This window comes from Streptomyces sp. NPDC021225 (genome assembly GCF_044332865.1).
GTDB lineage: Bacteria > Actinomycetota > Actinomycetes > Streptomycetales > Streptomycetaceae > Streptomyces.
In genome coordinates this window covers 1-57671 of the sequence record NZ_JBIRPV010000007.1, presented here as the reverse complement: position 1 = coordinate 57671, position 57671 = coordinate 1, and the positions used below count along the sequence as shown (strand labels likewise).

46 protein-coding genes and 2 pseudogenes (1 of these 48 running past the window's edge) are annotated in these 57671 nt (G+C 71.6%); 27 read left to right on the top strand and 21 right to left on the bottom strand.

Translation table 11 applies throughout. The features are described 5' to 3' along the window. On the top strand, positions 1-1032 hold the 3' portion of the coding sequence (locus ACH4S9_RS29090; RefSeq protein WP_385348490.1) for an acyl-CoA dehydrogenase family protein. The gene continues 141 nt to the left of window position 1, outside the view; the window shows 1032 of its 1173 coding nt (coding positions 142-1173); its start codon lies beyond the left edge, outside the window; the stop codon is at positions 1030-1032. An 87-nt stretch (positions 1033-1119) separates the two neighbouring features. Then, on the top strand, positions 1120-1536 hold the full coding sequence (locus ACH4S9_RS29085; protein WP_398374486.1) for a hypothetical protein: 417 nt from the start codon (positions 1120-1122) through the stop codon (positions 1534-1536). 104 nt (positions 1537-1640) lie between these two features. Here ACH4S9_RS29085 and ACH4S9_RS29080 read toward each other — a convergent pair whose 3' ends face one another. Beyond that, the gene (locus ACH4S9_RS29080) at positions 1641-2978 is read right to left on the bottom strand and encodes an LCP family protein (protein WP_385348495.1); all 1338 of its coding nucleotides are present in this window, start codon (positions 2976-2978) and stop codon (positions 1641-1643) included. 107 nt (positions 2979-3085) lie between these two features. Between ACH4S9_RS29080 and ACH4S9_RS29075 the strand changes: the two genes are divergently transcribed. Next, positions 3086-3634 carry an acyl-CoA thioesterase gene (locus ACH4S9_RS29075; protein WP_311729424.1) on the top strand — a complete coding sequence of 183 codons (549 nt, stop codon included), beginning with the start codon at positions 3086-3088 and terminating at the stop codon, positions 3632-3634. Between the two features lie 77 nt (positions 3635-3711). Further along, positions 3712-4440: a hypothetical protein gene (locus tag ACH4S9_RS29070; RefSeq protein WP_385348498.1), complete on the top strand. Its 729-nt coding sequence runs from the start codon at positions 3712-3714 to the stop codon at positions 4438-4440. On the opposite strand, the gene ACH4S9_RS29065 is transcribed toward ACH4S9_RS29070, so the two are convergent. Next, the gene (locus ACH4S9_RS29065; protein WP_398374485.1) at positions 4412-5839 is read right to left on the bottom strand and encodes an LCP family protein; all 1428 of its coding nucleotides are present in this window, start codon (positions 5837-5839) and stop codon (positions 4412-4414) included. The two genes, ACH4S9_RS29070 and ACH4S9_RS29065, sit on opposite strands and share 29 nt — an antisense overlap. A 261-nt stretch (positions 5840-6100) precedes the next feature. Between ACH4S9_RS29065 and ACH4S9_RS29060 the strand changes: the two genes are divergently transcribed. Further along, positions 6101-7117: a glycosyltransferase family 2 protein gene (locus ACH4S9_RS29060; protein WP_361187682.1), complete on the top strand. Its 1017-nt coding sequence runs from the start codon at positions 6101-6103 to the stop codon at positions 7115-7117. Between the two features lie 87 nt (positions 7118-7204). Here the strand turns inward: ACH4S9_RS29060 and ACH4S9_RS29055 are convergent, their stop codons facing one another. From ACH4S9_RS29055 to ACH4S9_RS29040, 4 genes are all read right to left on the bottom strand, one after another. Beyond that, positions 7205-8947, bottom strand: coding sequence for an LCP family protein (locus ACH4S9_RS29055; RefSeq protein ID WP_398374484.1), 1743 nt, complete (start codon positions 8945-8947; stop codon positions 7205-7207). A gap of 70 nt (positions 8948-9017) precedes the next feature. Then, positions 9018-10727, bottom strand: coding sequence for an LCP family protein (locus tag ACH4S9_RS29050; RefSeq protein WP_311729429.1), 1710 nt, complete (start codon positions 10725-10727; stop codon positions 9018-9020). Positions 10728-10957: 230 nt separating this feature from the next. Next, positions 10958-12097: an LCP family protein gene (locus ACH4S9_RS29045; RefSeq protein WP_361187676.1), complete on the bottom strand. Its 1140-nt coding sequence runs from the start codon at positions 12095-12097 to the stop codon at positions 10958-10960. A gap of 249 nt (positions 12098-12346) precedes the next feature. Beyond that, positions 12347-13114: a TIGR03089 family protein gene (locus ACH4S9_RS29040; RefSeq protein ID WP_311729430.1), complete on the bottom strand. Its 768-nt coding sequence runs from the start codon at positions 13112-13114 to the stop codon at positions 12347-12349. A gap of 128 nt (positions 13115-13242) precedes the next feature. Between ACH4S9_RS29040 and ACH4S9_RS29035 the strand changes: the two genes are divergently transcribed. From ACH4S9_RS29035 to ACH4S9_RS29025, 3 genes are all read left to right on the top strand, one after another. Next, a complete protein-coding gene (locus ACH4S9_RS29035; protein ID WP_398374482.1) occupies positions 13243-14658 on the top strand; it encodes an N-acetylmuramoyl-L-alanine amidase in 1416 nt (471 codons plus the stop codon). A gap of 96 nt (positions 14659-14754) precedes the next feature. Then, positions 14755-15855 (top strand): NDP-sugar synthase, encoded by a 1101-nt coding sequence (locus tag ACH4S9_RS29030; RefSeq protein WP_358846992.1) that lies wholly within the window; start codon positions 14755-14757, stop codon positions 15853-15855. A gap of 237 nt (positions 15856-16092) precedes the next feature. Next, complete coding sequence (locus ACH4S9_RS29025) at positions 16093-16998, top strand: DNA-3-methyladenine glycosylase family protein (RefSeq protein ID WP_398374481.1); 906 nt, start codon at positions 16093-16095, stop codon at positions 16996-16998. A gap of 5 nt (positions 16999-17003) precedes the next feature. Here ACH4S9_RS29025 and ACH4S9_RS29020 read toward each other — a convergent pair whose 3' ends face one another. Further along, positions 17004-17594, bottom strand: a complete 591-nt coding sequence (locus tag ACH4S9_RS29020; RefSeq protein ID WP_398374480.1) for an alpha-ketoglutarate-dependent dioxygenase AlkB — start codon at positions 17592-17594, stop codon at positions 17004-17006. Positions 17595-17633: 39 nt separating this feature from the next. Further along, a pseudogene (locus tag ACH4S9_RS29015) lies at positions 17634-18374 on the bottom strand (isocitrate lyase/phosphoenolpyruvate mutase family protein); the annotation flags it as partial. A gap of 134 nt (positions 18375-18508) precedes the next feature. On the opposite strand from ACH4S9_RS29015, the gene ACH4S9_RS29010 reads away from it, so the two are divergent. After that, on the top strand, positions 18509-19156 hold the full coding sequence (locus tag ACH4S9_RS29010) for a hypothetical protein (protein ID WP_398374479.1): 648 nt from the start codon (positions 18509-18511) through the stop codon (positions 19154-19156). Between the two features lie 2 nt (positions 19157-19158). Here the strand turns inward: ACH4S9_RS29010 and ACH4S9_RS29005 are convergent, their stop codons facing one another. Beyond that, positions 19159-20619 (bottom strand): MFS transporter, encoded by a 1461-nt coding sequence (locus ACH4S9_RS29005; RefSeq protein WP_398374478.1) that lies wholly within the window; start codon positions 20617-20619, stop codon positions 19159-19161. 144 nt (positions 20620-20763) lie between these two features. Here ACH4S9_RS29005 and ACH4S9_RS29000 point away from each other — a divergent pair, with 144 nt between their 5' ends. Continuing rightward, positions 20764-22002 (top strand): WD40 repeat domain-containing protein, encoded by a 1239-nt coding sequence (locus ACH4S9_RS29000; RefSeq protein WP_385348516.1) that lies wholly within the window; start codon positions 20764-20766, stop codon positions 22000-22002. Between the two features lie 43 nt (positions 22003-22045). On the opposite strand, the gene ACH4S9_RS28995 is transcribed toward ACH4S9_RS29000, so the two are convergent. Beyond that, positions 22046-22909: an NAD(P)H-binding protein gene (locus ACH4S9_RS28995; protein ID WP_398374476.1), complete on the bottom strand. Its 864-nt coding sequence runs from the start codon at positions 22907-22909 to the stop codon at positions 22046-22048. A gap of 132 nt (positions 22910-23041) precedes the next feature. On the opposite strand from ACH4S9_RS28995, the gene ACH4S9_RS28990 reads away from it, so the two are divergent. Next, positions 23042-23470 (top strand): MarR family winged helix-turn-helix transcriptional regulator, encoded by a 429-nt coding sequence (locus ACH4S9_RS28990; RefSeq protein ID WP_014177067.1) that lies wholly within the window; start codon positions 23042-23044, stop codon positions 23468-23470. 79 nt (positions 23471-23549) lie between these two features. Here the strand turns inward: ACH4S9_RS28990 and ACH4S9_RS28985 are convergent, their stop codons facing one another. Further along, on the bottom strand, positions 23550-23990 hold the full coding sequence (locus tag ACH4S9_RS28985; RefSeq protein WP_398374475.1) for a protein kinase: 441 nt from the start codon (positions 23988-23990) through the stop codon (positions 23550-23552). A 120-nt stretch (positions 23991-24110) separates the two neighbouring features. Here ACH4S9_RS28985 and ACH4S9_RS28980 point away from each other — a divergent pair, with 120 nt between their 5' ends. From ACH4S9_RS28980 to ACH4S9_RS28970, 3 genes are all read left to right on the top strand, one after another. Continuing rightward, entirely contained in the window at positions 24111-24311 is a 201-nt protein-coding gene (locus tag ACH4S9_RS28980; protein ID WP_398374474.1) for a DUF397 domain-containing protein, read from the top strand. Between the two features lie 340 nt (positions 24312-24651). Beyond that, positions 24652-24966 carry a hypothetical protein gene (locus ACH4S9_RS28975; RefSeq protein WP_311729443.1) on the top strand — a complete coding sequence of 105 codons (315 nt, stop codon included), beginning with the start codon at positions 24652-24654 and terminating at the stop codon, positions 24964-24966. 71 nt (positions 24967-25037) lie between these two features. Beyond that, positions 25038-25919, top strand: coding sequence for a methionyl-tRNA formyltransferase (locus ACH4S9_RS28970; protein ID WP_398374473.1), 882 nt, complete (start codon positions 25038-25040; stop codon positions 25917-25919). A 4-nt stretch (positions 25920-25923) separates the two neighbouring features. Here the strand turns inward: ACH4S9_RS28970 and ACH4S9_RS28965 are convergent, their stop codons facing one another. The 3 genes from ACH4S9_RS28965 to ACH4S9_RS28955 all read right to left on the bottom strand — a co-directional run bounded on the left by ACH4S9_RS28965 (position 25924) and on the right by ACH4S9_RS28955 (position 29254). Next, entirely contained in the window at positions 25924-28137 is a 2214-nt protein-coding gene (locus tag ACH4S9_RS28965; protein ID WP_398374472.1) for an ATP-binding protein, read from the bottom strand. A gap of 231 nt (positions 28138-28368) precedes the next feature. Then, positions 28369-28992: a DUF6879 family protein gene (locus tag ACH4S9_RS28960; protein WP_311729446.1), complete on the bottom strand. Its 624-nt coding sequence runs from the start codon at positions 28990-28992 to the stop codon at positions 28369-28371. Then, a complete protein-coding gene (locus ACH4S9_RS28955; RefSeq protein ID WP_311729447.1) occupies positions 28979-29254 on the bottom strand; it encodes a hypothetical protein in 276 nt (91 codons plus the stop codon). Before ACH4S9_RS28955 ends, ACH4S9_RS28960 begins: the two co-directional genes overlap by 14 nt. A 239-nt stretch (positions 29255-29493) precedes the next feature. Between ACH4S9_RS28955 and ACH4S9_RS28950 the strand changes: the two genes are divergently transcribed. Then, positions 29494-30966 carry a serine/threonine-protein kinase gene (locus ACH4S9_RS28950; protein WP_398374470.1) on the top strand — a complete coding sequence of 491 codons (1473 nt, stop codon included), beginning with the start codon at positions 29494-29496 and terminating at the stop codon, positions 30964-30966. 52 nt (positions 30967-31018) lie between these two features. Here the strand turns inward: ACH4S9_RS28950 and ACH4S9_RS28945 are convergent. From ACH4S9_RS28945 to ACH4S9_RS28930, 4 genes and pseudogenes are all read right to left on the bottom strand, one after another. Then, positions 31019-31414 (bottom strand): annotated as a pseudogene (locus ACH4S9_RS28945) (LuxR C-terminal-related transcriptional regulator); the annotation flags it as partial. A 2622-nt stretch (positions 31415-34036) separates the two neighbouring features. Next, on the bottom strand, positions 34037-35416 hold the full coding sequence (locus ACH4S9_RS28940) for a coenzyme F420-0:L-glutamate ligase (RefSeq protein ID WP_398374469.1): 1380 nt from the start codon (positions 35414-35416) through the stop codon (positions 34037-34039). Next, complete coding sequence (gene cofD, locus ACH4S9_RS28935) at positions 35413-36405, bottom strand: 2-phospho-L-lactate transferase (RefSeq protein WP_398374467.1); 993 nt, start codon at positions 36403-36405, stop codon at positions 35413-35415. Before cofD ends, ACH4S9_RS28940 begins: the two co-directional genes overlap by 4 nt. Before the next feature lie 12 nt (positions 36406-36417). Next, positions 36418-36963, bottom strand: a complete 546-nt coding sequence (locus ACH4S9_RS28930; protein ID WP_311729451.1) for a cysteine dioxygenase family protein — start codon at positions 36961-36963, stop codon at positions 36418-36420. A 684-nt stretch (positions 36964-37647) separates the two neighbouring features. Between ACH4S9_RS28930 and ACH4S9_RS28925 the strand changes: the two genes are divergently transcribed. From ACH4S9_RS28925 to ACH4S9_RS28915, 3 genes are all read left to right on the top strand, one after another. Further along, on the top strand, positions 37648-37911 hold the full coding sequence (locus ACH4S9_RS28925; RefSeq protein ID WP_004952403.1) for a WhiB family transcriptional regulator: 264 nt from the start codon (positions 37648-37650) through the stop codon (positions 37909-37911). 168 nt (positions 37912-38079) lie between these two features. Next, a complete protein-coding gene (locus ACH4S9_RS28920) occupies positions 38080-42066 on the top strand; it encodes a glycosyltransferase (protein WP_398374466.1) in 3987 nt (1328 codons plus the stop codon). Beyond that, positions 42063-43613 carry a DUF5719 family protein gene (locus ACH4S9_RS28915; RefSeq protein WP_398374465.1) on the top strand — a complete coding sequence of 517 codons (1551 nt, stop codon included), beginning with the start codon at positions 42063-42065 and terminating at the stop codon, positions 43611-43613. The genes ACH4S9_RS28920 and ACH4S9_RS28915 overlap by 4 nt, the downstream gene beginning before the upstream one ends. 96 nt (positions 43614-43709) lie before the next feature. Here ACH4S9_RS28915 and ACH4S9_RS28910 read toward each other — a convergent pair whose 3' ends face one another. Beyond that, positions 43710-44165 carry a metallopeptidase family protein gene (locus tag ACH4S9_RS28910; protein ID WP_385351609.1) on the bottom strand — a complete coding sequence of 152 codons (456 nt, stop codon included), beginning with the start codon at positions 44163-44165 and terminating at the stop codon, positions 43710-43712. A 294-nt stretch (positions 44166-44459) separates the two neighbouring features. Here ACH4S9_RS28910 and ACH4S9_RS28905 point away from each other — a divergent pair, with 294 nt between their 5' ends. From ACH4S9_RS28905 to ACH4S9_RS28875, 7 genes are all read left to right on the top strand, one after another. After that, positions 44460-44894 carry a DUF3499 domain-containing protein gene (locus ACH4S9_RS28905; RefSeq protein ID WP_311729471.1) on the top strand — a complete coding sequence of 145 codons (435 nt, stop codon included), beginning with the start codon at positions 44460-44462 and terminating at the stop codon, positions 44892-44894. Between the two features lie 273 nt (positions 44895-45167). Beyond that, a complete protein-coding gene (locus tag ACH4S9_RS28900; protein WP_311729454.1) occupies positions 45168-46784 on the top strand; it encodes an L-lactate permease in 1617 nt (538 codons plus the stop codon). A 160-nt stretch (positions 46785-46944) separates the two neighbouring features. Continuing rightward, positions 46945-48306 carry a phosphomannomutase/phosphoglucomutase gene (locus ACH4S9_RS28895; protein WP_398374463.1) on the top strand — a complete coding sequence of 454 codons (1362 nt, stop codon included), beginning with the start codon at positions 46945-46947 and terminating at the stop codon, positions 48304-48306. A 119-nt stretch (positions 48307-48425) separates the two neighbouring features. After that, positions 48426-48608, top strand: a complete 183-nt coding sequence (locus tag ACH4S9_RS28890) for a Trm112 family protein (RefSeq protein WP_398374461.1) — start codon at positions 48426-48428, stop codon at positions 48606-48608. 58 nt (positions 48609-48666) lie between these two features. Next, the gene (locus ACH4S9_RS28885) at positions 48667-49887 is read left to right on the top strand and encodes an SIS domain-containing protein (RefSeq protein ID WP_311729457.1); all 1221 of its coding nucleotides are present in this window, start codon (positions 48667-48669) and stop codon (positions 49885-49887) included. A 108-nt stretch (positions 49888-49995) separates the two neighbouring features. Then, positions 49996-51201, top strand: coding sequence for a mannose-6-phosphate isomerase, class I (gene manA / locus ACH4S9_RS28880; RefSeq protein ID WP_398374459.1), 1206 nt, complete (start codon positions 49996-49998; stop codon positions 51199-51201). A 95-nt stretch (positions 51202-51296) separates the two neighbouring features. After that, positions 51297-52217 carry a cation diffusion facilitator family transporter gene (locus ACH4S9_RS28875; protein WP_385351603.1) on the top strand — a complete coding sequence of 307 codons (921 nt, stop codon included), beginning with the start codon at positions 51297-51299 and terminating at the stop codon, positions 52215-52217. Positions 52218-52474: 257 nt separating this feature from the next. Here the strand turns inward: ACH4S9_RS28875 and ACH4S9_RS28870 are convergent, their stop codons facing one another. Next, on the bottom strand, positions 52475-54523 hold the full coding sequence (locus tag ACH4S9_RS28870) for a fructose-specific PTS transporter subunit EIIC (protein WP_398374458.1): 2049 nt from the start codon (positions 54521-54523) through the stop codon (positions 52475-52477). Between the two features lie 412 nt (positions 54524-54935). Here ACH4S9_RS28870 and ahcY point away from each other — a divergent pair, with 412 nt between their 5' ends. Next, positions 54936-56393 carry an adenosylhomocysteinase gene (ahcY, locus tag ACH4S9_RS28865; RefSeq protein ID WP_398374457.1) on the top strand — a complete coding sequence of 486 codons (1458 nt, stop codon included), beginning with the start codon at positions 54936-54938 and terminating at the stop codon, positions 56391-56393. A gap of 102 nt (positions 56394-56495) precedes the next feature. Further along, positions 56496-57110, top strand: a complete 615-nt coding sequence (locus tag ACH4S9_RS28860) for a hypothetical protein (protein ID WP_398374456.1) — start codon at positions 56496-56498, stop codon at positions 57108-57110. A 360-nt stretch (positions 57111-57470) separates the two neighbouring features. Here ACH4S9_RS28860 and ACH4S9_RS28855 read toward each other — a convergent pair. After that, the coding region (locus ACH4S9_RS28855) for a hypothetical protein (protein WP_398374455.1) at positions 57471-57671 on the bottom strand (201 nt) is incomplete at its 5' end.

The following is a 57671-nucleotide window of genomic DNA, read 5'->3' as shown; positions in this document are numbered from 1 at the left end:
GCGCTGGACGCCCTGGTCGCCAATGACCTGCACGCGGTGCACGTACCCGAGTCGTACGGCGGCGCGGGCGCGGACGCCCTGGCGACCGTGATCGTCATAGAGGAGGTCGCCCGCGTCTGCGCGTCCTCCTCCCTGATCCCCGCCGTCAACAAGCTGGGCTCCCTCCCGGTGATCCTCTCCGGCTCCGAGGAGCTGAAGAAGAAGTACCTGGCGCCGCTGGCCAAGGGCGACGCGATGTTCTCGTACTGTCTGAGCGAGCCGGACGCGGGCTCCGACGCGGCCGGCATGAAGACCAAGGCCGTGCGCGACGGCGACCACTACGTCCTCGACGGCGTCAAGCGCTGGATCACCAACGCCGGGGTCTCCGAGTACTACACGGTCATGGCCGTGACCGCCCCCGAGAAGCGCTCCAAGGGGATATCCGCCTTCGTCGTCGAGAAGTCCGACCCCGGAGTGTCCTTCGGCGCCCCCGAGAAGAAGCTGGGCATCAAGGGCTCCCCGACCCGCGAGGTCTACCTCGACAACGTCCGCATCCCCGCCGACCGCATGATCGGCGCCGAGGGCACCGGCTTCGCCACCGCCATGAGGACCCTCGACCACACCCGCATCACCATCGCCGCCCAGGCCCTCGGCATCGCCCAGGGCGCCCTCGACTACGCCAAGGGCTATGTCCAGGAGCGCAAGCAGTTCGGCAAGCGCATCGCCGACTTCCAGGGCATCCAGTTCATGCTCGCCGACATGGCCATGAAGCTCGAGGCCGCCCGCCAGCTGACGTACGCGGCGGCCGCCAGGTCCGAGCGCGCCGCGGCCGGAGGCAAAAAGGAGGACCTCACCTTCTTCGGCGCCGCCGCCAAGTGCTACGCCTCCGACGCCGCCATGGAGATCACCACCGACGCGGTCCAGCTCCTCGGCGGCTACGGCTACACCCGCGACTACCCGGTCGAGCGGATGATGCGCGACGCCAAGATCACGCAAATTTATGAAGGCACGAATCAGGTCCAGCGCATCGTGATGGCGCGCAACCTGCCGTAAGGCTCGTAAGGCCCACCGCGGAACCGGCTGTCGCCTCTGGTCGTCGAAGCGCCACACAGTGGTGGAGCCACGGGCAGGGGGGCAACGGTGGGCAGAGTTCGCGTGGGGGCGCTGGTGTTGACGCTGGCGCTGGGCGGGGCCGCGTGTGGCGGGGGTGGCGGGCCGAAGGAGGATCCGCCCACCGAGGAGCGGCTGAAGGCGCGGGAGATGGCGGGGGAGCGCTGGGAGAAGGGGCCGAAGCGGCCGAAGGTGCAGGTGGCGTACCCGTACGACATGCCCGGCCACTGCGGCATCGCATGGGCGACCTTCGGCGGCAGGACCTGGAAGATCTCCGGAGTCGGCTCCGGCGTCGGCAAGCGGGTCGAGGGCAATGCACCGGAAGCGGGCAACGCCATGGCGGGCTATATGACGCTGCTGTCCAAGGACGAGGCGGTGTTCGAGGCGGCGGACTTTCCGCCGGTGTACTTCACGGTGACGAAGGAGACCCTGCCCATGTGCGACTGACGCCCTGAAGGGCCCGGCCCGCCCGGGCCCCTCAGACGTCTGGTGAAACGCGAACGGCTGCCGCACCCGGTTCGGTGCGGCAGCCGTTCGCGTCAGCGGAAGGATCAGTTGCTGGAGACGGTCACCTTCTCGTCGTTCTTCAGCTCCTGCATCAGCTGCTTGACCTTCGGCATGTCCCACTGGACCGCGCTGCCCTTGGAGGTGGCCAGGCCCGGGTTGGAGACGGGCATGTTCATCTGCTTGCCGTCACCGCCGGAGACGCCCTTCATCGCGAAGAACATGTCCTTCACGTCCCACAGGCCCATGTCCTTGTCCACGATCAGCGAGTCCAGGCCGGAGCCCAGGGTCGGGTAGAGCTTGAAGGGGTTGAGGATGGTGCTCGGCGTGGCGGCCTTGTTGGCCAGCGCGGACAGGAACTTCTGCTGGTTCTTGGTGCGGTCCAGGTCGCCGCCGGCGAGGCCGTAGCGCTGGCGCACGAAGGCGAGCGCCTGCTGGCCGTCCAGCGTCTGCTTGCCCTTCTTGAAGTCCGTGCCGGAGTTCTTTTCCTTCATGTCCTGCGGGATGTCGATCTCGACGCCGCCGACCGAGTCGACGATCTTGGCGAAGCCGTCGAAGCCGATCTCCGCGTAGTGGTCGATGCGCAGGCCGGTGTTGTACTCGACCGTGCGGACCAAAAGCTCGGGGCCCGCCATGGAGAAGGACGCGTTCAGTTTGTTCTGCGAGGGCTGGTAGCGCTTGCCGGTGTCCGGGCCGGTGAAGGCCGGGATGGTGACCCAGGAGTCACGGGGCAGGCTGACCATGGTGTTCCCGTTGTCACCGACGTGCAGGAGGATCATCGAGTCGGTGCGGCGGCCGTCGGCGGAGCCGGTGTGCAGCTTCTTCTTCTCCTCGGCGGACAGGCCCTCGCGGCTGTCCGAGCCGACGATCAGATAGTTGGTGCCCTTGCCGCCCTCCGGCCGGTCCTCGACCTTGCCGAGGTCCACCTCGCGCCGGAGCTTGGAGTCGGCCCAGAAGTACGTGCCGACGCCGACCGCGAGCAGCAGCACGAGGAAGGTGACCAGGCCGATGGTTATCCGGCGCTTCCAGTTCTTGGGCCGGGCCGCGCGCGGGGCGCCGCCGTGGCCACCGGGCCCGCCCGGGCCGCTCGGGCCACCGTGGCCGCCCGCGCCGTTGCCGTAGACCTGGCCGGTGTTGTAGCCGTCGTCGCCGCCGTAGCCGTCGAAGTCCTGGGACGCCTGCTGGCGCTGCTGGTGCGGGACGGGGCCGCGCGGCGACATCTCAGGGGGCAGCGGCGGCTCGGCCTGCCGCGGCGCACCGCCGGCACCCTGGCCCGCACGCCGCACATGCGGCATGGCGCGGGCGCCTTCCGGTTCGGCGCTGCCGCTGCCGCTGCCGTACCGGTCCCTGCGGTCGCTCGTCCATCCGTCGGGCCAATCATTCATGCAGGGAAGTGTGCCTTCCCGGGTCGTCACCCTTACAGGGCGGGTGCCGGATCGGGGCACGGCTGTTGCAGACCTGATAAGAATCTGCCCGGCATATGGTTGAGCGCATGACCATTCAGGCCTCGAATCCGGAGTCAGACATTCCGGGTAAGCCCACCTCCGCCTCGCGCACCACGCTCTCCCACATCATGACCGGCAGTGACACCAATCTCCTCGGTACCGTGCACGGCGGCGTGATCATGAAACTGGTCGATGACGCGGCCGGGGCGGTCGCCGGGCGGCACTCCGAGGGTCCCGCCGTCACGGCCTCGATGGACGAGATGGCCTTTCTGGAGCCGGTCCGGGTCGGGGACCTCGTCCATGTGAAGGCCCAGGTGAACTGGACCGGGCGGTCCTCGATGGAGGTCGGGGTGCGAGTGATGGCCGAGCGGTGGAACGAGTCCACGCCCGCCACCCAGGTCGGCAGCGCCTATCTGGTCTTCGCGGCCGTCGACGCCGACGGCAGGCCGCGGGCCGTGCCGCCGGTCATACCGGAGACCGAGCGGGACAAGCGGCGGTACGAGGAGGCCCAGATCCGGCGTACGCACCGGCTGGCCCGGCGGCGCGCCATCAAGGAGCTGCGCGCCCAGCGGGCCGCCGACGGCATCGAGGACTGAGCGCCCCGGCGGGGTTGCCCCCGACAGGCGCAACGGTGCGCGATCGCGCCGTCACTGTTGGTTCGTACAGTGGGCGCATGCCGCGCCTTCCCCGAGCAGGGTCCCTGGCCGTTCTGTACTTCCCCGCCACCCTGCTGCTCGTCGCCTTCGGGCTGCTGGCCGGCGGGACGATCATCAACGCGGGCGGTCTCGTCACGCTGACGGTCAGGCCCGTCCGCACGGTCTCCCCCCAGCCCAACCCCGTCCATTCCACGGCCTCGGGCACCTCGACGCCGACCACGCCGACGCGGACCGCGACGGTCAGCGGGCACCCGACGCCACCCCCGACATCACCGCCGACGTCACCACCGACGTCGCCCCCCGCCAGCGGACGCTCGCCGCATCAGCCACAGCAACCCCAGCCGCAACAACCCAAGCCCCAGCAGCCCCAGCAGCAACCCCAGCAACAGCCGCCGGGCGGGCAGCAGGGGCCGACCGGGCGGGTCATGACCCCCGCGGCCCTGCACGGCACGCCAGGCCTCCCCTCCGGCATTCCCACCGGCCTCCCTTCCGGCCTCCCCGGGCCGCGGTCGGCCCAGGGGACGACGCTCCAGGCCAACTCGCCGGCGATCCTGACCGCCTGGGTGGGCCTGTGCAGCCAGACCATCGGCCTGACGACCGCCCTGATCGGGCTGTCGGTGGGCCTGCGGCGCGCCGCGGGCTCGGGCCGCGGGGAACCACAGCCCGCCGGGAGCCGCCCCACCCGCCCCGTGCGCGGTACCGGCAACCCCCGCACCCCTAAGGGCAGGCGACCTCGGCGCCAGTGACGGCCTTGGCAGCGCCCCGCTCCGCCGTGGGGTCCTCGGCCCGCACCGGGTGCACCGCCCGGAAGTCCGTGCCCAGCGTCACCCGCATCACCGACCCCTGCCGGGCCACGGGCTTGAGCCGGGCGCCCGGCAGCGCGGCCGCCAGGGAGCGCACCGAGCGGTTCCAGATCGGGTCGTACTCGATCAGCGTGTGCCGCACGCCCTGGGACGCCGCGTCCGCCGGGGTCCCGACGGTGGCGAAGCCGCCCGCGCGCAGCGCCCGCTGGGTGCGCCGGGCCAGCCCCGTGGTGTGGGTGCCGTTGAACACCTGGACCCGGACCTGGGAGGGGGGCACGTCGACCAGGGTGGCCCGGAGCCGCTCGGGGCGGCGGACGGCGAGCGGGCGGTCCTGGCGGAGGGCCCGGAACAGGCGCGCGGCCCGCACCCGGTCCCAGCGGAGCGTCGAACCGAGGCCCTTGACCGGGGTGCCGGGCAGCCGGACCGGGACGGAGACGAACTCCGAGGACTCGACGGTGAAGCCGCGCATGGCCTGGCCGAGCGCGACCATGTCGGCCGCGCCGAAGCCGCGGTCGGCGCGGACCGAGCCGAGCAGGGTGGCCGCGACCCGGCCGAACTTCACCGGGTTCAGCAGGGTGCCGCTCCCGGTGACCTGGTGGATCACGGCGGCCAGGAAGCGCTGCTGGCGGCGGATCCGGCCCAGGTCGGCGGCGCCGTCGAGGTGCCGGGAGCGTACGTACTGGAGCGCCTGGCCGCCGTCCAGGGCGTGGGTGCCGGCCGGCAGGTTCAGCCCGGTGTAGCGGTCCTCGAGCGGCCGGGTCGTGCACACGGTCACCCCGCCCACCACGTCCACGGTCTTCATGAAGCTGGTGAAGTCCACTTCCAGGTAGTGGTCGATGTGCACCCGGGTCATGTGCTCGACGGTGCGTACGGTCAGGCTGGGGCCGCCCTCGGCGTAGGCGGCGTTGAGCTTCTGCGGATGCGCGGGGCGCACCCGCCCCGACGGGGTGGTGTACGCGGGGATCCGGGCGTACGAGTCGCGGGGGAGGCTGACCACGCTGGCGCGGTCCCGGTCGGCCGACAGATGCACCAGCATCATGGTGTCGGTGCAGTGGCAGGGGGCGCCGCCCAGCCGGTAGCGCCGCTTCTGCGCGCGGGTGATCTTGTCCCGGCCGTCCGTGCCGACCACCAGGAAGTTGACGCCGCGGTCGCTGTCGACCGGCCGGTCGTCGAGGCCGCCGAAGGCGTCGACCCGGTGGATGCCGGACTCCAGCTCGGCGACCAGCAGATGCCCGACACCCGCGGCGAGCAGCACCAGGGCGGCGACGCCCGTGGCGATCCGCAGGCCCCAGCGGGGCCGGGAGGACTGCCGGGGACGCGGCGGGCGGGCCGGTGCGCTCACTGTGGGTGACCTCCGTGACGGGCGGGGCTGACGGGCCTGGCGGGGCTGACGGGCCTGCGGGGGGGGGGGGGCTTACGGGGCACAACCGCCGACACCGTAGGTCCATACGATGAGCGGCGCGGTGGCCCCACGCCGCCCGCCCCGCCCGCTGCCACCCGGGCGGCGCGCTCCGGTGTCCCCCATTCGCGGTAACGTGACCTTTCGAAAATCGACAACCGTAGTCTTTTGGGGGATCACCCACCCCCCGAGCTCCGAGGTGCCATGCCCCCGCATCAGCTCCCGGCGGTCTCCGTGATCATGCCGGTGCTCAATGAGGAACGCCATCTGCGCAACTCCGTCCGGCACATCCTGGAGCAGGAGTACGCCGGAGAGATGGAGGTGGTGATCGCCCTCGGCCCGTCCACGGACCGCACCGACGAGATCGCCGCCGAGCTGGTGCGCGAGGACCCGCGGGTGCACACGGTCCCCAACCCCACGGGCCGCACCCCCGCCGCGCTGAACGCGGCGATCAAGGCATCCCGCCACCCGGTGGTGGTGCGGGTCGACGGCCACGGGATGCTCTCGCCCCACTACATCGCGACCGCCGTGCGGCTCATGGAGGAGACCGGCGCGCAGAACGTCGGCGGCATCATGCACGCCGAGGGCGAGAACGACTGGGAGCGCGCCGTCGCCGCCGCCATGACCTCCAAGATCGGCGTGGGCAACGCCGCCTTCCACACCGGCGGCGAGGCGGCCCCGGCCGAGACCGTGTACCTCGGAGTCTTCCGGCGTGAGGTGCTGGAGCGGCAGGGCGGCTACAACGAGGAGTTCATCCGCGCCCAGGACTGGGAGCTGAACTTCCGGATCCGCGAGGCGGGCGGGCTGATCTGGTTCTCGCCCGAGCTCAAGGTCTCGTACCGGCCGCGCCCCAATGTGCGGGAGCTGGCCAAGCAGTACAGGAACTACGGCCGCTGGCGCCATGTGGTGGCCCGCTTCCACCAGGGTTCGATCAATCTGCGCTATCTGGCGCCGCCGACCGCCGTCGTGGCCATCGCGGCGGGCGTCGTGGTGGGCGCCGCGCTGACCCCGTGGGGGCTGCTGGTGCCGGGCGGCTATCTGGCGGCCATCGCGGCGGGCTCCGTCCCGGCCGGCAAGGGGCTCCCGGTGAAGGCCCGGCTCCAGATCCCGGTGGCGCTGGCGACCATGCACATGTCGTGGGGCTGGGGCTTCCTCACCAGCCCCCGCGCGCTCGCCAAGAAGGTCATCGCCAGCCGCCGCCCGGCGGTCATGAGCAGCTAGCAGCCGGCAGCCGGCGGCTGTGTACGGCGAAGGGGCCGGATCCCGGGATCCGGCCCCTTCGCGCTGCTCAGATGCGCTCGGGGAGGCTCAGAACGTGTAGCCCGGGTTGACGTTCATGCACTTCTTCTCCTCGCCGTTGATCTTGTCGTCGATCTTGGGCGCCTTGTCCTCGTCGGTGGCGTCCGACTTCGGGTAGGCCGCGCCCTCGCGCCAGTCGTTGCCGACCACCAGCGTCACCTCGGCGACCGACTGGGACTCCTTCACCGCGCTCTTCGGCAGCCCCAGCGCCTTGGCCACGGCCAGCGCGTCGCCCTGCTTGGCCTCGGCCGGGTAGTTGATGGTGGTGTCGGCCTGCGAGGTCAGCTCCGTGTTGGCCTTGGCCGCGGCGTAGCCGAGCCGGATCAGCTCATCGGTGATGGCGGTGGCCCGACCGGAGGCCGGCCCCAGGACGGTGGACGCGGTGCCGTTCTGGACGACCACCGGGAGCTCGCCCTTGGGCTCGCTGGGGGCCGGGACCTTGTCGGGCTTCTTCTTGTCCTTGCCGTCCAGCGCGGTGTCGTTGCGGATGAGCGAGAAGGTCTTCTCGGCGTCGCCGGGCTTGGGCACCACGTACTCGCCGTCGTTGCGGTACTCCCAGGGCATGGTGACCATGGTGGTCCGCTTGGTCGGCACCCGCTTGAGGTCGTTGCCGAGGTCGTAGAGCTTCTTGACGGTGCCGAGGCTGCGGTCGACGGTCAGCGCGCTGGTCGCGGCCTCCGCCAGGTCCATCAGCTGGCCCGGGTCGGAGAGCTTGGTGCCGGACTTGAGCTGCCGGATCATGGACGTCATGTACATGTGCTGGGCCTTGGCGCGGCCGATGTCGGTGTTGTCCTCGAAGCCGTAGCGCGTCCGCAGCCACGCGAGGGCCTGCTCGCCCTTGACCGGGGTGGTGCCCTTCTCCAGCCGCAGACCGGAGCCGTGGCCCCTGCTGTCGTGGGAGTAGATGTTCTTGTCCACGCACACCGGGACGCCGCCGATGGCGTCCGCCATGGACACCACGCCCTTGAAGTCGACCATCATGAAGTGGTCGATGTAGATGCCGGTGAGCTCCTTCCAGGTGGCCACCGTGCAGCCGGGGCCGCCGTGCGTGAGCGACTCGTTGATCGGCGCGAACGTCTTCTCGTAGACCTGGTCGTCCTTCGGGTCGGTGCACTTGGGGATGGTGACCCGGGTGTCGCGCGGGATGCTGATCACCGACATGTTGCTGCGGTCGGCCGAGACGTGGATCAGCATCTGCACATCGGCGAGCCCCTTGCGGCCGACGTCCTGCTTGGCGCCGCCGAGCTTGAGGTTCTCCTTGTCGTTCCGGCTGTCCTGGCCGATCAGGAGGATGTTGAGGGGACTCTGGCCCGCGGCGTTCGGCTCCGGCTTGGTGAGGTTGCTGTCGCCGAGGTCCAGGTCCTCCTTCTTGATGTTGCCGTTCAGGTGCTGGTAGTAGAGGTAGCCCGCGCCGGCGGCGCCGACTATCAGCACGGCCAGGGTCAGCGCGGTCCAGCGCAGTATTCGCACGCCTCGGCTCCTCTTGCGGCGCGGCCCCTTGCCCTTCCGGCGGCGTCCGCCGCCCTGCGCCTCGGTACGCGAGGCGCGCCGGGACTCCGCGCGGCCCCCGCCGGCCCCCGCACCGGCGGCGCCCGCGGCGTCCTTGGCTCCGGCGTCCCCGCCGCCCTCGGCCCCGGCGTCCTGCGGTGCCCTGGTCCCGTCTTCCTCGCGTGGTTTGCGGTCCCCGCCCCCGTCGCGGGGGCCGGGCGCCCGCCGACGGGCGCCCTCCCCGCGCACACTGCTCTGCCGCACCGGGCCTCCCCTGTTCATCAATGGTGGTTCCGGCCCGATGGGTGCAGCATGCTCCGATGGCCGGGTGTGATCACTTGGCGCAGACGCTCTTGTCGTCCGCCTCGACCCGCTGGATGTCCTTCGGCGCCTTTGCCGGAGCGCTGATCGGTGTGCCGGCGCCCTTGAAGTCCGCGCCGAGGGTCAAGGTCATCTCCGCCATGGGGGCAGCGTCCTCGGTGCCCTCCTTCAGAGCGGAGGCCGGCAGGCCCATGCTGTCGGCCAGGCGGCGCGCCTGGTCGGCCTGGTTCGGCGCGTACTCCAGCGTGGTCTTCTTCAGCTCCGCCGAAGCGTTTCCGCCGTTGCTGGAGCGGATCATCCCCTCGGTGTTCTGCATCCAGTCGACGGTCTCCTGAGCCGCGCCCATCTGCCCGCTGCCGTTGAGGACCTTCACCCGGACGTTCGCCGGGTCGGCCTTGGGGCCCTTGAGCTTGGCGGCCTGCTTCGCCTTGTCGGCCTTCTCCTTCTTCTTCACCTCGGTCAGCGAGACATCCTGCCTGACCATGGCGAACAGCGGTTCCGCCTTGGCCTTGTCGAGCAGCACCGTCGCGCCGTCGGTGTTGTCGTACACGGGGACCGTGACGAAGGTGACGTTCTTCAGATCGACCTTGCTGAGGTTCAGCGCCAGGTCCTTCAGCTTGTTCACGGTGCCGATGCCGGTGTCCACCGTGAGCGCCTTGGTGGCGGCGTTGGCCAGGTCCCACATCTTTGAGGGGCTGGTCAGCGTGCCCTTGGACTTCATACTGCGCATCATCGAGCTGAGGAACTGCTGCTGGAGCTTGATCCGGTCCAGGTCGCTCTCGTAGCCGACGCTGTGCCGGGTCCGGACGAACGCCAGGGCGTCCTCGCCCTCGATGGTGTGCCGCCCTTTGGGCAGTTTCAGATGCGACTTGGGGTCGTTGATGTCCTTGCCCAGGCAGACCTCGACCCCGCCGACCGCGGTGGAGAGCGTCTTGACGGCGTTGAAGTCCGCCATCATGAAGTGGTCGATCTCCAGCCCGGTGAGCTTCTCGACCGTCGCCCAGGTGCAGCCGGGGTCGCGCCCCTTCTGCCCGAGGCTGGTGTTGAAGCGGACCCCCTGGTCGCCGGAGATCTTCTTGCGCGAGCCGTCCTCCTGCTTGGTGGAGCACTCCGGGACGTCCGTGATCATGTCGCGCGGAATGCTCAGCGCGGTGGCGTTCGTCCGGTCCTCGGAGACATGGAAGAGGAGGGTGGTGTCGGCGTGTCCGACGCTACCCGCGTCGCCGTAGCCCTCGTTGCCCTTGCCGTCGCGCTTGTCGGTGCCGATGACCAGGATGTTCATCGGGCCGTCGCTGACCGCGGCGTTGTTCTCGCCGACGTCGACCTTTTTGATGTTGCCGTTGAGGTGCTGGTAGACGAGGTACGCCGCGACGGACCCGCCGACCAGGATGAAGGCGAGGGTTCCGCTGGTCCAGTACAGGACCTTCTTCCCCTTGGACTTCTTCGGTTTCGGCTTGCGGCGGCTGGTGGGCCCGGCCGGCTTCTCCGCCTTCTCCGCTTTACCCGCCGCCCGGCGCCGCCCGCGGGACGGCGGCGGCTCGGGGTCGGGTTCGGGGGCGCGGCGACGGCTCCGGGGTCTCGGGGCCGGCCGGTCCTGGGGAGAGATATCTGCCGGTTCCCCGGCAGGATTCAGCCGCAACTCATAGCTGCCGGTGTTCGGGTCGAACACCCACTGATCGGCGGGATCGAAGTCGTCCGCCTGCCCATGGCCTTGCGCGTCCACGGTCCCCTGAGTCCTCCGTTGGTGCCACGCGGCGCCTCCCCCTCAAGGCGCTCGGTCGATCGTCAAAAAATAGTGCGCGGCCACCTGGTAAGCGCACCGGATCGCTCACACTATCCGCCCAGTTCAGCGTCAAGCGACGCTGGTGACAAATTCCACTTCCCTACAACTGGGCAATCTGCCCAATCCTTTCGAGAACTCTGGGGAACTGTTGAGCGTACCTTTTGGCAGCTTTACTCGCACATGTCATGAGCTGCGGTGGTTCCCTCGTATGGCGTCGACCTCTCGCTCTTCTCGCTCTTCGGATCGTCGCCGGACGCGTGGGTGACCGTCTTCGCCACCGATACCGGATGATCGAGCCTCAGTTGCCGAAACAGCCGGTCGGCGTCGGGCTGGACCAGCTCATCGCGGTTCCGGTCGTACGTGTAGGGCTGCCGCGGAATCGTGAGGAAGCGGATCTTCTCACGGGGGATGTGCCGTATTCCGCGGGCCAGATCGTACAGGTCCTTCAGCGAGTTCAGACCCGGATCCGTGGTCAGTGACGAGGTCGCCGCGTCGAGCACCGGGTACAGCCGGCGGGGATTGAGCAGCACACCATTGCTCTGCAACTTCTTCACAAGCGAGCCGAGGAACTGCTGCTGCCGGCCGATACGCTCGGTGTCGCTGCCGTCACCGATGCTGTAGCGCGCCCGGACATAGCCGAGGGCCTGCTCGCCGCGGAGCGTCTGACGGCCCGCGGGCAGCTTCAGATGCGCCTCGTCGTCGTCGATGGGCTCTTTCAGGCACACCTCGACGCCGCCGACGGCGTTCACCATCTTCTTGAAGCCGCGGAAGTCCACGATCATGTGGTGGTCGAGGCGGATGCCGGTGAGCTTTTCGACGGTGCGGATCGTGCAGGCCGCCCCGCCGAATTCGAACGCCCAATTGAATTGGGCGAACCTGGCCTTGGCTCGCGTCCCGTCGGGCCCGGTGCAGCTGGGGATGTCCACCATCAGGTCGCGCGGGATGGAGACGGCGGTCGCGCTCTTTCCGTCCGCTTGGAGATGCAGCAGGATCGTGGTGTCCGAGCGCTGGGTGCCTGTGTCCTGGCCGTACTTGCCATTGCCCTTGCCGCCGCGGTTGTCGGAGCCGATGAGCAGGATGTTCTGTGCGTCCCGGACCACCGCCACCGGCCGCTCGGCCTCGTACTTCCGCAGCTCGTTGGTGGTGCGGGTGTCGGTCTTGATGTTGCCGTCGAGGCGCTCGTAGAGCCACCACGCCGCCCCGGCCCCGGACAGCACCAGCAGGGCCACCGTGAGCGCGAGTACGCGCAGCCAGCGGCGGCGGCGCGGTCTTCGTTCCGGTGTCTCGCTGCTCGCACTGTCCGTTGTCACGTCTGCGTCCTCCCACCCGTCCCCCTCCTCGACCGGGAGGAGCGGTATCGGCCCGATGCCGGGGCCGTGATTACTGGAGCAGACGTACGAGCCCCGCACATGGTTGTACATCGCGTCGATCATCGCGCGGGGTGGGTGGCGGAGCCCGTGGGCTCGGCCCACGGGTCCGTCGGACGGGTCAGGGGTGGGGCGGGCTCTGCGGCGTCGCGGCGTGCGCGGGTGCGGCGTGGGCGGCTACGGCGCGGGCGGCTACGGCGTGCGCGGCTGCGGCGCGGTCGCGGTGACCCGCTCGCTCGCCCGGCGCTCCGCGAGGCGGTCCTCGTCCAGCCGGTCCAGGTGGCGGCACAGCACCACCGAGCCGCCCGCGGCCAGCGGCGCGTACAGCCCGTACGACAGCCCCTCCCAGGTGTCGTACGGCAGCCCGGACAGCACCCGGGAGCCGGGGCCGAGCCCCTGCCCGGCGGCGTCCGCGCGCGCCCGCTCCACCAGCTCCGCGGCCGTGAGCTCGAGGCCGCCCACGGCCAGCGCGGCCTCGTGCGGGTCCACCGGCGCGTACGGCGCGAAGCGGTCGCCCTGGCCGGGCACCTCCACGGCGTAGTCGATGAAGCCCTCCGGCGGCTGCGGGAACCGCCCGCCCAGGGGGCGCAGCGCCAGCGCCACCCGCTCCCCGGAGCAGGCGCGCGCCTCCTCCAGCGTGTCCGGGCCGCTGACCACGAGGTCGGCGGCGGCCGGGTCGCCGCCCACCTCGGCCACCACGCCCACGGAGGAGCAGGCCAGCAGCCACACCGCGGTCTGCCAGTGGGTGGGCAGCAGCAGCGCCAGCCGGTCGCCGGGTGCGGCGGCCAGCTCGCCCTGGAGGAGATTGGCGGTCTTCGCCACCCAATTGGCGAAGGTGGCCACGGACAGTTCGACGCGCTCGCCGGTCGCGTCGTCGTAGAAGGTCACAAGCGGACGCGCCGGATCCGCGGCGAGCGCGGATCGCAGCAGGTCGGCGGGGGTGTGGTCGGTAGCGTTCATCGGCGTCAGGGTACGCGGCGCCGGGGTGCGCCGGACGCGGTGTGCGGGGTCGGGGACCCCTGATCGGGGTCCGTTCCGCCGCCCTCTCGAATGGACACATTTGTTGCGTTATGTCCAGGATTTTCACCATGCGTGCATTTCTGGCATCCTCGATCGGCGTCGTGTGCACCGCCGCCCTCGCCCTCGCCCTCCCCCTCGCCCTCAACCCGCCCCCGGCCCGCGCGGACCGCGCGGCCGGTGCGGACCCGGCCGGCGGCACCCAGTCGCTGCCCCTGCTGCCGCTCGGTGGCGGCGGCCTCAACCGCGGCGCGGTGATGTCCTCCGGGCCCGTGCAGGGGGTCGCGCCACGGAGCGTGCGGCCCTTCTCCCTCGTCGGCGTGGTCTGGGACGACGCCTCCGCCCGGCTGCGCGGCCAGGTGCAGGTGCGCACCCGTGCGGCGGACACCGGCGCCTGGTCGGCCTGGCGCGACCTGGAGGCGGTCGACGACGACGCCCCCGACCCCGACTCGTCCGAGGGCGGCGGCAGCCGCCGGCGCGGCGGCACCACGCCCCTGTGGGTCGGCGACTCGGACGGCGTCCAGGCCCGGGTCCGCCCCAGCGGTGGCTCCCGTCTGCTCGCCGCCCAGCCGGCCCGCCTGCCCTCCGGGCTCCGCCTGGAGCTCGTCGACCCCGGCCGGGCACCGACCACGCTCTCCCGGCCGCTGACGACCGACCCCGGCTCGGATCCCGGCTACGACCCCGGCTCCGATCCCAACTCCTCCGAGGATCCCGCCGCGTCCGCCGAGGCCCCGGGCGACCCCGAGTACCCCTCGGCGCCCCCGGAGCTCCAGCAGCCGCCCGAGCCCGAGCCCTCCCGGCCCACCTCCGACCCCGGCGCCGACACCCCGCCCCCGCGGGAGCTCCCCGCGGAGCCGCCGGACACCAGCGCCGCCCGCCCGCACACCGCGCCGCGGCCCCGCATCGTCACCCGCGCGGGCTGGGGCGCCGACGAGAAGCTGCGTGAGAAGGGCCATCGCTACACCAAGACCGTGAAGGTGGCCTTCGTCCACCACACCGTCACCGGCAACGCGTACAGCTGCTCGCAGGCGCCGTCCATTATGCGAAGCATCTACCGGTATCACGTCCAGAGCATGAAGTGGCGTGACTTCGGCTACAACTTCGCCGTCGACAAGTGCGGAAACATCTACGAAGGCCGGTCCGGGGGAGTGACCAAGGCCGTTCAGGGCGCCCATACGCGCGGCTTCAACAAGAACAGCATGGGCATCGCGGTCCTCGGCACCTACTCCGCGAAGAAGCCCGCCGGCAAGGCGGTCAAGGCCGTGGCCAAGCTCACCGCCTGGAAGCTCGGCCTGTTCGGCAAAAATCCCCGCGGCACCACCCATCTGAAGTCCGCCGGCGGGAACAGGTACAAGAAGGGCACCAAGGCCAAGCTGCGCGTCATCTCCGGACACCGCGACGGATACAACACCGAGTGCCCGGGAGCGGGCCTCTACGGCAAGCTGGGCACCGTGCGCAGCACGGCCGCCCGGCTGCAAGGCCGCTGACCGCAGGGCCGCTGACCAGGCGCGGGCGGGCGCTCACGGTCTGCATACACTGGCCGCCGACCCCGGCTAAGCCCCAGCAGGAAGCAGAGACGATACGTGACCACAGCGCCATCGACGCCAGAAGCGATCCTCCTGGTCGGCGGCAAGGGCACCCGGCTGCGGCCGATGACGGTGAACACCCCCAAGCCGATGGTCCCGGCGGCCGGCGTCCCGTTCCTCACGCACCAGCTGGCGCGCGCCCGGGCGGCGGGCGTCGAGCACATCGTGCTGGCCACGTCGTATCTGGCCGAGGTGTTCGAGCCGTACTTCGGTGACGGCTCGTCACTCGGCCTGCACCTGGAATACGTGACCGAGGAGGAGCCGCTGGGCACCGGCGGCGCGATCCGCAACGTCGCCGCGCGGCTGCGCTCGGGCCCGGACGATCCGGTGCTGATCTTCAACGGCGACATCCTGACCGGGCTCGACATCGGCGCGCTCGTCGACACCCACCGCTCCACCGGCGCCGATGTCTCCCTGCACCTCACCCGCGTCACCGACCCGCGCGCGTACGGTCTGGTGCCGACCGACGCCACCGGGCGCGTCACCGCCTTCCTCGAAAAGCCGCAGACCGCCGAGCAGATCGTCACCGACCAGATAAACGCGGGCGCCTACGTCTTCAACCGCTCGGTGATCGACGCCATCCCGGCCGGCCGCTCCGTCTCCGTCGAACGCGAGACATTCCCCGGCCTGCTGGCCGCGGGCGCCCACCTCCAGGGCATGGTCGACTCCACGTACTGGCTGGACCTCGGCACCCCCCAGGCCTTCGTACGCGGCTCCGCCGACCTCGTGCTCGGCCGCGCCCCCTCCCCGGCGGTGCCCGGCCGCTGCGGCGACCGGCTGGTCCTGGACAGCGCGTTCGTGGCGCGCGACGCCAAGCTCACCGGCGGCACGGTCATCGGGCCCCGGGCCCGGGTGGGCGCGGGCGCCCGCATCGACGGTTCCACGGTGCTGGCCGGCGCGGTGGTCGAGGAGGGCGCGCAGGTCAGCGACTCCCTCATCGGCGCGCGGGCCCGGATCGGGGCCCGTACGGTGCTCCAGGGCGCGGTGGTCGGGGACGGCGCGCTGGTGGGGCCGGACAACGAACTGCGGGACGGCGTGCGGGTGTGGTGCGGGGCGGACATTCCGGCGGGGGCGCTGCGGTTCTCGTCCGATCAGTAGGGGTGGCCTGCCGGCTGCGGCTTGTGGGTGGCTGGTGTGCGGTGGGTGCGGGGGCGGGGCCTTAAGGGGCTGTCACCCTGGACCGCGTATTTACGGCGCCGGTGCCCGGAAGCGTGGTCTTACCCGGAAGCGTGGCGCCACACATATGCGTAAGCGTCCAGGGCACCACCCCTGTATTCCCACCCCCTCCCGCCGTCCCCCGGCTCTCCCGTCCCGCGCGGGTCGTAGGGTGGCGCTGTGCCCGCCCACCGCAGCTGGACCCCCTCCGGTCCGTACGACCTCGCGCGCAGCCTGAGCGTGCTGCGGCGGGGACCGGGCGACCCGGCGTTCCAGGTGTCCGCCGACGGCGCCATCTGGCGCGCCAGCCGGACCCCGGAGGGCGCGGGGACGCTACGTGTGGTGCCCAGGGGCGAGGCGGTCGAGGCGCAGGCCTGGGGGCCGGGCGCCGACTGGCTGCTGGAGCGGCTGCCCGCCCTGCTCGGCGCCGACGACGACCCCTCCGCCTTCACCCCCCGCCACCGCCTGGTGCACGAGGCACACCGCCGTCACCCGGGCCTCCGGCTGATCCGCACGGGTCTGGTTCTGGAGTCGCTGATCCCCTCGATCCTGGAGCAGAAGGTCACCAGCGACGAGGCGTACCGGGGCTGGCGGCTGCTGCTCCAGCGCCACGGCGAGCCCGCCCCCGGCCCCGCCGGGCGGCTGCGGATCATGCCCGATCCGCGCACCTGGGCGCTGATCCCGTCCTGGGAGTGGCACCGGGCCGGCGTCGACGCCAAGCGCTCGTCGACCATCCTGCGGGCCGTACGGGTCGCCCGGCGCCTGGAGGAGGCCGCGGCCATGGACCTCGCCGCCGCCTCGGCCCGGCTCCAGGCCATCCCGGGCATCGGGCCGTGGACGGCGGCGGAGACCCTTCAGCGCAGCAACGGGACGCCTGATGCGATCACGGTCGGCGATCTGCATCTGCCGAAGATCATCGGCTATGCGCTCACCGGCGAGCGCGGCACTGATGACGCGGCGATGCTGGAGCTGCTGGCCCCCTACGCCGGCCAGCGCCACCGCGCCGCCCGGCTGATTGTGCTGGCCGGCCGGGTTCCCCCACGCCGCGCTCCGCGCTTCTCGGTTCGGGACTTCCGGGCGATCTGAGTCACTTAGTGCTGGATGGTGCGGAATGTCACCGACACCCGACGTCCGCGGGGGACACGGCCTGCCGCGCCGGGGTCGCTCTTGCGCGGGGCGATGGCGTGGCGCCAAGTGTACCGGGCCGGGCCCGCCATGACCAGCAGGCTGCCCGGCGCCAGGGGCACCGCGAGCTTTGTGGCGTCGGTGGGGTCGGTGAAGTCCATGAGGCAGCTGGAACCCAGGGATATCGCGGCGACGACCGGGCCGAAGCACGGCACGCAGTCGACGTGGGCGCTGATCCCCTGCCCCGGCTGGTACTCGTTGACGATGACTTGCTCCGCCTTTTCGTCCATCAACTTTTCGGCCACCAGCCGGGTGGCCAACTCCCGGGCCCAGTCCGGAAGCGGCGGCGCGGATTCCGCCGAGTCGGCGGCCACGCTGCGGCGGCCGTAGTCGTACCGATGGCCGTAATGCTGCACACGCCGCTTCAGCTGCGCCGACCATGACGCCGCGTCGATCCGCGCGAGCAAGGCCGCGCCGGCGTGGGGAGTGAGCCAGTCGGCGATGTAGCGCAGCCCGGGTACGGCCGCCGGCGTGGCGTGGTCAGAGGTCTCGGACATGCCGGCACATTAGCCATCCGTTTTGGTGGTCCGTGCCACCAGTGCCTGTACCTCCGCATAGGAGGGGGCTGTGAGGTCCGTCGACTGGCCGTCGCGGATGGCGGTCGCGGCGGTCACGGCCGCCGCCAGGGCACTGCGGTAGAGCAGCGAGCCGAGGCTGACCCTGCGCACGCCCAGCGCGGCCAGCTCGGCGACGGTGGGCCCGGTCGGCGTGTACAGGATGTTCAGCGGTACGAGGAGGGCCGCCGTCAGGGCGGCGATCCCGTCCGGGTCCGACAGCCCCGGCACGAACACCCCGTCCGCCCCGGCCTGTTCGTAGGCCGCGAGGCGCGCCGCGGTGTCTTCCCTGTGGCGTCCGAGCCAGTGGGTGTCGGTGCGGGCGTTGACGAACAGTGCGGGCGCGGCAGCTTTGACCGCGGCGATCTTCGCGGCGTGCAGCTCCACGGGGGCGAGGGTGCCGTCCGGCCGGCCGTCTTCGAGGTTGATCCCCGCCGCGCCCGCGTCGTACAGCTCTCGGGCCAGCTCGGCCACTTCCTCCGGGTCGTCGCTGAAGCCCCCTTCGGCGTCGACGGTGAACAGGAAGGAGCCCTGCCCGAGGCTGCGGGCCAGGGCCAAGGTCGCGTTCCTGGTCGCGGCCGCCCCGTCCGGCAGTCCGGCGGCCGCGGCCACGCCCAGGCTCGTGGTGCCGATCGCCGGGAAGCCCTCCGCCGCCAGGGCGGCCGCGGAGGCGTAGTCCCAGGCGTTGGGCAGCAGGAGTGGGGCGCCGGGCCGGTGGTGCAGGGCGCGCAGCCGGGCGGCACCATCATGCGTTGTGTGTGTCATGTCCCGACGCTACGGCGGGGACGGTTCGGCGCCGCCCTAACGGTTCGCGGCTGGGCGACGGCTGTGTCGGTAGGGCTTGCGAACATGGGCGCATGAGCAAAGCGATCACGATGAAGACGGTCACCCTGAGCGAGACTCTCGCCTATGTGCGGGGCGGTGAACTCACCGCCCTCCAGGAGGAGACCCTCGGCACCATGCGCGAGCGGGCGCGGGCCGACCAGCACGACCTCGAGCGCCAGGGCATCGACTGGGGCCTCACCGTCCCCGAGGCCCTGGAACACCTCATCACGGGCCGGGCCGACGCGGACGGCGAGTGTGCCGGCAACGCGTACTACACCGCGCTGCTGGCCGTCATCGGGCGCACCGGATCCGACCCCATCGACGTGGGCGTGTATTCCAAACCGTCGACCTTCTTCGGCCTCATGGATGATGAGCTCCGGGCTCTGGGAGTCCCCGCCGACCTGCTGCCGCGTAGTTTCCTGTTCGCGCACTTCGCCGAGCTGCTCCCGTTCGGGGTGCCGGGCCCCGCGGACGGTTACCCGGCCATCGGCTATCTCCCCCTGGCCAAGGCGAAGACCGTCGCCGACGCCTATGCGGCTGTACTCGACCGCATGGACGACGACTTCACCCGCCACGCCGAACTCCTCATCGACAAACTCAATGTGGAGCACGAGGAGTGGCAGACCTCCCTGAAGTACGGCCACACCATGGACACGCTCGTGTTCTGGATCGAGGACTGATCTTATGACCGCTGTTGTTTGAGGATCAGCGGTGCCGTGACGCACGCGGCGGCGAGGAGGATGCCGAAGCCGACCGTCAGGGCGGTGGTGTAGCCGTGCACGGATGCCCCCGTCGGCGTGGCGTGGCGCGCGGAGGCCAGGTGTGAGGCCGCGGCGCTGGTCGCGATGGTGTTGAGCAGCGCGGTGCCGAGCGCGGCCCCGAGTTGCTGGGAGGCGTTGTAGGCGGCCGACGCGGCTCCGATGTCGTACGGGTGCACGTCCGAGGTGGCCAGGCCGGCGGTCGGGGGCAGGACGCAGCCGAGGCCGAGGCCGGTGAGCACCAGGGCGGGTACGAGATACAGCGGCAGGACGTCCGTGGTCTGCGGCGTCAGGCGGGTCAGGATGAGCATCCCGGCGGCCGCGGCGATCAGCCCGGGCAGGATCAGCATCGCGGGCGGGACGCGTCCGTGCAGCCGGCCGGCGATGAGCGTGGAGCCGAGCAGGGCGGCCAGCGCGTTGATGATGAGCGTCAGGCCCGCCTGGACCGGCGAGTAGCCGAGGACGGTCTGTGTGTAGTAGCTCATGAACAGGTAGAAGCCGAACATCGCGACGAACATCAGGGTGATCGAGACGAGCGCACCTGCGCGGGCGCGGTGCGAGAGCACGCGCATCGGCAGCAGCGGGCTCGGGGCGCGCACCTCGACGGCGGCGAACGCGGCCAGCAGCAGGACACCGCCGACCAGCAGCGCCAGCACCTTCGGCGAACCCCAGCCGAGCGGCTCGGCTTCGTTGAAGGCGTACACCACGGCGCCGAAGCCCGCGGCGCTGAGCAGCGCGCCCGCGACATCGAGCCGTCCGCCGTCGCGGATCGGGCGGTCCGCCGGCACGAGCGCCGTGCCGCCCACGGCGAACAGGGCGATGGGCACGTTGATGTACAGGCACCACCGCCAGCTCGTGTACTCGGTCAGCAGCCCTCCGGCGACCAGGCCGAGGGCCGATCCGGCGGCCCCGACCGCGGCGAACACACCGAACGCCCGGCCGCGTTCGCGCTGCTCGGTGAACGTCGTGGTCAGCAACGACAGCCCGGCGGGCGCCAGCGCGGCGGCGAACACCCCTTGCAGGGCCCGGGCCCCGAAGAGCATCCCGGGGTTCACCGCGGCTCCGCCCAGCGCGGACGAGGCGGCGAAGCCGACCAGGCCGATGATGAACGTGCGCCGGTGGCCGAGCGCGCTGCTGACCCGGCCGCCGATCAGTAACAGCCCGCCGAAGGCCAGGGCGTACGCGGTGATCGCCCACTGCCGGCTCGCGTCGGACATGCCGAGCGCGGTCTGCGCGGAGGGCAGCGCGATGTTCACGATCGTCCCGTCCAGGACCACGAGAAGCTGGGCCGCGCTGACCGCGAGCAGCGTCCACCACCGCCGCCGGTTGTCGTGGGTCTTGACGGCAGGCTCCGCCCTGGGCGGTTTGATGTCTGGGGAGTTCATGTCTTCGAGTGTTTCGTTGAACTGACCCCGGAGACTTTTCACCGCCCGCGGTCCGCGACCCGGGGCCGATGAGCGGACAACCCTCAACCCCGGGTTGAACCCGGGCCGGTCCCGTGTCAGCTCCTCCGTATAGCTTCAGCTGCCATGACCAGCCTGGATACAACGATGAGGTCGTCGGCCGACCCGGCAAAGGTGAGGTTCTACCGGATCGCTGTCGAGGGCTCCCGGCTGATCCGCTCGGCGTGGACCGAGGGAAGGCGGCCCCGGGAGACCGTGACGGAGTGCGCGAGCGAGCCCGAGGCGGAGCGGGAGTTCGAGAAACTGTGCTGGAAGAAGCTGCGGGAGGGCTTCGCCCGCGTCGCCGACGCCGCCCAGGCGGCGCGCGGCGCCGTCGTGCTCGACGTCAAGGTCCCGAACCGGTGCTGGGCCGAGGCGTTCGACCTGTCTCCGGACGGCCGGACCATCGTCATCGGCACGATGCTCAAGGACGCGTACGGTGCCGAGATCCACCTGATCGACGTCGGCACCGGACACCGCCGGCTGATCCACACCGAGCCAGTGGGCGATAGGCAGACGTTCGTGCACGCCGTGCACTTCGACGCAGGCGGTGAGCACGTCGTCTACGCGCTCAATGAGGAAACGCGCCTGTTCAATCCGGCAAGCGGGCAAACCCGGGTGCTCGCCCGATACAGGGAGTTCCAGGACGCCCACTTCAACTCTTTCCGCGTGCGTCCTTCATGGGACGCGGCCCGGCGGCGGCTGCTGCTCTTCGACACCGGCGACCGCGTCCGCATAGTCGGCACACTCGACCAGGACGGGAACGACGTGTTCGCGACGTCCGGGGAAAGGCCCTCGATGCGCTGCTGGGCGGGCGCGCTTTCGCCGTCCGGGAAACTCATGGCGCTGTGCTTCACCAAGGGGTCCCGGTACAAGGACGACGACCCCGAGGTCACCGAGGTCGAGATCTGGGACATCGACCGGCGAAAGGTCGTGCGCCGCATCCCGATGGACCGGAAGCCGCATTCGATCGGCTTCGATCCCGTCGACACGCTGTTGGTCGCCAACCCCGAGTCCCACGAGGGCCCGCGCGCGTACTCCCTGGAGACCGGCGAACTCGTCTGGCACTTCCCGCACCCGTTTCTCGCCGACCGCGGGGCCACCTGCTACGGCTGGGCGTACTCGCCCGACGGCTCCACCCTGGCCATCGGCCGACGGGGCGACACCGACGTCGTCGACGCCGTGACCCGCCACAGTGACCCCGCCTTCGCACACCGCCCAGGAGACCTGGGCACGGGGCGCACCTATACGGTCAGGATCTCTGCGGACGGCACGCTCGTCGCCTCCGGCGGCGACACCGGCCGCATCATCGTCCGCAAACTCTGAGCAGGCGGGGACGAAGGGCGCTTGCCTTGTTTCCGATGGGCGCTCAGGCGTCGAGTGCCCGCCGGAACACGTCCGCGTGTGCGGCGCACCAGGCGGCAAAGGTACGGGGCTTGCGGGCGAGGAGTTGCTCGACGGTGTCCGTGCGGAGTCCGGTGGTGTCGGCGCGCATGAGGGTGAAGCCTTCTATGAGGGCCTGGGCGAGGGCCGGCGGTGCCCCGTGGGGGAATCGGGACCGTACCGCCTCGGCCGCTGTGGCGACCTCGCGGATCTTGATGGCGGTCCCGGTCGCTTCCGCGAGGAGGCGGACCTGGTCGGTGATGGTGAGCGTCTCGGCGCCGGTGAGAACGTATTCCTGGCCCTGGTGGCCGTCCTGGGTCAGGGCGAGGGCGGCCACGGCGGCGATGTCCGCGGGGTCGATGGGTGCGTAGCGGCCGGGGCCGATGGGGTCGAGGACGTAGCGGGCTTCGCGGAGGGTGGGCAGCCAGTCCAGGGCGTTGGTCATGAAGCCGCCGGGGCGCAGGAAGGTGGCCGGGATGCCGGAGGCGCGGACGAGGTTTTCGCGTTCGCGGTGCCAGCGGCCCATGGCGGGCATGGGGTCGCCCAGGACGTTGAAGGAGGACAGGTGCACGATGTGGCGTACTCCGACGGCCCGGGCGGCGGTGACCGCGTGTGCGGTGTGGGCGGTGCCGATCCCCGGGGTGAGCAGGAACAGGCGGTCTGCGCCGTGGAAGGCGGAGGTGAGTGTCGTCGGCTCGTCCAGGTCGGCCACGACGCGTTCGGCCCGCTGGGGCAGGTCGGCGGCGCGGGCCGGGTCGCGCACGAGGATGCGGAATTCGGCGCCCTGCGCGTCGAGTTGGCGGACGAGTTCGCGGCCGATGTTTCCGGTGGCTCCGGTGAGCAGTAGCATGACACTCCTTCGGTCATTTGCCGGTTAACGAGTTCATCGGGCCGGACGTTAGCCGGGAAATGATTAGCCGTCAAACGATCGACTGGTGGCCTCGGGTGCCCGTCCCGTACACCGCCTCACCGGAAGGCCGCGATGCCCGAGTTCCTGGACCTGCACAGCAAGACGTCGAAGACCCTGCGGGCCCTGGCCGAGCGCGGCATGCGGGAGCACGGCCTCCACCTCGGACAGAACCACCTCCTCGCGGCCCTCTGGGAACACGACGGCCGCACCCCGGGCGAGATCGCCGCGGCGCTCCACGTCACCACCCCCACCGTCACCAAGATGGCCACCCGCATGGCCGCCACCGGCCTGCTCACCCGGCGCCCCGACGACCGGGACAGCCGCCTCGTCAGACTGTGGCTCACCGACGCCGGACGCGCCCTGCAAAAACCGGTCGAGCAGGAACGCCGACGCATGGAGGAAGCCGTGACCGCAGACCTCACCGACGACGAACGGCGCCATTTGCTCAGCGCGCTGACGAAGATCCACCGCGCCGCGAACGACCTCCTGGACGACGCCTGAAGTCCTCGACGCCGTCCTCGACGCCGTCATCGATCCGGCTGCGTCCGCACATGCCCCGGGCCGCCGCCGATGAAGCGGTTCACAGGTGTACGCCTCGGTGTGTGGCCCACGCCTCGGTTGCCTCAGCCATGGCTGCCAGCCACCGCTCTTCGGGCCTCCGAAGGGCCCTGCGGCGGTTCATGCGGGCGTAGGCCACGGCAAAGGCGTCGATGGCCTCCGGGTCGGCGTTCGTCCACGTCGTGCATTTGGACGCCCACGACTCGGCACTCTTTGGTGTGTGGTCGGCGGCAACGAGTTGCACCACGAGCATGGCCGGATCGATGAACGCCGCGCCTCTGGTCGGCCAGGACCAGTCCACGACCCAGGACCGCCGGCCGATGAGCAGGTTGCTCGGGTTGATATCCACGTGGAGTAGCGCGTCGCCCCGGAACAGGGCCGGAGCGCCCCTGTCGGCGAACCAGTCCCACCGGGTCTCTGTCCAGTCCCGGACGCCCCTCGGAAGCACCCTCCTGGGCGTCAAGCGGCAGGAGTTTGACTGCTAGACAGCTCAGGCTCGAGGCGCCCCGGGCAAACTGTTGCCGGGGTCCCTTGAAAGATCACGACTCATCCGGCGCGTACTGCGAAGCAACGAGGAGGAAAAGTGACTCCTGAGGTTATCGGCCCGTATCGGAAGTCGTCGTATTCCCTGCAAGAGGGCAATTGTGTAGAGATTGCGGCCACGACCGGGGGCGGCCGTGCCGTGCGGGACAGCAAGGACAAGCGCGGCCCGCACCTGACGTTCACGGGAGGCGCCTGGCAGGCGTTCCTCCGGGGCGTCAAGCGGCGGGAGTTCGACCGCTAGGCAGCTCAGAAGCCTGAGGGGCCCCGGGAGCGACTGTCGGGGCCTGCCTCGTTGGCAGCGTGTGTCCCAAAACCATCGCACCGGCCCCCGTGACCGCAGCGCAATGACACCGTCGCGCTGCGTCGTTGATAGCGTCCCTGCCATGTCCACTCCACAGCATCCAGGTTGGGACGCGGGCCAGGGCCCCGGTCAGGCTCCACGGGTCGGATACGGTCCGCCCGCGGGTTACGGTCCGCAGCCACCCGGTGCCTATCAGCCCCATCTCCCGTACAACCCCCAGGCCGGGGCGGGATATCCGCCTCAGCCGATGACCATGCCGGGGACGGTCCGGGCCGCGCAGGTGCTGTTCTTCGTCATGGCCGGGCTCGTCGCCCTCGGCGTAGTGCTGTCCGGCGACCCGGAGAAGGCCGGCGCGATCGTCGGGGCGAGTTTTCCCGTGATCGTCGGCTTTGTATGTGCGCTCCGGTTCGGTAAAAGCGGGCCCGGGAACAGGACGACAGCGATTGTCTTCGCTTCCTTGATGATCGCCGTCGGGTTCGGCGCGATGGGACAGCGTCAACCGGCGGGCCTGGTCGAGTTGGTGTTCGGCATCGTGATCGTGGTGCTGCTGTCGCAGCGGCAGTCCGCCGAATGGTTCCGCCGGATCCGTTCCTGAGGCAACCGCGTTCACACTTGCCGAATGACACTCTTTACGGCGTAAACCGACCGGTCGCCCAAGGAGATGCTATGAGCGGACGCCTCAGGATCGTGCTGTTCTCGCACTCCGCCGACGGCTTCGCCATCGCACAGAGCGCATGCGAGGCGGCCGGTCACGAGCCGATCGCGTATGTGTACGCGCGTGCGTCGCGCCCCGGGCGCGGCAGTGGTCCGGGAGCGCCGACCGCGGCGGCCGGCATTGTGGAGTCCCTTCCCGCGGGGGTCGACCTGCTGTTACCCCGCAGCGCCGCGAGTCTGGCACGGGCGCTGCCGGGCTACCGGCCCGATCTGCTGCTCTGCAATGGCTTTCCCTGGCGGATCCCCCGCCGGGTGCTGGACGCGGCACGGCTCGGCGGAATCAACGTCCATCCGTCCTTACTGCCGCGCCACCGCGGCCCCATCCCGATCCATTGGGCGATCCGGGCCGGGGATCGCGAGACCGGGGTCACCGTCCACTGGATGGACGAGGAATTCGACACCGGGCGGGTGATCGTCCAGCGCGGCGGTGTGCCGCTGGAGGACGAGGTGGTGCCGGATGAGCTGTTGGCCCGCATGGACGCCCTGACCAGCGAACTGATTCCACTCGCCCTGCGGCGCGTCGACGCCGGTGGCTCCGCTGACGCCAGTGACGTCGGCGAGCCGCAGGACGAGGCGAAGGCGACCTACGCGGGCTGGATGGGGGAGGACTTTCGCCGCGTGGACCGGACCCGGACCGCGCGGGAGATCCACAACCAGGTCCGCGCCTCCCGGTTCGGCGTATACGACCCGCCCGGCCCCGTCGTTGAGGTGAACGGCCGCTGGGTGTCGGTGCTGCGGACGCGTACCGACCCGGGCGAAGGGGGCGTACGGATCGACTGTGCGGACGGGCCGCTGTGGATCGTAGAGTCGCAGTCCGTGGAGCGACCGGAGTAGCCGGTCACGCTCGCTCCAGGGCGCGGCCGATCCGGGCATGGAGGTCAGCGGCTCGTGGATCCCCGTAGCCGGCCATCAGGGTCAGCGCCTCGGACCAGTGCGTGCGCGCCTCGTCGGACCGGCCCGCCGCGTCCAGCGCGGCGGCGAGCCCGTCGAGAGCCAGGGCCAGTTGCCAATCGTTGCTCAGGTCGCGATGCGTCGCCGCCGCGCTGCGGTGGAAGTCGGCCGCCTCGTCGAACCGTTCGAGCTGCTGGTACGCCTCTCCCGCGCCCTGCCAGGCTCGTGCCTCGCGTGAACGGTCACCGAGCCGCCGCTGGAGGACGGCGGCCCGCTGGTACGAGGCCAGGGCGTCATCGGCGTGGCCGGTCGCCTGCTGGGCCCGCCCCAGCGTGAGCAGCCAGTACCCCTCCCACATGGTGTTGCGATGGCTCACCGCGATGTCCACCGCCTGCCGTGCGTGTCCAAGAGCCTCTTGCGGCTCGCCCTGGTCCAGAGAGGCGGCGCTGAGCAGCCGAAGGACATTGCCCTGGCCGCCCTTGTTGTCCAGCGCGCGGAACATCTCCAGGGCACTCTGCGCGAGGTCACGGGCCTGGTCCGCAGCTCCGAGTTCGTACGCCACCTCGGCGGAGTTCGCCAAGGCGACGGCCTCCCACTGAGGGGCGCCGATCTCCCGGAAGAGCGTCAGCGCCTCGTCGAAGCCGATCCTCGCATCGCTCAACCGCCGCTCCCTGAGGCGGATCAGGCCGACGTCGTTGAGGGAGAGCGCCTCGCCCAGCCGGTCCCCGCGCTCGCGGCGGATGGCGAGGGCGGCCTCGTGGAAGTCCGCCGCTTCGGACAGCCGGTGGGACTGGGTGCAGGCCATGCCCAGGCTTTCCAGGATCTCGGCCTCGGTGCCACGGTCACCGAGCCGCCGCGCGGCCCGCAGCCCGATATGTCCCATGGCCAGCCAGTCCTCGAACGGGTTGAGCAGCATATGGATGCCGCGCAGCACGGCCGCCAACTGCCAGGCGATCTCGTCCAGCCCGGCTGCCTCCGCCTCGCGGGCGACGGCCATCAGGTTCGCCGACTCCAGCTCGTACCAGGACATGGCCTGCTCGTAGCTGTCGAAGGTCAGGGCGGTGATACCCGCGTCCAGGGGGCTGAGCGGGATACGGGCCTCTCCCGGATTGATCCACCCCTGGGCCGCGTCGGCGGCGTGTACGTACCAGGTGAGGATCCGGCGCACCGCGGCCGCGCGGGTCTCGGGGGCCTCCTCGTACTGGGTTTGGTCGGTCGCGTAGGCGCGCAGCAGGTCATGGAACTCGTAGCGGTCGGGCGCGGTCTGTTCCAGCAGATGGGCCCCGGCGAGAGAGTCCAGCAGACGATGGGCCTGGGCGGTGCTGAGACCGGCGATCGCGGCGGCGGCCGGCACTCCGAAGGCCGGTCCCGGGTGGAGACCGAGCAGCCGGAACAGCGTCGCGGCCTCGGCGGTCAGCGCCCGGTAGGACCACGCGAACACCGTGCGTACGGCGTCGGCTTCCGGCTCGTCGCCCACGCTCAGGGCCTCCCACAGCGACGATTCGTCGCGCAGGTCCCGTATCAGGTCGTCGAGGTGCATCCACGGGCGGCTCGCGGCACGCTCGGCGGCGATCCGCAGGGCCAGCGGAAGCCGGGCGCATAACTGCGCCAACTCGGCGAGTTTCTGTCCGTCGTCTTCCGTCCGGTAGTCGGCGGAGACGACGGACAGCAGCTCGACGGCATCCGGCTCGTCCAGCATCCCGAGCGTCAGCCGACGCGCCCCGTCCCGGACGCTGAGCCCCGACAGACGGCTGCGGCTGGTGACGATGACCAGGCAGCCCGCCGTACCGGGCAGCAGAGGGCGCACCTGGGCCGCCGTGGCGGCGTTGTCGAGGACGATCAGCATTCGCCGTTCGGCCAGCAGCGACCGATAGAGCGCCGCGGCGGCCTCCTCGTCCCGCGGAATCGCCCGAGCGGGCACTCCCAGCGCGGCCAGGAACCGGTTCAGCGCCTCATGAGCGGTCACCGGCGAGCCCGGGTCGTAGCCGCGCAGGTTCACGTACAACTGGCCGTCCGGGAAGGATCGGGCGGCCTGGTGCGCCCAGTGCAGGGCGAGCGAGGTCTTGCCCACCCCGGCGGTCCCGGCGATGACATAGACGCATACGATCAGCGGCTCGCCAACCTGCGACTGGTCGTCGAGGACTGCGTTGAGCTGCCGCATCTCACTGCCGCGATTAACGAATCCGCGGATATCGGCGGGGAGTTGGCGTGGCTTCGGCGCGTCGTAACCGGAGCGGCGCTCGCCGGTATGGAAGTGAACGCCGCCTTCGATGTCTCTCGCCTGGACGACGTCGGACGCGGAGCCCGACAGCTCCGAATGGGTGCTGTGGGGTCCAGGCCCAGGCCCGCGCTCCGCGTCCTCGCCGTGCTGCTCACTGTGTCCGCTGATCTTCTACTCCATGTGGGGCGGTGGCAGGTGCCTTGTGTTTTCGTCGAAGTATGGGATCAGGTCCTCGCCCGAATCGTAGAGATCCCTGATGAATGCGCGACACCGGTCGGTGGTCTCGGTGTCGGAGTAGTGGATGGCCCCGTCCAGAACGCCCTGCTGCGTGTAGCGGATCTCGTAGACGGCGCGTTCGCCGAGCGTCAACAGCTCCGGTAACGGCGCCTCCTTCTCCAGGAACCGGACGCGCTCTGGGCTCACCACTCGGATTCTTTCCCCGCACTCCGCGCGCAGCCGCAGTAAGTGCAGTTCCCACTGGAGATAAGGGGTGAGTGGTTCCTGGACGACGCGGACACGGAAAAGAGTGATCCCGCGCCGCTCGTTCTCCTCTGAGAACTCCCGGAGATAGTCGCGCTCTTCCTGGATGAGCCTCAGGGCGCCGTGCCAGTCGCCGCGGTCGAACGCCTCCCAGCTGGCGAAACCCGGCTCCCGGAAATGCTGGCATCGTTCCAGCTTCCATGAGTCCTGCCCGTCGATCGTCCACTGGCGCTGCCGGAAGTCACGACGGTAGCTGTCCAGATCGAGAGGCGCGCCGCGCGATGTGTCGAGGCGGAGACTGTCAAGGCCGAGCATCGGGAATATCCGGTTTCGCCGTGCTCAGCATCGCACCCGGCAGGATCACCAGCCGCTCGTCCGCGGCGATCGTGACATCGTCGGGCAACCGAGCCGCGTAGGTCTCCGTCAGATCCCGGCCGATCACCGCGATGTCGCCGTTGTCCAACTGCCAGATATCGGGGCACCCGTCGCGGCCACCTGTGCAGTTCAGCTCCTTGGCGGACTTCCCTAACCGCCGCTCGAACGAGGCCGCGGGGTCGGCCTCCCAGGCTCGGTCCATTACCTCTCCCATCCCGCACCACGGAAGACAGCGACTACTCACTGTATGCATGATCGACACTCATGGCAACGGATTGTCGATCACGCGTGGGATTATCTGCGCGATTCTGAGCGCGATTGGCCGAAACCCTGACCCGGCCTTGGTGCTCAGCGGTAAGCGCACCAGGGGACGGCGCAGACACTGGCCGCCATGCCGGTCATGCCATGCTGGGTCCCGCTACGAGGCCGATGGGGGAACAGATGGCGAGCGAAACACGTGTAGGCCGCTTGGTCGCGGGACGCTATCGGCTCATCGGCGAATTGGGTTCCGGCGGGTTCGGGCGGGTGTGGAAGGCCCGGGACGAGAGTTTGCGTGTCGACGTTGCGCTCAAGGAGGTCACGCTCTCCCAGGCCGGGTCCGGCGCGGAGCGTACCGAGCGGGTGAACCGCGCCATCCACGAGGCCCGCAACGCCGCGCGGCTGCGCACCCACCCCAACATCGTGGCCGTCCACGACGTGGTGCGGGAAGACGATGTGCCGTGGATCGTCATGGAGTTGGTGACCGGGGGCACACTGGACGAGGAGATCCGCGAACGTGGCCGCGTCCCGGCCGCGGAGGTATGGAGGATCGCCCAGGCGGTCCTGGGAGCGTTGGGGGCGGCGCATGCGGCCGGCATCGTGCACCGCGACGTCAAGCCGTCCAACGTGATGCTCGCCGACGACGGCCGGGTCCTGCTGGCCGATTTCGGCATCGCCGTGCACGATGCCGACACCGCACTGACCGCAACCGGCGGGGTGATCGGCTCCCTCGAGTACATCGCGCCCGAGCGGATCGGGCACGGCGACGACAGCCCCGCCGGCGACCTGTTCTCCCTGGGCGTCACCCTCTACCACGCGGTGGAGGGTGTCTCCCCGTTCCACCGCGCCACCCCCACGGCCTCGGTCGCAGCCGTCATGGCGCACGAGCCGGACCCCCCGAAGCACGCCGGCGAACTCGCCGGACTCCTCACGCGGCTGCTGGACAAGGCCCCTGCCGCCAGGGCCACCGTCTCCGAGGCGCTGGCGATGCTGGATACCGGCCCGACCGTCCCCGTACCCGAGAGGCCAACAGCCGTCATGTCCCCTGCCGGTGCCCCTGGGCGTGCGGGGCTCCGAGGTGCGGTCGCGACAGTCTGGGCAGGCCGCTCGCGCCGTCGGCGGCTGGCGACCGCCGGTGTAGCCGGCATGGCGATTCTGCTCGCGGTCGTGCTCGCGGTGACGATCGCCACATCGGGAGACCGCACGGGCACGTCCGGGAAGCCGCGTCTGTATGAAAAGGGCGATGTCGCGTTGTGCACCCGCTCACCCGTGGTGACCTGCCCGGATCCGTCTGGTGGGAATGTCGACCTGGATACCGCGTCCCTTGGGCAGGAAGAAGAGGGGAATGCAGGCACCGACCTCGCGATCCTCCGCAACAGGCTCGCTGCCATCACCTCCGCCGAACTCGGCCGATACCCCCACGACGGCCCTCCGGCCGGCCCGGCCGACTGCCAGTCCGGCAACGTTGACTGGAAGGGTTCCCAAAACTCTGGATTCCTGGGCAGTGACCTTTCCAAGGGCATGATCCTCTGCGTCAGGACCACCGAGGGCCGATACGGCTACCTCCGGATTGCCAAGGCCGCAAGCTACGAGGACGGTGCCCTCGGGCGGGCGGATTTCACGTACCAGCTCTGGAAGAAGGCAGGCGACACGTAACCGTCGAGCCTTGCGGTGGCAAGGACGCGTGGAGCCATTCCGGCCGTGTCCGCTACTCCGGCCGGACCAGCCGGGTGTCGTACGCGAAGATCACCGCCTGGACGCGGTCCCGGGCGCCGATCTTCGCGAGGATGCGGCCCACGTGCGTCTTGACGGTGGACTCCGCGACGACCAGCCGCTCCGCGATCTCGCCGTTCGTCCAGCCCCGGCCGATCGCCGTCAGCACCTCGCGCTCGCGGCCGGTGAGGGCTGTCAGGCGGGGGTCGGCTCCGGCGGGCGCGTCCGGCGTCGGCAGGTGGTGGGCGTAGCGGTCGAGGAGGCGGCGGGTCAGGGCCGGGGCGACGACCGCGTCGCCGCTCGCCACGGCCCGTATCCCTGCGAGCAGTTCCTCCGGGCGGGCGTCCTTGACGAGGAAGCCGCTCGCACCGGCGCGCAGGCCGGCGTGGGCCGGTGGGTTATCCCGTATGTGTGTGCGGGGGCGGCCGGTGTGCGGTCGTGTCGTTCCGGCGTGGGCCTTGGGCCGCTGGGGTGCGGGTCTGGTCTCATCCGGGGTTGCCACGGTGCACTTTCCGGCGTTTAGCCGAGCAGAGGCCGTCTGTTGCCGGGGAAGGGTGTTCCCTCGGGGTTCGGCTGCCGCGCGGGTCCGGCCCGAGGGCGCGGACTTCGGTGCGGTTGACTCGGACAGGGCTTCTTGCAGCCCTTGGGTGAAGAGGATCTGGGCGGTGCGGGCGCGGTGGTGGTCGAGGCGGGCGGTGGTGGGGTCGTTGGGGTCGGTGAGGGTGGTGAAGGCGGCCAGGGCGGCGGAGACCAGGTCCCGGTCGCCGCGCAGCCCGCAGCCGCCGTCGGCCGGGTCGCAGTGGTGGATGCGGTCGCGCAGGGATTTGGGTGCGCGTCGGCCGCACAGGCAGTGCTGGGACAGGGCGGTGGTGAAGGTCGAGGCGCGCAGGAGGCGTCCGCCGGTGGCCGTGCACTCGGCGGCCAGTTGGGTGATCAGCCGTCCGGGGGTGGTGGCGGAGCAGGCGCGGCCCCACAGGCGGAACCAGGTGCGGATGTCGCAGTCCTCGACGGTCAGGTGCGGGCCGTGGGCGGCGACCAGGTGGGCGGCGATCTTCTTCGCACGGTGATGGGATGCCTCGGCCGCGCTCGCGGCCGCGGCGCTGTGGCGGGCCCGCAGATTCCGGTAGCCGGTACTGAGCGTGTCGCGGCGGTAGGCCTGCCGGGGTTTCCCGGTCGTGGTGGTGTGCCGGGGTCCGGCCGGGACGGTCACGGTCTTGGCGGGCAGGCCTGCCGCCTGTCGGCGTTCGTCGCGGGTCTGTTGGCGGCGGGAGGGGCGGTACTGCCGGGGGTTGGTGGCGCGGCGGGAGCGGTCGAGGGCGCGCTGGCGTCCCCGGGCCTTCTTGCGTGCTGTGGCCAGGGCGTGTTGCTCCTGCTGGGTCAGGGTGATCCGGTCGGAGTGCACGCCGCCGTCATCGGGGTCGAGCGTGGCGGGGAGGGAGACGACGGCGAGGTTGGAGACGTTGCCGTCCACCCCGCCGACACGCTGGAGGGCGGCGGCCTGCCGGCGCCGTGTACGGGTGGCGCGGGAGGCGTAGCCGGGGGCGAGGACCATCAGATGGGCCTCGTAGGCCCAGCCGCCCGGGGCGGCCGGATCCCGCCTGCGCACCAGGTCGATCTTGTGCCACCGGCTCGGGTCGTCCAGGTAGTGCAGCAGATAGGGCCAGCGCCCGGCACCCTGCGCAAGCCGCACCGGCAGGACGATGTCCCCGCGCCCGGTGGGCCCTCCGGCGAAGACGACGGTCAGCGGCCCGGTGTGGTCGAACCAGGACGCCGCCCTGCCGCGGGGGCGGCCTGCGGCGTCGAGGGTGCCGGTGGGGACGCCTGCGGTGGGCCGGGCGGGGGCGGGCATGCGGCGTGGCTGGGCCAGCACCCGTATGCCCGGGGCGAGGCCTGCGGCCTGGGCGGGGGTGGTGACCTGGGGCGGCAGCGCGGGGTGCCGGAAGGTGTCCAGGTGTCCGGCGAGGGTGCCGTGCAGGCGGAAGGTCTCCCACTTGCGGTCGGTGGTGTGCGAGCGGGCCCGGCCCGGGATACGGGTGTACTCCCACCACGTCCCGGTCCTGGGGCGCCCGGCCCGCCGCCCTGACGCGTCGGGGTGCAGATGCCGGGCCACCCCGGCCCACACCTCGTCGGCCTGATGCATCACCAACACCTTCGACACATGACCGCTCAACCAGCGTGAGCGCTCCAGATGCCGATACGCGCGCCGCTCCAGCCCGGTGCGGGACAGGCCCAGCTCCGCCCGCCATGCCTTCACGTCCCTCTCGCGCCGCACGTCACCGGCCCAGTAGGCGCCGGCCACATCCCGCGCGTCACGCTGCAGGGCGCGTTTGATCTGCCACATCGCCGAGAACAACTGCTCGACCCGGCGGCGGACATCCGCATCGGCGACCACCAGCGGCAGCCGGATCACCGACACCGGCGCATCCTTCGGCCGCCGCCACACCTCACCCCGGTTCGGACCCCGAAACCGCCGCCCCTCCCCAGGAGCAGGAGCAGGAGCAGCCGATGATCGACCCGCCACGCTCTCCCCCCTCTCCCGACCAGCGTCAACGTCAGGCATAACGTCATGAAGTCAGTTCGGGTTACGGTCAGTTGTGCGGAACTTCGTCTCGCCACCTGCCGTTCAGCCCAGTTGAAGGCGTGGACGGGGCTGTCCGGGCCGCAGCTGCACACCCTGATCACCCGTTGGTGGCGACGCCGCCCGGGACGGGACGGGAACTCAGCGCACAACCTCGTCGCCCTTGCATAGTGGCCGACACCACAGGTTCCAGAGTGGCCGGAGACCTGGACGCCGCGAAGGTGTCGAAGCCTGGTGGAGCCGACCGTAGGACCCACGCCATCCGACCCAGCCGCAAGGCCGGGCCGGGGAGGGCAGGCGGCGTAATCCCCACCCCACGTGGGAAGGAAGTGAGCGACCGTACTTGAACCGAAGCCCTCACGCTTTGGCGATGTGACGGACCATCCAGGCCGTAGTGCCCGGAATGCCGAGAACCGCTAAGGCTCTTGGCAACGGCTAGCGCACCACCAGGAACGCGTCCGCGTCCCGCGGTGGCCGGGCCGAGGGCGGGGCCGCCGGGCGGCCCACCGCGACCGCCCCCATCGGATCCCACTCCTCGGGCAGCCCCAGCACCTGACGCACCACCGGGCGGCAGAACATCGTCGACGACACCCACGCCGACCCCAGCCCCTCGCCTGCCAGCGCGACCAGCAGATTCTGCACCCCGGCGCCCGCCGCCACCACGAACATCTCGCGCTCGGCCGCAGCGCGCCGGGCGTCCGGGTAGGCGTGCGCGCCGTCCGCTACCAGGCAGGGCACCACCAGATACGGCGCCTTGCGCAGCACGTCCCCGCGCCGCACCCGCTTGGCGATGCTCTCCTCGGAGAAGCCGTCGCCCCGCAGATCCGCGATCCAGGCCTCGCGCATCGCGTCGAGCAGCCGCAGCCGCGACTCCGCCGACTCCAGGAGCACAAACCGCCAGGGCGTGGTGTGGTGCGGGGCCGGGGCAGTGATCGCGGCGGCCACGGCCCGGCGCACCGCGGCGCTCTCCACCGGCTCGTCGGTGAACTCCCGCACCGTACGGCGCAGGGTGACGGCCTCGCGGACGGCCTCGGAGGTGCCGAGCCGGAACATGTCGTCGGCCGCGCCCCGGATCAGCGGCCGGGCCCCGTCGTCGGGATCGGAGGGATCGGAGGGATCGTCGGGGGCGTCGGGTTCGCCGGGGGCGTTGGCGGTGTCGGCCGGCCGTACGACATGCGGCAGGCCCCGCACGACCGCCACCGGCAGCCCGCCCGCCTTCCCCTTGACCAGATCGCCCGCCGCCGCCAGCTCGTCGGCCGTGGCGACCACGGTGACGCTCAGCGCGTTGCCGTGGGCGTCGGTGCCGCCGCGCAGGTCCTCCAGGACCCGCACCCCCGCCGCCCCGATGGCGACGTCGGTCACCCCGCTGCGCCAAGGCCGCCCGAAGGTGTCGGTGACCACGATCCCCACCTCGACCCCGAGCGCGTCCCGCAGCCCGGCCCGGAGCCGCCGCGCCGAGGCGTCGGGATCCTCGGGGAGCAACAGCACGGTCCCGGCGGGGGTGTTGGAGGCGTCGACCCCGGCCGCGGCCATCACCAGGCCGTGCCGGGTCTCCACGATGCGGGTGCGCCCGCGTCGCGCGACGATGCGGACCGCCTCGGCGTCTATGGCGGCCTCGCGGTCCTCGGCCTGGACGATCCGCCCCTCCGCCTTGCTGACGATCTTGGAGGTGACGAGCAGGACGTCGCCGTCCGCGAGCCCCGGCAGCCCCTCCGCGGCCGCGGCCTCGGCGATGAGCTTGGCGAGGTCGTCGCCGGGGCGCACCTCGGGGATGCCGGGCAGCGCCCACACCCGGTACGTCGGGGCCTGCGTCATGCCCGTACCTCCTCGGCCAGCTTCAGGGCCTCCGCGGCCATCCGGGCCGTGGCCTCGACGTCGGTCATCATCAGCGGGACGGCGCGGCAGCGGATCCCGGCGGCCTCGACCTCGCCCACGGCGGCCGCGTCCACGGTGTCCACGAGCCAGCCGTCGAGCAGCCCGGAGCCGTAGTGGCGGGCGACGGCCGCGGCGGTGGACTCCACGCCCACGGCGGCCAGCACCTTGTCGGCCATGCCGCGCACGGGCGCGTCGCCGACGATGGGGGACAGGCCGACGACGGGCACCCCGGCGTCGGCGATGGCCTCCCGGACGCCGGGCACGGCCAGGATGGTGCCGACGCTGACGACGGGGTTGGAGGGCGGGAAGAGGACGACGTCGGCCGCGGCGATGGCCTCCAGCACCCCGGGCGCGGGCTTGGCCTGCTCGGCGCCGACGGGGATGACCGCGTGGGCGGGCACGGAGGCGCGCAGCCGCACCCAGTACTCCTGGAAGTGGACGGCCTTGCGCGCGGGGCGGCCCTCGTCGGCCCCCTCGGCAGCCGGCGCGTCGGGGTCGTCGATCAGGACGTGTGTCTCGATGCGGTCGTCGGTCATCGGCAGCAGCCGCACGCCGGGCTGCCAGCGCGCGCACAGGGCCTCGGTGACGGCGCTCAGCGGATAGCCCGCGCCGATCATCTGAGTCCGGACGATGTGTGTGGCGAAGTCCCGGTCGCCGAGGCCGAACCACTCGGGCCCGACGCCGTACGCCGCCAGCTCCTCCTTGACGGCGAAGCTCTCGTCGGCCCGGCCCCAGCCCTGGTCCTCGTGGATGCCCCCGCCGAGGGTGTACATCACCGTGTCGAGGTCGGGGCAGACCTTGAGGCCGAAGAGGTGGATGTCGTCGCCGGTGTTCCCGATGACGGTGATGTCGGCGTCCGGCGCCGCCGACTTCAGACCGCGGAGGAAACGGGCGCCGCCGATGCCGCCTGCCAGAACCACAATGCGCATGCGGACATACTCTCAGCCGCCTAGGACATCCAGAGTGTCCGGGGCGTCCGGAACCAAGCCATTCGTGCGGCCTTCCGCCAGCTCCCGCACCGCGTCCTGCGAGGGGTGCATCGGCATGTCGGTCAGCCCGGGGAAGTAGATGTGCAGGCTGACGGCCGGTTCGAGCGAGTCGTTGACGACGTCGTGGACATAGCCCGGCGCGAAGACGCGCTGTGCGCCCGCCGTCAGGGTGTGCCGCCCGCCGTGTCCCACCCGCTCGGTCAGCTCGCCTTCGAGGACGGTCAGCACGCCCGAGGACGCGCCGTGGTCATGGGCCCCGCTGCCCTGGCCGGGGACCCAGCTGAGCAGCCACACCTCGTAGCCGGGGCCGGTGCGCAGCCGGTGGTACCAGCGGCTGGTGGCGTCGTACTGGACCAGGGGCGCCCAGCGGGCGCGGTCGGCGGCGATGGAGCGGGCCAGTCCGGCGAAGGCGGAGACGGTGGAGGGGTGTGCGGGTGCGGGCGGCAGCAGATGCGGGATGGCGAGCGGGTCACCGGCGATCTGGACGTCGCTGTTCATGGGGGTCCTCGGCGGAAGGTGGCGTGGCGGGCGCGGGGGCGGCCGCGCGGCGGCGGCTGCGTAAGACGGCTGTGTGAGGCGGCCGCGTGAGGCGTCTGCGAAAGACGGCTCGGCGAGGCGGCTGCTGCGCGAGATGGCTGGAGCTCAGGGGCGTCGACAGGCATCAACAGCTGGAACAGCGACAGCGAGCCTGCACGGCGCAGCGGAACCCGTGGTCGCGGGTCGGCTGGGGCGCGGGGGTCACTGACATGCGGACTAGGAGACCGGGTCGCCGACCCCCGTGTCAACTTGACGTCCGGATGGTGGGCGAAGTTTCACCTCATCCGGTTGCGGGAGGGGCGGAGGGGTTTGTGCCGGGCGGGAACCGGTCAGACGGCGCAACACCTGGAGCGCCCGGAGTGCAACGGGATCGGCCTTCGTGACGTCCTCCTCTGTGAGTAAGAGAAGGGACGCGAGTGGCGATCGGGGAAGGTGTCGGCTTTAGGCTGATTTGAACACTTTCTGCTTCGCCTTGGTTCCGCAGAGTGAATAAGGGGCTCAATAGCAGATCTCGGCTTGACTGGCCCGGATCGGCACACTTGTAATTTCACTCGTGTCGTTTCTGCCCGACGCGCCGACCGACCGACCGACGGACCGACGGCAGGGCAGCGGACATGGGGACGCAATGACAGACGAGGGGCGCACATGACCGAGTTGTTCCAGCAACTGCTGGTCGAAGAGGCGGACGAGGAGCTCGGTTGGCAGGAGCGCGCACTGTGCGCCCAGACCGATCCCGAGTCGTTCTTCCCGGAAAAGGGCGGATCCACCCGTGAGGCGAAGAAGGTCTGCCTCGCCTGTGAGGTCCGTTCCGAATGCCTCGAGTACGCCCTTGCCAACGATGAGCGCTTCGGTATCTGGGGCGGTCTGTCCGAGCGGGAACGCCGCCGACTGAAAAAGGCAGCCGTCTGACCCCACGCCATACCAGACCTGAAGCAGCGGTCCGTCTCCCGTCCCTTGGTGCCGGGAGGCGGACCGCTGTGTACACAGCCGTTAGTGTGGGGCCCCGTCCGAGACGCGCGGGCGCCGCCAAGGGCGCGCGCGTCCACCGCAGTCCAGCGAACCGGGGCCCGTACCTCGATGTCCGTGCACAGCCACCCGGCGGCCCAATACCCGGCCGCCAACGCCGCGTTTGCGCCCGCCCAGACGGCGGTGTCTGCTCCCGCCCACCCGCCCGAGTTTCCCCGCCACGTCGTCACCGCCGTGCTCGTCGCCCATGACGGAGCCCGCTGGCTGCCCGACGCGCTGGCCGGGCTGCTCGGCCAGGAGCGGCCCGTCCAGAGCGTCGTCGCCGCCGACACCGGCAGCGCCGACGACTCCGCGCAGCTGCTGGCCGACGCCCTCGGCCCCGACCGGGTGCTCCACCTCGCCCGCCGCAGCGGCTTCGGCACGGCCGTCGCCGAGGCGGTCCGCGGCGCCGAGGTCCTGGGCCCCGACGAGCTGCCGTACCTCAAGCGCCCCAGCGGCTGGGACCCCGTCAACCGCACCTGGCGCGACGACGCGTACGACATGCCGGAGCTGCCCCACGGCGAGCCCGTCCAGTGGCTGTGGCTGCTGCACGACGACTGCGCCCCCGCGCCGGACGCCCTCGCCGAGCTGCTGCGGGTCGCCGACGACCACCCGCGCGCCGCGATCGTCGGCCCCAAGCTGCGCAGCTGGTACGACAGCAAGCAGCTGCTCGAAGTCGGCGTCAGTATCGCCCGCAGCGGTCGCCGCTGGACCGGTCTGGAGCGGCGCGAGCAGGACCAGGGCCAGCACGACCAGGTGCGGCCCGTGCTGTCGGTGTCCAGCGCCGGCATGCTGGTGCGCCGCGACGTGTGGGAGGAACTCGGCGGCTTCGACCCCCGGCTGCCCCTCATGCGCGACGACGTGGACCTGTGCTGGCGCGCCCAGGCCGCCGGCCACCAGGTGCTGATCGCCCCGGACGCCGCGCTGCGCCACGCCGAGGCCGCCGCCCGCGAGCGGCGCCCCATCGACTGCGTGGGCCGCTCCGTCGCCGGCCCGCACCGCGTCGACAAGGCGGGCGCGACCTACGCCCTGCTGGTCAACAGCCGCGGGTCGGCCCTCCCGTACGTACTGCTGCGGCTGCTGGTCGGCACCATGGTGCGCACCCTCGCGTATCTGGTGGGCAAGGTGCCCGGGCAGGCCCTGGACGAGGTCGCCGGGCTCTTCGGCACCCTGCTGCGCCCCGAGAAGATCCTGGCCGCGCGGAAGCGGCGCGGGCGGTCCGTGGTCGAGAAGGACGAGCTGCGGCCGCTGTTCCCGCCGCCCGGCGCCACGGTGCGCGCCACCGCCGAGCAGATCGCCGGCCACTTCGGCAGCCGCTCCGATCCCGAGCTGTCCTCCGGCGGACGGCACGGGGCCGTGGAGTCCGGTCCTGGCGACGAGGACGCCGACTTCCTGGAGGTCGAGCAGTTCGCCCGGCTGAAGCGGATCGCGCGCAAGCCCGGGCCGGTGCTCTTCGCCGTCCTGCTGCTCGTCTCGCTGATCGCCTGCCGCGAACTGCTCGGCGGCGGCGCGCTGTCGGGCGGCGCGCTGCTGCCCGCGCCCGGCAGCGTCTCCGAGCTGTGGGCGCGCTACCTGGACGGCTGGCATCCGGTGGGGACCGGCGGGACGCAGAGCGCGCCGCCGTATCTGGCCGTGCTCGCCTCGGTCGCCACGCTCTTCCTGGGCAGCACCGGCTTCACGCTCACGCTGCTGCTGGTCTGCTCGGTGCCGCTGGCCGGCTTCACCGCGTACTTCGCCTCCCGGCCGCTCGTCGAGTCCCGGCTGCTGCGCGCCTGGGGGAGCGTCGCGTACGCCTTCCTGCCGGCCGCGACCGGGGCGCTGGCGAGCGGGCGGCTCGGCACCGCCGTGCTCGCCGTCGTGCTGCCGCTGATGGCCCGCGCCGCGGTCGCGGCGAGCGGGTTCGGGCTCGGCGAGCGGGCGCGCGACGGCGAGCGGCCGAGCTGGCGCGCCACCTGGGCGTACGCGCTGCTGCTGACCTTCACCATGGCGTTCACGCCCATCGTCTGGCCGATCGCGCTGCTCCTGGGCCTCGGGGTGCTCGCGCTGCGGTTCGCGGAGAGCCGCACCGAGCAGCTGACGGCGTACGGCCTGCGCTTCCTCGCGGTCGTCCTCACCCCGCTCGCCGTGCTCGCGCCCTGGTCGGCCGATCTGCTGACCGACCCAGGCCGGTTCCTGGACGAGGCCGGTCTCGGCTACACCACCGGCTCCGCGTCCGCCCTGGACCTGCTCGCGCTCAGCCCCGGCGGCCCCAAGGCAGGCGGAACGCTCCTGCTGCTCGGCTTCGTGCTGGCCGCGCTCGCCGCCCTGATGCGCGGCGAGCGGCAGCTGGCGGTCCGTACGGCCTGGGCCGTGGCGCTCACCGGCTTCCTCTTCGCCGCGCTCACCAACGGCTCCGGCTGGGCCGGGCCCGCGACCCTCGTCTACGGCCTGGCGCTGCTGAGCGCCGGTGTGGTCGGCGCCGAGGGCGCGCGGCAGCGCGTCGCCGCGCAGAGCTTCGGCTGGCGCCAGCCGGTCGCGCTGCTGATCGCGGCGGCCGCGGCCGCCGCGCCCCTGTGGGCCGCCGCGGCCTGGATGCTGAGCGGCGCGGACGGCCCGGTCGTGCGGCGCGCCCCCGACCAGGTCCCGGCCTTCGTGGCGGCCGAGAGCAGCACCCGCGACCAGGCCCGCACCCTGGTCCTCGACGGCAACGGCGCCCAGGCCGACTACGTCCTGGTGCGCGGCTCCGGCGCCCGGCTCGGCGACGCCGAGCTCACCGGCGCGGCCGGCGGCGACCGCAGGCTCGACCGGGTCGTGGCCAACCTGATCGCGGGCTCCGGCGCCGACCAGACCGGCCAGCTCGGCGGCTACGCCATCCGCTATGTGGTGGTGCGCGAGGGCTCGGCGCGCCAGATGAGCCGGGTGCTGGACGCCACACCGGGGCTCACCAGGCTCAGCCAGGAGGACGGCAGCGCCCTGTGGCGGGTCGACCAGCGGATCTCGCGGGTCACCATCGTCCCCGGCGCCCAGGCGGGCGAGACGGCCGAGACGGGGGGCCAGGGCGGCTCGACGGCCGGGTCCCAGGCCGCCCCGGTGAACGTCCCCTCCGGCCCCGTCGAGGCGCACACCACCGTCCCGGCCGGCCCGGCGGGGCGGGTGCTGCGGATCGCCGACCGGGCGACGGAGGGCTGGCAGGCCACGCTCGACGGCAAGCCGCTGAAGGCGAAGACCGTGGACGGCTGGGCGCAGGGCTTCGAGCTCCCGGCGAACGGCGGACGGCTGGACCTGAGCTACGAGTCCCCCGTCACACACACCGCATGGATGTGGGCCCAGGGTCTGCTGGCGCTGGTCCTGGTGGTGCTGGCGCTGCCGGGCCGCCGCCGTACGGTCGACGACGACCTGCCGGAGGCGGAGGCCGCGGCGGTCGCGGCCGAGGACCTGACGGGCGACGGGCGGCGGGCCCGCCGGCTGCGGGCCGCCGCCGAGGCGGCGGCGCAGACAGCGCTGGATGCACCCGAGGCGGGCGCACCCGCGGCGCGCACCACCGATACGCCGGCGCCCGAGGCCCCGGGCGCGCCCCCGGCGCCGCCGGAGGGTACGGACGCGGGGCAGGAGGCCGCCGCGGCCGCCGACCCGTACGCGGCGGTGCCCCCGCAGCAGCAGTACGGCGAGTGGGACGCCCAGCCGTACGCGGGCGCGGGCGGCGCGGGCTACGACGGGCAGCAAGGGGACCAGTACCAGGGCGACCAGTACCAGGGCGGTGACTACTCCGGCGCCGGCTATCAGAGCGGCGAATACCAGGGCACCGGCTACCAGCAGGGCGGCGAGTACCAGGCCGGCGACTACTCCGCGGCCGGCTACCAGGGCGACCAGTACGGCCAGGGCCAGTACGCGCAAGGGCAGTACGCCCAGGGCCAGTACCCGGCGGACCCGTACGCGAGCGGCCAGTACGCCGACCCGTACGCCTACGACCAGCAGCAGCCGTACGCCGACGGCGGCACGTACCCCCAACAGCAGGGCGACACGACGTACGGCGACGCCGAGCCCGAGGCCCGCCGCGACGGGAGCGAGCAGCAGCGATGAACCGCACCACCCTGTCCCTGATCGCCGCCGTCACGGCGCTCGCCGCCGTCACCGGCGTCGCCTCGCTGACCGAGGGGTCGTCCGACGACACGGCACCGGCGGCCAAGACGGCCACCAGGCTGCCCGTGGAGCGCTCCGCGCTCGTGTGCCCGACGCCCACCTCCTCGGACGTGGCGACCACCACCTACACCGCGTTCACGCCCAAGGTCACGGGCGCCCAGGGCGCGAAGAAGGGGACCGCCGCGCTGCTCCCCGCCCAGGGCTCGGAGGACGACGGCGCTCAGAAGGACACTCAGAAGGATCAGAAGGCCCAGAAGGGCCAGGCAGGCACGGCGAGCAAGCCCGTCGTGTCCCTCAAGGAGCCCGGGAAGCCGGTCACCGCCGAGACGGACCGCTCGGACGCCCCCGCCCTCATCGGCACCGCCGACGGCCCGCTCGCACCCGGCTGGACCGTGCAGCAGACCACCACGGTGGCCGCGGGCAGCGGACGCGGCCTGCTGGGCACCACGTGCACCGCGCCCGACACGGACTTCTGGTTCCCCGGCACCAGCACCGCGAAGGACCGGCAGGACTACGTCCACCTGACCAACCCGGACGACAACGCCGCCGAGGTGGACCTCAAGCTCTACGGCCCGAACGGCCGGCTCAAGCCCTCGGCCGAAGAGGAGATCACGGTCCCGGGGCGGTCCACCGTCCCGGTGCTGCTCTCCACCCTGACGGACGTGGAGGCGCTGGACGCGACCCTCCGGGTGTCGGCGCGCTCCGGCCGGGTCGGGGCGGCCGTCCAGGCGGTGGACCAGGAGCTCGGCAGCGACTGGCTCCCCGCCTCGGCCGAGCCGTCGGACAGCGTGGTGCTGCCCGGCATCCCGGCCGACGCGACCTCGGTGCGCCTGGTCGTCTTCGCACCCGGCTCGGACGACGCGGACCTGAAGGTGCGGCTGGCCGGGCGCAGCAGTTCGATCACCCCGGCCGGGCAGGAGTCGCTGCACGTCAAGAGCGGGATGACGGCGTGGGCCGACCTCGCGGACGTCACCAAGGGCGAGGCGGGATCCCTGGTGCTCACCCCGGAGGGCGGGGAGGGCCGGGCCGCGCCGGTCGTGGCCGCGCTGCGGGTCACGCGCGGCAAGGGGAGCAGCCAGGAGACGGCCTTCATCCCCGCCACCACGAGCATCGAGCGGACCGGCACCGCCGCCGACAACCGCGCCAAGGGCTCGACGCTGTCCCTGGTGGCCCCGAACGCGTCGGCGAAGGTGCGGGTCACCGCGTCGGCCGGGAGCGGGGGCGGCAGCCCCGTCAGCAAGACCTACGACATCAAGGGCGGCACCACCCAGGCCGTGGAGCCGCCGCGCCCGTCCTCGGGCAGGGGCGGATACGCCCTGACGGTCGAGCGGATCTCGGGCGGGCCGGTGTACGCGTCCCGGATGCTGGCGCTGCCCCAGGGCGGCATCCCGATGTTCACGATCCAGCCGCTGCCCGACGACCGCGGTACGGTCGCGGTCCCGGCGGCGCGCCAGGACCTGTCCCTGCTCAACGACGGCGGCCAGTGATCCCGCGCTGACCGTTTGTGGTGAATACGGGACAGCGACACGCCGTGACGACGGCGTGTCGCTGTCCCGTATTCACCACAACATGAGCCTTGGCGACTAGTCCTGCCCGTAGCGCGGGTCCACCAGCTCCGGGGCGAGGCCGAGCAGCTCGGCGACCTGTTCGACGACGACCTCGTGGACGAGCAGCGCGCGCTCGTCGCGGGTCTTGGCGCGGATCTCGACCGGGCGGCGGTAGATCACGATGCGGTCGGGGCTGTCGCCGCGCGCGGCGATGAACCGGCCGAGCGGCACGGACTCGCCGTCCCAGCCGCCCGCGCCGCCGGGCGCGGCCGGGACCGGCACCTCGAGCACGGCGAAGTCGACGGCGGACAGCTGTGGCCAGCGTCTCTCCAGCCGTTCCGCGGACTCCTGGACGAGATCCAGGAAGGACTCCGCGCGGCTGACGGAGAGCGGCACCTGCGGCGGCGCGATCGGACCGCGCATCCCGCGCCCGTGTCGATCGCGGCGGCGCGGGCGCGGCTCGGACTGGTGGGGCGGTACGGGCCTGGTCATCACTCATGAGGGTAGCCGTCGCGGGCTCTCGGGCACGCGCTTACCGGACAGCGCCTCAGATGTCGCGTTGCTGTCACTCTCGTGTCGCCGGATGAGCGTTCCAGTCGTGCTTGCGACCGAAAACAGTCGCCCCACGGGTCGGCTTTCCCACGCAAGATGATCTATATCGGATCGCTCGATGACCGGATCCGTTCTCGCCGGTCATCGTCCGTGCCGGAGTCCGCGCTGGTCAGCGCGGCGGTTCACGGATCGGGACGCAGGGGGCGAACCGTGACGACACGGCGGAGTGAGCTGGTGGAGAGTCGTCGCGGCCCGCTCAAGAGTGCGGTACCGTCCAACGTCGTGAGCCCTGTACGTCGCTGTTCGCGCACCGCGTGCGGCCGCCCCGCCGTCGCGACGCTGACGTACGTCTACGCGGACTCGACAGCAGTCCTCGGGCCGCTCGCCACCTACGCCGAGCCGCACTGCTACGACCTGTGCTCCGAGCATTCCGAGCGGCTGACCGCCCCGCGCGGCTGGGAGGTCGTCAGGCTGGCCGTCGACACCGGCCCGCCCCGCCCCAGCGGTGACGACCTGGAGGCGCTGGCCAATGCCGTGCGCGAGGCCGCCCGCCCCCAGGAGCGCGCGTCCGGCGGGCCCTCGGGGCCCGGGACGGGCGGCCGGGAGGGCGACCCCCGGGAGGTCTCCCGCCGTGGCCATCTGAGGGTCCTGCGCTCACCGGACTCCTGAGCGCCACCCTCGCCGCCCTGAGGCCCTGACGCCCTGAGGCCCTTCTTCAAACCCCCTCCTCGGACCTCTCCCTGAGGCCGTTTCTCGAACTTCTTCCCGGCACTTGCCGATCCGTTGCCGCCGAGGCATTGACCAGAACTTGTCGCGGACACGACCATTCCTGCATCCCTGGGGCTGTGTTTTCGCATCGCGGATACGGCTTTCCAGGGGCGACTCCCCGGTGCCCGGGTCCCGGGACACCGGAAGAGACGAACCGAATGCCGGGAGGCCTGTGTGTTCGTGCAGCAACTGGAGCCGGTCGCGAGCTCCCTCTCCCTGTCCGCCCTCGTCGCCGCCCTCCCCCTCGTCACCGTCCTCGTGCTCCTCGGCGGGGTGCGGATGCGGGCCCACTACGCCGGCCCCATCGGCCTCGCCGTCGCCGCCCTGGTCGCCTGGCTCGGCTTTGGCATGCCCGTCGGCCAAACCCTCTCCAGCGCGGCCCAGGGGGCGCTTTTCGGTCTCTTCCCCATCATGTGGATCGTCGTCAACGCCCTGTGGGTGTACCGCATGACGGTCCACACCGCCCACTTCGACGTGTTGCGCCGCTCCTTCGGCCGGCTCTCCGCCGACCCGCGCATCCAGGCCCTGGTCGTCGCCTTCTGCTTCGGCGCGCTGCTGGAGGCGCTCGCCGGGTTCGGCGCCCCCGTCGCCATCTGCTCGGTCATGCTCGTCGCGCTCGGCTTCGAGCCGGCCCGCGCCGCCGTCGTCGCGCTCGTCGCCAACACCGCCCCCGTCGCCTTCGGCGCCATGGGCACCCCGGTCGTGACCCTCGCTCAGGTCACCGGGCTCCCGCTGGACTCCGTCGCCTCCGTCGTCGGGCGGCAGACCCCGCTGCTGGCCCTCGTCGTCCCCCTGCTGCTGGTCGCGCTGGTCGACGGCCGGCGCGGGCTGCGGGAGACCTGGGCGCCCGCGCTCGCCTGCGGAGTCGCCTTCGCCGCCGCCCAGTTCGCCGCGTCCAACTACCTCTCCGCGCAGCTCGCCGACATCGGCGCGGCGCTGCTGGGCGCCGCCGCGCTCGTCGCCGTACCCGGCGCCCGCAAGCCCGCCCGCGAGGAGGTGCGCGCGGCCGTGCTGACCGGCGTACGCAGCGACGACCTGGACCGCGAGGACCCGCGCCCCGAGGTGCTGCGCGCCTACGCCCCGTACGCGCTCATCGTCGTGATCTTCTCCCTCGCCCAGATCGGGCCGGTCAAGGACGCCCTCGCCGAGGCCACCCGCACCTTCGACTGGCCCTTCCTGGATGTGGCGAATCCCGACGGCGATCCCGTCGGCGGCAATGTCTTCGCCCTGCCGCTGGTCTCCACCGGCGGCACGCTGGTGCTGCTCGCGGGCGCGGCCACCGCCGTCGTGCTGCGGGTCCCGGTCCGGCAGGCGCTGGGGGAGTGGGCGGCCACCGTGCGCGAGCTGCGCCACGCGATCCTCACCGTCACCTCGGTCCTCGCCCTCGCCTACGTCATGAATCTGTCCGGACAGGCCGCCACCATCGGCCACTTCGTCGCGGCGGCCGGGGCCGGGCTGGCCTTCCTCTCCCCGGTGCTCGGCTGGTTCGGCGTCGCCGTCTCCGGCTCGGACACCTCCGCGAACGCCCTCTTCGGCGCCCTCCAGGTGACCGCCGCCCGGGAGTCCGGGCTGTCGCCCGACCTGCTCGCCGCCGCCAACAGCTCGGGCGGCGTCCTCGGCAAGATGATCTCCCCGCAGAACCTCGCCATCGCCTGCGCGGCCGTCGGCCTCAAGGGGCGCGAGGGGGATCTGCTGCGCAAGGTGCTGCCATGGAGTCTGGCCCTGTTGCTGGTGATGTGTCTCATCGTCGTCGCCCAGTCGTCCTTCCTGCTGGGCTGGATGCTGCCCTGAGCGGCCGCCCCGAGCGCGCCGCGCGACGGGCTTCACAGTTGCCCCCCAGGTCGTACGGGTAGGTTTTGAGGTCCGGAGGCCTCCAAGAGAGGCCCCGGAACGCCCAGAAGAAGACCTCAAAAGAAGACCCCCGAAGTAGAGACCTCCAGAAGGGACTGCTGTGACCGACTTGTCGCAGATCGTGAAGGCGTACGACGTGCGCGGTGTGGTCCCGGACCAGTTGAACGAGCCGCTCGCCGAGCTGTTCGGCGCCGCCTTCGCCCGGGTGACCGGCGCACGGGCGATCGTCGTCGGCCATGACATGCGGCCCTCCTCGCCCGCCCTGTCACGGGCCTTCGCGACCGGGGCCGCCGCACTCGGCACGGAGGTGACCGAGATCGGACTGTGTTCGACCGACCAGCTCTACTTCGCCAGCGGACATCTCGGCCTGCCCGGCGCGATGTTCACGGCCAGCCACAACCCCGCCCAGTACAACGGCATCAAGATGTGCCGCGCGGGCGCCGCCCCCATCGGCCAGGACACCGGGCTCGGCGAGATCCGCGCCCTGGTCGAGGAGTGGTCCGCCGGCGGCGCCCCCGGCCCGGTCGCCGACCGCGGCACGATCACCCAGCGGGACGTGCTCGACGAGTACGCCGCCCACCTGCGCTCGCTCGTCGACCTCACCGGCAACCGCCGCCTGAAGGTCGTCGTCGACGCGGGCAACGGCATGGGCGGCCACACCGTCCCCACCACCTTCGACGGGCTCCCGCTCGAGCTGGACCCGATGTACTTCGAGCTCGACGGCACCTTCCCCAACCACGAGGCCAACCCGCTCGACCCCAAGAACATCGTCGACCTCCAGGCGCGCGTCCGCGAGACCGGCGCCGACATCGGCCTCGCCTTCGACGGCGACGCCGACCGCTGCTTCGTCGTCGACGAGCGCGGCGAGCCGGTCTCCCCCTCCGCGATCACCGCCCTGGTCGCCGCCCGCGAGCTGGCCAAGCACCCGGGCGGGACGGTCATCCACAACTGCATCACCTCATGGTCGGTCCCCGAGGTCGTCAAGGAGCACGGCGGCACCCCGGTCCGCACCCGCGTCGGGCACTCCTTCATCAAGGCCGAGATGGCCCGCACCGGCGCGATCTTCGGCGGCGAGCACTCCGCGCACTACTACTTCCGCGACTTCTGGAACGCCGACACCGGCATGCTGGCCGCCCTCCACGTCCTGGCCGCGCTCGGCGAGCAGTCCGACCGCCCGCTGTCGCAGCTGGTCGCCGCGTACGACCGGTACGCCGCCTCCGGCGAGATCAACAGCGTCGTGGACGACCAGGCCGGGCGCATGGCCGCCGTCAAGGCCGCCTACGAGGGGCGCGACGACGTCGAGCTCGACGAGCTGGACGGGCTGACGGTGACGGCCGCCGACTGGTGGTTCAACCTCCGCCCCTCCAACACCGAGCCGCTGCTGCGCCTCAACGTGGAGGCGCGCGACGCGGAAACCGTCGCCCGCGTCCGCGACGAGGCCCTGGCCATCGTCCGCGCCTGAGCGACGGCCCCCAGGGGCGGTACCGAGCCCGGAAGGGAGGGGGCGACGCTGCTGCCGCGCCGCCCCTTCCCCGGCGGTACGCTGACCACGCTGGACCCAAACCGAAGGGACGACGCCCCATGCCGCTCGAAGCCGGTCTGTTGGACATCCTCGCCTGCCCGGCGTGTCACGCGCCGCTGCGCGAGGAACAGGGGCCGGAGACGCCCGAGCTGGTGTGCGCGGGCGAGGGGTGCGGCCTCGCCTACCCGGTCCGGGACGACATCCCCGTGCTGCTGGTCGACGAGGCGCGCCGGCCGGCCTGACGGCATCCCGCGCAGTTCCCGCACCGCCCCGCCCACGGCGATCGGAGGCCGAAGCACCATGCTCGACGAATCCCTCCTCGACGCCCCCGAAGCCCTCGCCCGCGCGGATACCCGCGGGCTGCTGCGCGGGGTCGCCGAGTCCGGCGCCCGGGTGCGCACCGCGGCCCGGTACGCGGCCGAGGCGGGGGTCGCCGACCTCAAGCCCGACGGCCGGCCGCGGACCGTCCTGGTCGCCGGCCCCGGCGCGGCCGGGAGCAGCACCGCCGACCTCCTCGGCGCCCTCAGCGGCAACAACTGCCCGGTCAGCCTGATCGCGCCGACGGGCGTGGCGCCCGCCCCGGGCGCGCTGCGCTGGACGCTGCCCGGCTGGGCGGGCCCGCTCGACCTGCTGCTGCTCGTCACGCCGGACGGCGCGGAGCCGGGGCTGCCGCCGCTGGTCGAGCAGGCGTACCGGCGCGGCTGCTCGATCGTGGCGGTCGCGCCCGCGCACTCCCCGCTGGCCGGCACCGTCGAGCAGGCGCGCGGGCTGATGGTCCCGCTGGCCACCACCCCGTACAACAGCTCGGCCCCGTACGACACGGCGCCGCCCGCGCCCGCCGGATCCCCGCAGGCCGAGGGGCAGCACACCGAGCCGACGGGCACGGCGCCGGACGAGGTGACGGGGCCCGCGCTGCCGGGCACCCTGTGGGCGCTGCTCACCCCGCTGCTGGTCCTCGTCGACCGCATCGGCCTGGTGTCCGCCCCGCCCAGCGCGCTCCAGCAGGTGGCCGACCGGCTGGACCAGGTCGCCGAGCGCTGCGGCCCGGCCATCGCCACCTACACCAACCCCGCCAAGGCCCTCGCCGCCGAGCTCGCCGGCTCGCTGCCGCTGCTGTGGACCGAAGGGCCGGTCGCGGCGGCCGCCGGGCGGCGCTTCGCGGGCCTGCTCGCGCTGCTCGCCGGGCGCGCCGCGCTCGTGGCCGAGCTGCCCGGGGCGCTCGCCGCCCACGGCACGCTGCTCGCCGGGTCGCTGGCCGGCGGCGCGGACCCCGACGACTTCTTCCGCGACCGGGTGGAGGAGGCCGAGGCGCTCCGGGCCCGGGTTGTGCTCTTGTACGACGAACCGGTGGGCTCCCTCTCGGCCGTGCCGACCGCCCGGGAGCTCGCGCTCGCCCACGACACGGCGCTCAGCGAGCTCGAACCGGGCAGCGGCGGCGTCCTGGAGTGCGCGGCGGAACTGCTCGCCATCACGGATTTCACCGCCGTTTACCTGGCGCTCGCCTCGGCGGAGGGATCATGACCGAGCACCCCTGTCGGTAACCCGCGGAAGTCTTCAGAAGACTCCCGGGGTTTCGACGTCCCTGCTCGCAGAGTTCGTACAGTTTCGTACAGTCAGGAACCGCACTCCATGGACCGCCTCGTCAACACCGTCCGCCCCTACGCCTGGGGCTCCGTCACCGCCATCCCCGAGCTGCTGGGCACGGAGCCGACGGGCGAGCCGCAGGCCGAGCTGTGGATGGGGGCGCACCCCGGGGCGCCGTCCCGGGTGGACCGCGGCGAGGGCCCGGTGGCCCTCTCCGACGTGATCGCCGCCGACCCCGAGGGCGAGCTCGGCCCGGACGCCGTAAGCCACTTCGGGCCGCGGCTGCCGTTCCTGCTCAAGGTGCTCGCCGCCGCCTCGCCGCTCTCGCTCCAGGTGCACCCCGACCTCGCCCAGGCCGGGGCGGGCTTCGCGGACGAGGAGGCGCGCGGCGTCCCGCTCGACGCCGCCCACCGAAACTACAAGGACGCCAACCACAAGCCCGAACTCATATGCGCCCTCACACCCTTCGACGGGCTGTGCGGCTTCCGCGACGCCGACCAGGCCGGCGAACTGCTGGCCGCCCTTGAGGTGGACTCGCTCAAGCCGTACGTGGACGTCCTGCACGCCCACCCGGAGTCCCACGCGCTGCGCGAGGTGCTTACCGCCGTACTGACCGCCGACCGCGAGGCGATCGCGGACACCGTCCACCAGGCCGCTGCCGCCGCCGAACGGCTCGGCGCGCAGGACGGCCCGCACGCCGCCGCGTACCGCGCGTACGCCTCCATCGCCCGGCACTACCCGGGCGACCCCGGCGTGATCGCCGCGATGCTGCTCAACTACGTACGGCTCCAGCCCGGCGAGGCGCTCTACCTCGGCGCGGGCGTGCCGCACGCCTATCTCGACGGCCTCGGCGTCGAGATCATGGCCAACTCCGACAACGTCCTGCGGTGCGGGCTGACCCCCAAGCACATCGACGTCCCCGAACTGCTGCGCGTCGTCCACTTCGAGAGCGCGGCCCCCGGTGTGCTCCGCCCGGAGGCAGAGCCCTCCGGCGAGGAGGTGTACACCACCCCGATCGACGAGTTCCGGCTGTCGCGCTACGTCCTGGCCGAGGGCACCGGCAGCCTCCCGCTGTCCTCCCGCACCGCCCAGATCCTGCTGTGCGCCTCGGGCACGGCCGTGCTGCGCGGCACGGACGGGGAGGGGACCGAACTGCGGCTGGCTCAGGGGGAGTCGGCCTTCGTGTCGGCGGGTGAGGCCGTGGCGCTGTCCGGGCCCGGCACTGTGTTCCGGGCCACAGTCGCCGCCTGACGCACCGCCGTTTGGCGGGGCTGCAACAATGGCCCGCCGTACGCAGTAAAGCAACGGCAAAGCTGCCGTGCGACGGAAGGGACATTCGGCACAAAATGAGTGCATCAGGCGGAACCAAGGCGATTGTTGCCGCGCTGGGCGCCAACCTGGCCATCGCCGTAGCCAAGTTCGTGGCGTTCGCGTTCAGCGGCTCGTCGTCGATGCTCGCCGAGGGCGTGCACTCGATCGCCGACTCCGGCAACCAGGGCCTGCTGCTGCTCGGCGGCAAGAAGGCCAAGCGCGAGGCGACCCCGGAGCACCCCTTCGGCTACGGCCGGGAGCGCTACATCTACGGCTTCCTGGTCTCCATCATCCTCTTCTCCATCGGCGGCGTCTTCGCCCTCTACGAGGGCTACGAGAAGATCAAGAACCCGCACGAGCTGGAGCACTGGTACTGGCCGGTCGGCGTGCTCATCTTCGCGATCGTCGCGGAGGGCTTCTCGTTCCGTACGGCCATAAAGGAGTCGAACGAGATCCGCGGCAAGCTGTCCTGGTCGCAGTTCGTACGCCGGGCCAAGGCCCCCGAGCTGCCGGTCGTCCTGCTCGAGGACCTCGGCGCCCTGGTCGGTCTGGTGCTCGCCCTCGGCGGCGTCGGCCTGTCGGTGCTCACCGGCAACGGCGTGTGGGACGGCATCGGCACCGTCTGCATCGGCGCCCTGCTGGTCCTGATCGCCCTCGTCCTGGCGGCGGAGACGAAGTCCCTGCTGCTCGGCGAGGCCGCGGACGTGGACCAGGTAGCCAAGATCCGTGAGGCCGTCGTGGACGGCGAGACCGTCACCGGCCTGATCCACATGCGCACGCTCCACCTGGGCCCGGAGGAACTGCTGGTCGCCGCCAAGATCGCCGTCCAGCACGACGACACGGCGGCGGAGGTCGCCCACGCGATCGACGCGGCGGAGGCCCGCATCCGCGAGGCGGTCCCCATCGCCCGAGTGATCTACCTGGAGCCCGACATCCTCCGCACCACCAAGCCGTAACCCCCCACGAGGCCGCGCCCCGCCCCAGCCCGGGGCGGGGCGCTGCCTCGTGGCAGTGGGCGTGGTGTGCGCTGTGATCCGGAGAGTTCTGGGCTCCGCCCCGTGGGGTCAGGAGAGCACTCCGCTCCCCGTCCCCGGAGCCCGGGGACGGGGAGCGGAGACCCCACGCGGCCAAGCCCCGTGGGGTCTGGGGCGGAGCCCCGGTTTCGGGAAGGGGCGGGTCAGGGGAGAACCCCACTGCCCCACCCACAACCCCGCTACTCGATCTCGCCGAGCACCCGCAGAATCGCCACCTCGTCCGCCGCCCCCAGCAACCGCTCCCGGAACTCCGCACTCATCAGCTTCCGCGAGAGCAGCGCCAAGATCCGCAGGTGTTCATCCCCCGCAGCCGCCTCCGGCACCGCGATCATGAACACCAACTTGGCCTTCGTGCCGTCCAGCGCACCCCACTCGATGCCCTCGGGCGCCCGCGCGAACCCGACGACGGGCTCGGTCACCGCGTCCGTCTTGGCGTGCGGAATCGCGATCTCCTCGCCGAGCCCGGTCGTGCCCTGCTCCTCGCGGGCCAGTGCCGCGCGGACCAGCTCCGGCACATCGGCGACCTTGCCGGAGGCGGCGAGCAGCTCGGCCATCTCGCGTATGGCGGCTTCCTTGCCGTCCGCCGCAAGCCGCTCCCGTACGGTCCGCCCGGTCAGATACCCGGACAGCACCTGACCCTCCTGACCCGCAGCCGCCCTCTGGGGCACAACAGCCACAGCCGCCCCCTCCGCCACGACCCCCGCCGGCACCCGCTCACGCACCAGCACGGGAACACCCGCGCCTGCCCCCTGCCGCGCCGAGCCCCCCGCACCCCCGCCGAACGACAGCGACATCAGCCCGATCGTCGCGAGCGCCGTGGCCGCCGTACCAATCACGACGGCGACGAAGAACATCGGCACCCCGCCGACCGCCCCGAGCAGCGCCACGATCGGACCGCCGTGCGGCACGTTGTCCTCGACCGACGCGAGACCCGCCACCGCACCGGCGACCGCGCCGCCGAGCATGTTCGCCGGAATGACCCGCGCCGGACGCGCCGCCGCGAACGGGATGGCGCCCTCGGTGATCCCGAAGAAGCCCATGAAGAGCGCGGCCAGACCGGTCTCCCGCTCCTGGTCGTCGAACATCCGGCGGCGGATGAGCGTGGCCAGCCCCTGGCCCAGCGGCGGGACCGGGATGGCCGCCGCGCACATTCCCATGATCTCGGGGTTCTTGGAGACCAGGCCGGCGCCGAAGAGGAAAGCGGTCTTGTTGACCGGCCCGCCCATGTCGAACGCGATCATCAGGCCGAGGATCGTGCCGAGCAGCGCCGCGCTGGTGCCGGTCAGCCCGCCGAGCCAGTCGGTGAGGTGCTCGAAGACCCAGGAGATCGGCTCGCCGAGCACATAGATGAAGAACAGCCCGAGCGCCGAGGTCGCCACGATCGGGATCACGATGATCGGCATGATCGGCTGGGCGAACTTGGGGACCTTGACCATCTTGATCCAGCGGACCAGATACCCGGCCAGGAACCCGGTGATGATCGCGCCGATGAACCCGGCGCCCGCCTCGCTGTCGTACAGCTCGCCGTGCGCCGCGATCCAGCCGCCGACCATGCCGGGCACCAGCGCCGGCCGGTCGGCGATCGCATAGGCGATATAGCCGGAGAGCACCGGGATCATCAGCTGGAAGCCGATCACGCCGATGTCGTTGACGGACTTCCAGAAGGAGTCGTCGGGGATGACGATGCCCTTGGGCGTCGTGTCGCCGCCCAGTGCGAGCGAGACCGCGATCAGCAGCCCGCCGACCACGACGAACGGGATCATGTACGAGACGCCGTTCATCAGGGCCTTGTAGGTGACGCTGCGCCCCTTGCCCCCGGCGGAGCCCCCCGCTCCACCGCTGCCCGCGCCCCCACCCGCACCATCCCCGCCGTACACCGGCGCGCTGCGGACCTGCTCGATCAGCTGCTCGGGGTGGTGAATGCCCTCCGCGACGCCGACGACGAGCACCCTCTTGCCGACGAACCGGCTGCGGTCGACGTCCTTGTCGGCGGCGATGATGATGCCGTCCGCGTCTCTGACATCGTTGTCGGACAGTACGTTCTCGGCCCCGATCGAGCCTTGTGTCTCCACCTTCATGGCGTGCCCGAGCGACTCCGCCGCCTGGGCCAGCTTTTCCGCGGCCATATAGGTATGCGCGATGCCGGTCGGGCAGGCGGTCACCGCAAGCAGCTTGAGCCCTGGTCCGCTGGCCCCCACGCCATTGGGGGGATCGGCTGGACTGGTCACGTGGGTCTCCTTTGACAACGTTGACAACGCGTTGATCGAGCGAGGGAAGGTGCAAGGGTCCCCGCGCCGAGCGCATCCTGCAAGAGGTCCGGACCGGAACAAATCCCAGGTCGGCAGGGCACAGACGGCGAACCGGCCGAAGATAGCGTCCACAGGTTGAAGAAAGCCGCTGCGGACTGGGGTTCGCTGCGCCGATCGGTGTAGATTCGTGACCGAGCCAGACGTCGCTGCTGATGGCGGTCGGGCGGTCCGTTCCGCGGACCGGCCGAGGGAGAGAGGGCCTCCGACGGACTGCGCACTGCGAGCAGGGGACCCGTGTGTCCAAGCCGTGTGACCACGGCGCTGCGGAACCACTGCCGCATGCCCAGCCGAAACCACTCTCGCTCGAAACCGATCAATTGAGGAGCAGCAGATGACGAATGCCGTCTCCGGTCAGGACTTCAAGGTCGCCGACCTGTCCCTGGCCGCCTTCGGCCGCAAGGAGATCACCCTCGCCGAGCACGAGATGCCCGGCCTGATGGCGATCCGCGAGGAGTACGCCGCCGACCAGCCGCTCGCGGGCGCCCGCATCACCGGCTCGCTGCACATGACGGTGCAGACCGCCGTGCTGATCGAGACCCTGGTCGCGCTCGGCGCGCAGGTCCGCTGGGCCTCCTGCAACATCTTCTCCACCCAGGACCACGCGGCGGCCGCGATCGCCGTCGGCCCGAACGGTACCCCCGAGGACCCGAAGGGCATCCCGGTCTTCGCCTGGAAGGGCGAGACCCTGGAGGAGTACTGGTGGTGCACCGAGCAGGCGCTGACCTGGCCGGGCACCGCCACCGGCGGCCCGAACATGATCCTGGACGACGGCGGCGACGCCACTCTCCTGGTCCACAAGGGCGTCGAGTACGAGAAGGCCGGCGCCGCCCCGGACGTCTCCACCGCGGAGAACGAGGAGCACCGCGTCATCCTGGAGCTGCTGAACCGCACCCTCGCGGAGAGCCCGCAGAAGTGGACGCAGCTCGCCTCGGAGATCCGCGGCGTCACCGAGGAGACCACCACCGGCGTCCACCGCCTCTACGAGATGCACCGGGACGGGACGCTGCTCTTCCCGGCGATCAATGTGAACGACGCCGTCACCAAGTCGAAGTTCGACAACAAGTACGGCTGCCGCCACTCCCTGGTCGACGGCATCAACCGCGCGACCGACGTGCTGATCGGCGGCAAGGTCGCGGTCGTGTGCGGCTACGGCGACGTGGGCAAGGGCTGCGCCGAGTCGCTGCGCGGCCAGGGCGCCCGGGTCATCATCACCGAGATCGACCCCATCTGCGCGCTCCAGGCGGCGATGGACGGCTACCAGGTCGCCACCCTGGACGACGTGGTGGAGACCGCGGACATCTTCATCACCACGACCGGCAACAAGGACATCATCCTGGCCGCCGACATGGCCAGGATGAAGCACCAGGCGATCGTCGGGAACATCGGCCACTTCGACAACGAGATCGACATGGCCGGCCTCGCCGCGATCCCCGGCATCGTGAAGGACGAGGTCAAGCCGCAGGTTCACACCTGGACGTTCCCCGAGGGCAAGGCGATCATCGTGCTGTCCGAGGGCCGTCTGCTGAACCTGGGCAACGCGACCGGTCACCCGTCGTTCGTGATGTCCAACTCCTTCGCGAACCAGACCATCGCCCAGATCGAGCTCTTCACCAAGCCGGAGTCCTACCCGACCGACGTCTATGTGCTGCCCAAGCACCTGGACGAGAAGGTCGCCCGGCTCCACCTGGACGCCCTCGGCGTCAAGCTGACCACGCTCCGCCCGGAGCAGGCCGCCTACATCGGCGTCCCGGTCGAGGGCCCGTACAAGGCCGACCACTACCGCTACTGATCGCACCACCCGGTAGCCGGTGAAGCCCCCGCCCAGTCGGGGGCCCAGGGCCCGCCCGGACCGACTCGTCCGGGCGGGCCTTCGCACGTCAAGGAACGGACCATGCCCCGCGGCCGCTACTCCCTCCACGACCCGCACGATCACGCCCCGCTCGGCGAGGAGCACTTCCACTGCGCCACCGGCCCCAGCGGCTGGCGCTATGTCTCCCAGCTCACCTCCCCCTCCGGCGAGCACAGCGGCTCCGTGGACCTCACACTCGACGAACGGGGCCGGCCACTCCGTCTGGAGCTGAACGCCGCGAGCTGGCGCGTCCGCGGCGCGGCGCTGGAGGGCGTCACCTGGGTCCGCACCGACCCGGCCGGAGAGCACGCCACCGAGGGCAATGTCGCGGCCCACTCCTTCACCGGGGCCTCGCCGGCCTTCCTGATCGCCACGGCCCGCCTGCTGCGCCTCGCCCCGAGCGCCCCAGCCACCCGCGTCCGCCTCGTCGCCTTCACCGCCCCCGTCCTGGCGCCCCGCACACTCGACCAGTCCTGGGTGCTGCTGGACAGGGCGGCACACCCGACCGACAGCGGCCCGCTGACCGTGGACGAGTACGAGGTCACCGCCCTGGACACGGGTGAGCGGCACTCGGTCCACATCGCTGGTGACGTGGTGCTGGCGGCGCCGGGGATCGAGCTCGAAGACCTCGAGAACCCGCCGTCGACGTTCGCCTGACGGAGCCTTGACGCCCGCACCCTCGGGAGTTACACAGGGAGTCGCTGGTTGTTTCACACAGACGTCGAGACATCGTCCGTCGAGACACCGGGTCGACGCACCGTCCACAACGTGTGGCGCTCTGCGCGAAGGCCCCTTCTGACCTGCTACTGTGTTGATCTCACCCAAACCTCTTGACGGGGGTTGTCGGGTGAGGTAGGTTCTAACGGTTGCGGCGCAAGCAGTGTATGCTTGTAAGCAGTTGCTCGCGGGCAACCGTGAGCACCAAGGTCGCCTCGGTTCTGAATTCTGATTCGAACGAGGCACACTTCGATCCCCGCAGGAATCGCGAAGCCGATTAGGTCGGCCGATGTGAGTCTGCTAAAGTCGAAACAGCCGAAAGGCAAAGGCCACTCCAACGGCCACCAGAAATGGGAATTCGGACCGGGAACGGACCGGAAAACGGATCTGGTAAGGTTGGAAACACCGAAGGGAAGCGCCCGGAGAAACCGGTGAAACGGTTTCAAAGGAAGCGTCCGTTCCTTGAGAACTCAACAGCGTGCCAAAAGTCAACGCCAGATA

Bases quoted from the DNA above. Each gene is read 5' to 3' on its own strand.
- ACH4S9_RS29020 (WP_398374480.1), bottom strand. From the start codon at position 17,594: ATGTCCGAGACCTCTGACCACGCCACGCCGGCGGCCGTACCCGGGCTG.
- ACH4S9_RS28885 (WP_311729457.1), top strand. From the start codon at position 48,667: ATGCTCGACGAATCCCTCCTCGACGCCCCCGAAGCCCTCGCCCGCGCG.
- ACH4S9_RS28950 (WP_398374470.1), top strand. From the start codon at position 29,494: ATGGCGAGCGAAACACGTGTAGGCCGCTTGGTCGCGGGACGCTATCGG.
- ACH4S9_RS28930 (WP_311729451.1), bottom strand. From the start codon at position 36,963: ATGAACAGCGACGTCCAGATCGCCGGTGACCCGCTCGCCATCCCGCAT.
- cofD (WP_398374467.1), bottom strand. From the start codon at position 36,405: ATGCGCATTGTGGTTCTGGCAGGCGGCATCGGCGGCGCCCGTTTCCTC.
- ahcY (WP_398374457.1), top strand. From the start codon at position 54,936: ATGACGAATGCCGTCTCCGGTCAGGACTTCAAGGTCGCCGACCTGTCC.
- ACH4S9_RS29070 (WP_385348498.1), top strand. From the start codon at position 3,712: ATGCCGCGCCTTCCCCGAGCAGGGTCCCTGGCCGTTCTGTACTTCCCC.
- ACH4S9_RS28915 (WP_398374465.1), top strand. From the start codon at position 42,063: ATGAACCGCACCACCCTGTCCCTGATCGCCGCCGTCACGGCGCTCGCC.
- ACH4S9_RS29080 (WP_385348495.1), bottom strand. From the start codon at position 2,978: ATGAATGATTGGCCCGACGGATGGACGAGCGACCGCAGGGACCGGTAC.
- ACH4S9_RS29075 (WP_311729424.1), top strand. From the start codon at position 3,086: ATGACCATTCAGGCCTCGAATCCGGAGTCAGACATTCCGGGTAAGCCC.
- ACH4S9_RS29000 (WP_385348516.1), top strand. From the start codon at position 20,764: ATGACCAGCCTGGATACAACGATGAGGTCGTCGGCCGACCCGGCAAAG.
- ACH4S9_RS28965 (WP_398374472.1), bottom strand. From the start codon at position 28,137: ATGCGGCAGCTCAACGCAGTCCTCGACGACCAGTCGCAGGTTGGCGAG.
- ACH4S9_RS28875 (WP_385351603.1), top strand. From the start codon at position 51,297: ATGAGTGCATCAGGCGGAACCAAGGCGATTGTTGCCGCGCTGGGCGCC.
- ACH4S9_RS29060 (WP_361187682.1), top strand. From the start codon at position 6,101: ATGCCCCCGCATCAGCTCCCGGCGGTCTCCGTGATCATGCCGGTGCTC.
- ACH4S9_RS28860 (WP_398374456.1), top strand. From the start codon at position 56,496: ATGCCCCGCGGCCGCTACTCCCTCCACGACCCGCACGATCACGCCCCG.
- ACH4S9_RS29010 (WP_398374479.1), top strand. From the start codon at position 18,509: ATGAGCAAAGCGATCACGATGAAGACGGTCACCCTGAGCGAGACTCTC.
- ACH4S9_RS28955 (WP_311729447.1), bottom strand. From the start codon at position 29,254: ATGGACCGAGCCTGGGAGGCCGACCCCGCGGCCTCGTTCGAGCGGCGG.
- ACH4S9_RS28995 (WP_398374476.1), bottom strand. From the start codon at position 22,909: ATGCTACTGCTCACCGGAGCCACCGGAAACATCGGCCGCGAACTCGTC.
- ACH4S9_RS28910 (WP_385351609.1), bottom strand. From the start codon at position 44,165: ATGACCAGGCCCGTACCGCCCCACCAGTCCGAGCCGCGCCCGCGCCGC.
- ACH4S9_RS29005 (WP_398374478.1), bottom strand. From the start codon at position 20,619: ATGAACTCCCCAGACATCAAACCGCCCAGGGCGGAGCCTGCCGTCAAG.
- ACH4S9_RS28940 (WP_398374469.1), bottom strand. From the start codon at position 35,416: ATGACGCAGGCCCCGACGTACCGGGTGTGGGCGCTGCCCGGCATCCCC.
- ACH4S9_RS29035 (WP_398374482.1), top strand. From the start codon at position 13,243: ATGCGTGCATTTCTGGCATCCTCGATCGGCGTCGTGTGCACCGCCGCC.
- ACH4S9_RS29040 (WP_311729430.1), bottom strand. From the start codon at position 13,114: ATGAACGCTACCGACCACACCCCCGCCGACCTGCTGCGATCCGCGCTC.
- ACH4S9_RS28920 (WP_398374466.1), top strand. From the start codon at position 38,080: ATGTCCGTGCACAGCCACCCGGCGGCCCAATACCCGGCCGCCAACGCC.
- ACH4S9_RS28970 (WP_398374473.1), top strand. From the start codon at position 25,038: ATGAGCGGACGCCTCAGGATCGTGCTGTTCTCGCACTCCGCCGACGGC.
- ACH4S9_RS28890 (WP_398374461.1), top strand. From the start codon at position 48,426: ATGCCGCTCGAAGCCGGTCTGTTGGACATCCTCGCCTGCCCGGCGTGT.
- manA (WP_398374459.1), top strand. From the start codon at position 49,996: ATGGACCGCCTCGTCAACACCGTCCGCCCCTACGCCTGGGGCTCCGTC.
- ACH4S9_RS28990 (WP_014177067.1), top strand. From the start codon at position 23,042: ATGCCCGAGTTCCTGGACCTGCACAGCAAGACGTCGAAGACCCTGCGG.
- ACH4S9_RS28925 (WP_004952403.1), top strand. From the start codon at position 37,648: ATGACCGAGTTGTTCCAGCAACTGCTGGTCGAAGAGGCGGACGAGGAG.
- ACH4S9_RS28960 (WP_311729446.1), bottom strand. From the start codon at position 28,992: ATGCTCGGCCTTGACAGTCTCCGCCTCGACACATCGCGCGGCGCGCCT.